This is a genomic window from Robertmurraya siralis (genome assembly GCF_005502275.1).
GTDB lineage: Bacteria > Bacillota > Bacilli > Bacillales > Cytobacillaceae > Robertmurraya > Robertmurraya siralis.
The window spans coordinates 115344-173014 of the sequence record NZ_SWLZ01000001.1 but is presented as its reverse complement, the minus strand read 5'-3'; the positions used below and the strand labels follow the sequence as shown (position 1 = coordinate 173014).

55 protein-coding genes, 3 pseudogenes and 2 riboswitches (1 of these 60 only partly in view) are annotated in these 57671 nt (G+C 38.9%); of the genes and pseudogenes, 8 read left to right on the top strand and 50 right to left on the bottom strand.

Annotation, left to right across the window (positions count from 1 at the left end; genetic code table 11):
• Positions 1–334 precede the first annotated feature (334 nt).
• The 39 genes and pseudogenes from FCJ93_RS00810 to FCJ93_RS00625 all read right to left on the bottom strand — a co-directional run bounded on the left by FCJ93_RS00810 (position 335) and on the right by FCJ93_RS00625 (position 39406).
• Entirely contained in the window at positions 335–1411 is a 1077-nt protein-coding gene (locus tag FCJ93_RS00810) for a zinc-binding dehydrogenase (RefSeq protein WP_095311028.1), read from the bottom strand.
• Between the two features lie 205 nt (positions 1412–1616).
• Positions 1617–2447 (bottom strand): alpha/beta fold hydrolase, encoded by an 831-nt coding sequence (locus FCJ93_RS00805; RefSeq protein WP_137742744.1) that lies wholly within the window; start codon positions 2445–2447, stop codon positions 1617–1619.
• Positions 2448–2465: 18 nt separating this feature from the next.
• A complete protein-coding gene (locus FCJ93_RS00800) occupies positions 2466–3359 on the bottom strand; it encodes an ABC transporter permease (RefSeq protein WP_095311032.1) in 894 nt (297 codons plus the stop codon).
• A gap of 17 nt (positions 3360–3376) precedes the next feature.
• Positions 3377–4324, bottom strand: a complete 948-nt coding sequence (locus FCJ93_RS00795) for an ABC transporter permease (RefSeq protein WP_095311034.1) — start codon at positions 4322–4324, stop codon at positions 3377–3379.
• 77 nt (positions 4325–4401) lie between these two features.
• Positions 4402–6036: an ABC transporter substrate-binding protein gene (locus FCJ93_RS00790; protein ID WP_095311036.1), complete on the bottom strand. Its 1635-nt coding sequence runs from the start codon at positions 6034–6036 to the stop codon at positions 4402–4404.
• A gap of 25 nt (positions 6037–6061) precedes the next feature.
• On the bottom strand, positions 6062–7285 hold the full coding sequence (locus tag FCJ93_RS00785) for a dipeptidase (protein ID WP_095311038.1): 1224 nt from the start codon (positions 7283–7285) through the stop codon (positions 6062–6064).
• Positions 7286–7330: 45 nt separating this feature from the next.
• Positions 7331–8395: an ABC transporter ATP-binding protein gene (locus FCJ93_RS00780; protein WP_095311040.1), complete on the bottom strand. Its 1065-nt coding sequence runs from the start codon at positions 8393–8395 to the stop codon at positions 7331–7333.
• The gene (locus FCJ93_RS00775; RefSeq protein WP_137742743.1) at positions 8385–9410 is read right to left on the bottom strand and encodes an ABC transporter ATP-binding protein; all 1026 of its coding nucleotides are present in this window, start codon (positions 9408–9410) and stop codon (positions 8385–8387) included. The genes FCJ93_RS00780 and FCJ93_RS00775 overlap by 11 nt, the downstream gene beginning before the upstream one ends.
• A gap of 18 nt (positions 9411–9428) precedes the next feature.
• Positions 9429–10217 carry an IclR family transcriptional regulator gene (locus tag FCJ93_RS00770; RefSeq protein WP_095311045.1) on the bottom strand — a complete coding sequence of 263 codons (789 nt, stop codon included), beginning with the start codon at positions 10215–10217 and terminating at the stop codon, positions 9429–9431.
• 262 nt (positions 10218–10479) lie between these two features.
• Complete coding sequence (locus FCJ93_RS25220) at positions 10480–10887, bottom strand: benzoate/H(+) symporter BenE family transporter (RefSeq protein ID WP_211344074.1); 408 nt, start codon at positions 10885–10887, stop codon at positions 10480–10482.
• Between the two features lie 507 nt (positions 10888–11394).
• Complete coding sequence (locus tag FCJ93_RS00760) at positions 11395–11586, bottom strand: hypothetical protein (protein WP_095311047.1); 192 nt, start codon at positions 11584–11586, stop codon at positions 11395–11397.
• Positions 11587–11643: 57 nt separating this feature from the next.
• Positions 11644–12234: a hypothetical protein gene (locus FCJ93_RS00755; protein ID WP_137742742.1), complete on the bottom strand. Its 591-nt coding sequence runs from the start codon at positions 12232–12234 to the stop codon at positions 11644–11646.
• 10 nt (positions 12235–12244) lie between these two features.
• Positions 12245–13014: pseudogene (locus tag FCJ93_RS26020) on the bottom strand (aminotransferase class I/II-fold pyridoxal phosphate-dependent enzyme).
• 78 nt (positions 13015–13092) lie between these two features.
• A complete protein-coding gene (locus FCJ93_RS00745; RefSeq protein WP_095311051.1) occupies positions 13093–13287 on the bottom strand; it encodes a hypothetical protein in 195 nt (64 codons plus the stop codon).
• Between the two features lie 197 nt (positions 13288–13484).
• Entirely contained in the window at positions 13485–14480 is a 996-nt protein-coding gene (locus tag FCJ93_RS00740; RefSeq protein WP_137742741.1) for a hypothetical protein, read from the bottom strand.
• A complete protein-coding gene (locus tag FCJ93_RS00735; protein WP_095311054.1) occupies positions 14467–14814 on the bottom strand; it encodes a PadR family transcriptional regulator in 348 nt (115 codons plus the stop codon). Before FCJ93_RS00735 ends, FCJ93_RS00740 begins: the two co-directional genes overlap by 14 nt.
• Before the next feature lie 386 nt (positions 14815–15200).
• Complete coding sequence (gene fdhF / locus FCJ93_RS25825) at positions 15201–17102, bottom strand: formate dehydrogenase subunit alpha (protein ID WP_408014788.1); 1902 nt, start codon at positions 17100–17102, stop codon at positions 15201–15203.
• A gap of 3 nt (positions 17103–17105) precedes the next feature.
• Positions 17106–17270 (bottom strand): annotated as a pseudogene (locus FCJ93_RS25820) (hypothetical protein); the annotation flags it as partial.
• An 18-nt stretch (positions 17271–17288) separates the two neighbouring features.
• Positions 17289–18080, bottom strand: a complete 792-nt coding sequence (gene fdhD / locus FCJ93_RS00725) for a formate dehydrogenase accessory sulfurtransferase FdhD (RefSeq protein ID WP_095311058.1) — start codon at positions 18078–18080, stop codon at positions 17289–17291.
• Positions 18081–18123: 43 nt separating this feature from the next.
• On the bottom strand, positions 18124–19383 hold the full coding sequence (locus FCJ93_RS00720; RefSeq protein WP_137742739.1) for an L-lactate MFS transporter: 1260 nt from the start codon (positions 19381–19383) through the stop codon (positions 18124–18126).
• A 1019-nt stretch (positions 19384–20402) separates the two neighbouring features.
• Entirely contained in the window at positions 20403–21608 is a 1206-nt protein-coding gene (locus FCJ93_RS00715) for a CbiX/SirB N-terminal domain-containing protein (RefSeq protein ID WP_095311063.1), read from the bottom strand.
• A 39-nt stretch (positions 21609–21647) separates the two neighbouring features.
• On the bottom strand, positions 21648–22625 hold the full coding sequence (locus FCJ93_RS00710) for an ABC transporter substrate-binding protein (protein WP_137742738.1): 978 nt from the start codon (positions 22623–22625) through the stop codon (positions 21648–21650).
• 21 nt (positions 22626–22646) lie between these two features.
• Entirely contained in the window at positions 22647–23414 is a 768-nt protein-coding gene (locus tag FCJ93_RS00705; protein ID WP_373315053.1) for an ABC transporter ATP-binding protein, read from the bottom strand.
• Positions 23414–24454, bottom strand: a complete 1041-nt coding sequence (locus tag FCJ93_RS00700; protein WP_137742737.1) for a FecCD family ABC transporter permease — start codon at positions 24452–24454, stop codon at positions 23414–23416. Before FCJ93_RS00700 ends, FCJ93_RS00705 begins: the two co-directional genes overlap by 1 nt.
• A gap of 38 nt (positions 24455–24492) precedes the next feature.
• The gene (locus FCJ93_RS00695) at positions 24493–25032 is read right to left on the bottom strand and encodes a cob(I)yrinic acid a,c-diamide adenosyltransferase (RefSeq protein ID WP_095311074.1); all 540 of its coding nucleotides are present in this window, start codon (positions 25030–25032) and stop codon (positions 24493–24495) included.
• A gap of 12 nt (positions 25033–25044) precedes the next feature.
• Positions 25045–25599, bottom strand: coding sequence for a nitroreductase family protein (locus tag FCJ93_RS00690; RefSeq protein WP_095311076.1), 555 nt, complete (start codon positions 25597–25599; stop codon positions 25045–25047).
• On the bottom strand, positions 25593–26354 hold the full coding sequence (gene cobA / locus FCJ93_RS00685) for a uroporphyrinogen-III C-methyltransferase (RefSeq protein ID WP_095311078.1): 762 nt from the start codon (positions 26352–26354) through the stop codon (positions 25593–25595). Before cobA ends, FCJ93_RS00690 begins: the two co-directional genes overlap by 7 nt.
• Positions 26351–26980, bottom strand: a complete 630-nt coding sequence (locus FCJ93_RS00680; protein WP_095311080.1) for a precorrin-2 dehydrogenase/sirohydrochlorin ferrochelatase family protein — start codon at positions 26978–26980, stop codon at positions 26351–26353. Before FCJ93_RS00680 ends, cobA begins: the two co-directional genes overlap by 4 nt.
• 94 nt (positions 26981–27074) lie before the next feature.
• The gene (locus FCJ93_RS00675) at positions 27075–28442 is read right to left on the bottom strand and encodes a cobyrinate a,c-diamide synthase (protein WP_137742736.1); all 1368 of its coding nucleotides are present in this window, start codon (positions 28440–28442) and stop codon (positions 27075–27077) included.
• 1 nt (position 28443) lies between these two features.
• Entirely contained in the window at positions 28444–29574 is a 1131-nt protein-coding gene (locus FCJ93_RS00670; RefSeq protein ID WP_137742735.1) for a cobalt-precorrin 5A hydrolase, read from the bottom strand.
• Positions 29567–30349: a precorrin-4 C(11)-methyltransferase gene (gene cobM, locus FCJ93_RS00665; protein WP_095311087.1), complete on the bottom strand. Its 783-nt coding sequence runs from the start codon at positions 30347–30349 to the stop codon at positions 29567–29569. The genes FCJ93_RS00670 and cobM overlap by 8 nt, the downstream gene beginning before the upstream one ends.
• The gene (gene cobI, locus FCJ93_RS00660) at positions 30349–31053 is read right to left on the bottom strand and encodes a precorrin-2 C(20)-methyltransferase (protein WP_137742734.1); all 705 of its coding nucleotides are present in this window, start codon (positions 31051–31053) and stop codon (positions 30349–30351) included. The genes cobM and cobI overlap by 1 nt, the downstream gene beginning before the upstream one ends.
• A complete protein-coding gene (cbiE, locus tag FCJ93_RS00655) occupies positions 31053–32246 on the bottom strand; it encodes a precorrin-6y C5,15-methyltransferase (decarboxylating) subunit CbiE (RefSeq protein WP_095311130.1) in 1194 nt (397 codons plus the stop codon). Before cbiE ends, cobI begins: the two co-directional genes overlap by 1 nt.
• Entirely contained in the window at positions 32224–33357 is a 1134-nt protein-coding gene (locus tag FCJ93_RS00650; protein WP_321177957.1) for a cobalt-precorrin-5B (C(1))-methyltransferase, read from the bottom strand. Before FCJ93_RS00650 ends, cbiE begins: the two co-directional genes overlap by 23 nt.
• A complete protein-coding gene (locus FCJ93_RS00645; RefSeq protein ID WP_095311093.1) occupies positions 33332–34006 on the bottom strand; it encodes a precorrin-8X methylmutase in 675 nt (224 codons plus the stop codon). Before FCJ93_RS00645 ends, FCJ93_RS00650 begins: the two co-directional genes overlap by 26 nt.
• A complete protein-coding gene (gene cobK / locus FCJ93_RS00640; RefSeq protein ID WP_137742733.1) occupies positions 33987–34763 on the bottom strand; it encodes a precorrin-6A reductase in 777 nt (258 codons plus the stop codon). Before cobK ends, FCJ93_RS00645 begins: the two co-directional genes overlap by 20 nt.
• Before the next feature lie 9 nt (positions 34764–34772).
• The gene (cobJ, locus tag FCJ93_RS00635; RefSeq protein ID WP_137742732.1) at positions 34773–36386 is read right to left on the bottom strand and encodes a precorrin-3B C(17)-methyltransferase; all 1614 of its coding nucleotides are present in this window, start codon (positions 36384–36386) and stop codon (positions 34773–34775) included.
• 502 nt (positions 36387–36888) lie between these two features.
• Positions 36889–37065, bottom strand: a riboswitch (cobalamin riboswitch).
• Positions 37066–37593: 528 nt separating this feature from the next.
• The gene (locus FCJ93_RS00630; protein ID WP_137742731.1) at positions 37594–38436 is read right to left on the bottom strand and encodes a DinB family protein; all 843 of its coding nucleotides are present in this window, start codon (positions 38434–38436) and stop codon (positions 37594–37596) included.
• A 19-nt stretch (positions 38437–38455) separates the two neighbouring features.
• Positions 38456–39406, bottom strand: coding sequence for an RNA polymerase sigma factor (locus tag FCJ93_RS00625; protein ID WP_137742730.1), 951 nt, complete (start codon positions 39404–39406; stop codon positions 38456–38458).
• 182 nt (positions 39407–39588) lie between these two features.
• On the opposite strand from FCJ93_RS00625, the gene FCJ93_RS00620 reads away from it, so the two are divergent.
• On the top strand, positions 39589–40080 hold the full coding sequence (locus FCJ93_RS00620; protein ID WP_212933361.1) for an FUSC family protein: 492 nt from the start codon (positions 39589–39591) through the stop codon (positions 40078–40080).
• A gap of 39 nt (positions 40081–40119) precedes the next feature.
• Here FCJ93_RS00620 and FCJ93_RS00615 read toward each other — a convergent pair whose 3' ends face one another.
• The 4 genes from FCJ93_RS00615 to FCJ93_RS00600 are packed head-to-tail and all read right to left on the bottom strand — an operon-like array spanning position 40120 to position 42858.
• The gene (locus FCJ93_RS00615) at positions 40120–40974 is read right to left on the bottom strand and encodes an energy-coupling factor ABC transporter ATP-binding protein (RefSeq protein WP_095311134.1); all 855 of its coding nucleotides are present in this window, start codon (positions 40972–40974) and stop codon (positions 40120–40122) included.
• 39 nt (positions 40975–41013) lie between these two features.
• Positions 41014–41802: a cobalt ECF transporter T component CbiQ gene (cbiQ, locus tag FCJ93_RS00610; RefSeq protein WP_137742729.1), complete on the bottom strand. Its 789-nt coding sequence runs from the start codon at positions 41800–41802 to the stop codon at positions 41014–41016.
• A complete protein-coding gene (locus tag FCJ93_RS00605; RefSeq protein ID WP_095311106.1) occupies positions 41789–42097 on the bottom strand; it encodes an energy-coupling factor ABC transporter substrate-binding protein in 309 nt (102 codons plus the stop codon). The genes cbiQ and FCJ93_RS00605 overlap by 14 nt, the downstream gene beginning before the upstream one ends.
• Positions 42097–42858: an energy-coupling factor ABC transporter permease gene (locus FCJ93_RS00600; protein WP_137742728.1), complete on the bottom strand. Its 762-nt coding sequence runs from the start codon at positions 42856–42858 to the stop codon at positions 42097–42099. Before FCJ93_RS00600 ends, FCJ93_RS00605 begins: the two co-directional genes overlap by 1 nt.
• 352 nt (positions 42859–43210) lie before the next feature.
• Positions 43211–43403: riboswitch (cobalamin riboswitch) on the bottom strand.
• 40 nt (positions 43404–43443) lie between these two features.
• Here FCJ93_RS00600 and FCJ93_RS00595 point away from each other — a divergent pair.
• On the top strand, positions 43444–43632 hold the full coding sequence (locus FCJ93_RS00595; RefSeq protein ID WP_095311111.1) for a hypothetical protein: 189 nt from the start codon (positions 43444–43446) through the stop codon (positions 43630–43632).
• Positions 43633–43843: 211 nt separating this feature from the next.
• On the opposite strand, the gene FCJ93_RS25320 is transcribed toward FCJ93_RS00595, so the two are convergent.
• Both FCJ93_RS25320 and FCJ93_RS25315 read right to left on the bottom strand, forming a co-directional pair.
• The gene (locus tag FCJ93_RS25320; RefSeq protein WP_268951548.1) at positions 43844–44014 is read right to left on the bottom strand and encodes a peptidoglycan-binding domain-containing protein; all 171 of its coding nucleotides are present in this window, start codon (positions 44012–44014) and stop codon (positions 43844–43846) included.
• Between the two features lie 273 nt (positions 44015–44287).
• Positions 44288–44827 (bottom strand): annotated as a pseudogene (locus tag FCJ93_RS25315) (N-acetylmuramoyl-L-alanine amidase); the annotation flags it as partial.
• 571 nt (positions 44828–45398) lie between these two features.
• Here FCJ93_RS25315 and FCJ93_RS00585 point away from each other — a divergent pair.
• The 5 genes from FCJ93_RS00585 to FCJ93_RS00565 all read left to right on the top strand — a co-directional run bounded on the left by FCJ93_RS00585 (position 45399) and on the right by FCJ93_RS00565 (position 51213).
• A complete protein-coding gene (locus FCJ93_RS00585; protein WP_137742727.1) occupies positions 45399–46352 on the top strand; it encodes an NAD(P)H-dependent flavin oxidoreductase in 954 nt (317 codons plus the stop codon).
• Positions 46353–46872: 520 nt separating this feature from the next.
• Positions 46873–47487 carry a TetR/AcrR family transcriptional regulator gene (locus FCJ93_RS00580; protein WP_095311117.1) on the top strand — a complete coding sequence of 205 codons (615 nt, stop codon included), beginning with the start codon at positions 46873–46875 and terminating at the stop codon, positions 47485–47487.
• A gap of 37 nt (positions 47488–47524) precedes the next feature.
• On the top strand, positions 47525–47935 hold the full coding sequence (gene spx / locus FCJ93_RS00575; protein ID WP_095311119.1) for a transcriptional regulator Spx: 411 nt from the start codon (positions 47525–47527) through the stop codon (positions 47933–47935).
• A gap of 360 nt (positions 47936–48295) precedes the next feature.
• Positions 48296–48772, top strand: a complete 477-nt coding sequence (locus FCJ93_RS00570) for a hypothetical protein (protein ID WP_137742726.1) — start codon at positions 48296–48298, stop codon at positions 48770–48772.
• Between the two features lie 422 nt (positions 48773–49194).
• Positions 49195–51213 (top strand): bifunctional diguanylate cyclase/phosphodiesterase, encoded by a 2019-nt coding sequence (locus tag FCJ93_RS00565; protein ID WP_137742878.1) that lies wholly within the window; start codon positions 49195–49197, stop codon positions 51211–51213.
• 1011 nt (positions 51214–52224) lie between these two features.
• Here the strand turns inward: FCJ93_RS00565 and FCJ93_RS00560 are convergent.
• A complete protein-coding gene (locus tag FCJ93_RS00560) occupies positions 52225–53256 on the bottom strand; it encodes a S66 family peptidase (RefSeq protein ID WP_137742725.1) in 1032 nt (343 codons plus the stop codon).
• Positions 53257–53661: 405 nt separating this feature from the next.
• On the opposite strand from FCJ93_RS00560, the gene FCJ93_RS00555 reads away from it, so the two are divergent.
• Positions 53662–54195: a GNAT family N-acetyltransferase gene (locus FCJ93_RS00555; protein WP_137742724.1), complete on the top strand. Its 534-nt coding sequence runs from the start codon at positions 53662–53664 to the stop codon at positions 54193–54195.
• 166 nt (positions 54196–54361) lie between these two features.
• Here FCJ93_RS00555 and FCJ93_RS00550 read toward each other — a convergent pair whose 3' ends face one another.
• The 4 genes from FCJ93_RS00550 to FCJ93_RS00535 form a co-directional block, all read right to left on the bottom strand.
• On the bottom strand, positions 54362–55297 hold the full coding sequence (locus tag FCJ93_RS00550) for an aminopeptidase (RefSeq protein WP_137742723.1): 936 nt from the start codon (positions 55295–55297) through the stop codon (positions 54362–54364).
• A gap of 65 nt (positions 55298–55362) precedes the next feature.
• Positions 55363–56127, bottom strand: coding sequence for an IclR family transcriptional regulator (locus FCJ93_RS00545; RefSeq protein WP_095311144.1), 765 nt, complete (start codon positions 56125–56127; stop codon positions 55363–55365).
• 72 nt (positions 56128–56199) lie between these two features.
• Positions 56200–57480 (bottom strand): M20 family metallopeptidase, encoded by a 1281-nt coding sequence (locus FCJ93_RS00540; RefSeq protein ID WP_137742722.1) that lies wholly within the window; start codon positions 57478–57480, stop codon positions 56200–56202.
• 115 nt (positions 57481–57595) lie between these two features.
• Positions 57596–57671 carry the 3' portion of a DUF1177 domain-containing protein gene (locus FCJ93_RS00535; protein WP_095311149.1) on the bottom strand. Its footprint extends 860 nt past the window's final position, so only the last 76 of its 936 coding nucleotides appear in the window; its start codon lies beyond the right edge, outside the window — the gene reads right to left on this strand; it ends in the stop codon at positions 57596–57598.

Sequence of the window (57671 nt, the reverse complement as noted above, 5' to 3'; positions counted from 1 at the left end):
TATTTGTTGATGTTGATTCTTGGCTCATTTTCTCTCTGATTTTATGAATCAGAAGACCTTTCAGTATAACTGAAAGGCGTGTGAAACTAAGGTTGCACACGAAATGAGTCAAAAATCGTTTATATTGTTTAACAAAGTTTATTTAAAAAAAGAAACCCCCCTTTTTGTTTTCAACGGTCAAATACCCATTTAACCTAAAAGAGAGATTTCTTTATATACACAAATTATATATCACAACCAATTTTTCCTACCCGTCTGTATTGAAGCCCTTATTTTGAAAGCTGTTGTCAAAAGAAGATGTTTCCTATACTATCAACAAAATTATTGAGCCCTCTTAATTCACTCTAATGACAATTTTCCCGAAGTGATTTCTGTTTTCTAATAAAGCTTCTGCTTCCGCGATTTTTTCCAATGGAAAAACAGCACTTACTTGAGGATTCAGCTTTCCTTGCCAAACTTGCTCGGTAACCTGTAAGAAATCTCCCCAATTTCCCATTGGCGCCCCTAATACTTGGCGATGCCATTGGTATATTTCACGAATGCTAATCTCAGGAAAATCACCTGCAGTTGCTCCAGATAACACTAGCTTCCCACCCATTTTTAGACTATTTAAGCTTTTAGTGAATGTAGGTTTCCCAACTGAATCGAATGCGATATCAACCCCTTCACCTCTTGTCCATTCCTTTACTTCCTTTAGCCAATCTCCATTGGAATCAAACATGGCTATGGCACCCAAATCAAGACATTTTCTTCTTTTCTCCTCACTACTTGCAATTCCAATAACTGTTGCCCCAGCGGCAACCGCTATATCTAATTGGGCAGAGCCGAGACCGCCCGATGCCCCAATTATCAGCACCGTATCAGAAGACTTTATTTGTCCAACATTGACCACTCCTCTCCAAGCTGTCGTATAGACGGCCGGAATAGCCGCTGCTGTGACTGAGGGGATATGCTCAGGAATGGGAATAATATTTTTTACAGGAACGACTACATACTCTGCTAAACCTCCCCATAAATGTTCACCAATGATTTTATAATCTGGACACATGCTCGGTTCACCAGCTCTACAAAACCGGCACTCTCCACAGCCAAAGGATGGGTTTATAAGAACGCGTTCTCCTTTTGCAAAGCTGTTCACTACATTTAATGTTGTTTGTCCAAATTCAACCACACGACCAACGATATCGACACCAGAAATATGTGGTAAAGTTAACTTCGGCACCCCTGGTCCTTTAAGCCCCTCTCGAGCAAATATATCAAGATGATTTAATGCCGTTGCTTCTACTTTAATCAAAACTTCATGTTCTCCCGGTTTTGGAGTGGGAATTTCTTCAATGTTGAGCTTCTCAGGTCCTCCATGCTCACGAATCACAGCTGCCTTCATCTTTAGAGGAATTTCAATTTCTTTCATGTAGACTCCTCCCTTTTATCACAGTTTTCCATAAAAACCTCTTTTCCCTAAACAAGCTATGATTATATGCTAAGGAAAATAGGCGCACATATTTAAGGAGGAAGAATAGAAGCTAGAGTATGGTTGGTTAGCTAAAAGCATTCTTCTCACTGCTTTCCAACGCTTACCGTTAACTCTAGCTTCTTTCTTGCTTCTTCCATCTTATTCAATTCATTTGTAGGAACTCTCGAACCAGTTTTAAATATTTCTCATTCTCCTCATTTTGCGGAGAATGCCCACTGTTTTCAAAGATTACAAGCTTTGAATTTGGAATTTTCTCAGCAATTAACTCAGAACAAACAACCGGCGTAATCCAATCGTGTCTCCCGACTGTAACAAGTGTAGGGACTGATATTTTGTGCAAATCTGGAACTAAGTTAAAGTTCGGCTTATTGTATCTAAAGGCATAGTTATGAGTTTCATAACGATAATAAATCGAATCGATTCTCTTTTTAACGGCCTCTTCATCAAATTTCACTGTATAAAGTGGTTGAATAGCGGCAAACATCTCTTTTAACTCTTCATTTGACTCTACTTTTCCATCGAAAAGACGGCGAATCCCAGCTTCTGTAATCCCAGGCAAATCGCTTTCCAGTGCTTGATCAACGGAAAGATGATCAAATTCACTATTGGCAGCAGTATCTCTTAGTAAAACATGGGTCACGCTGTCAGGGTATCTAAGGACATATTCAAGGGTAAGAAAGCCGCCATATGAACCTCCTAATATTTTGATTGGCGCGCCAACGAGCTCCTTTCTCAATGCCTCGATATCGGCAGTCCACTGTTCATGGGTAAAAGGTGGCTTTCCTTCAGAACGTCCCGAACCTCTCATATCCATAAAGATTAATCGATATTGATCACCAAGAGGTGAAAATGCTCTAATATCACTGCGACAATCCCCTAACCCAGGGGCACCATGAATAAAAAAGATTGTTTCACCATCAGGATTCCCATGAATTTCATAATATAATTGATTATCATTAATTGTTATAAACAAAATGTTTAGCTCCCCTCATTATTTCTTAACATATTTTGGATCAAGCGCATCACGCAGGCCGTCACCTAAAAAATTATAGGCAAGAACAACAATTGTTATCGCTGCTCCTGGTAATATTCCTAAAACAGGGGCAGTCCAAATATATTGCTGTGAATTTTGCAACATATTTCCCCACGTCGGGGTAGGTGGCTGAATCCCCAACCCTAAATAACTAATTGCACTTTCCGTCAAAATCGCCGCTGCAATTGTTAATGTACCTGAAACAATAATAGACGGTATGATTTGGGGAATAATGTATTTCGTTAAGATCCGAATACTTCTAGCCCCTGAAGCATTAGCCGCTTCTACAAACTCATATTCCTTCCATTTTAATGTCTCGCCGTATACAACCCTGGCAATTTCCATCCAGCCGCATAAGGCAATGACGACAACGACCATGACCGGGCTTGTACCTAGAACTGTTAATGCAACAAGGACAAAGAAAAAGTTAGGAATCGCCATCATTGCTTCCGTTATTCTCATTAAGACTGATTCAACAAATTTGCCAAAATAACCGGCACACGCTCCGACCAATGTCCCGATCAGTAAAGCAAATAACATAGCTGCCAATCCAACTAGCAATGTAACTCTTCCACCGTGAAGCATTCTTGCAAAAACATCTCTACTCAGATCATCTGTTCCAAAAGGATGCTGTAAAGACCAGCCCGCTAAAGAGCCAACCTCCTGCAACTCTTCTGGATTAATCGTCCAAAAAAATGGACCTAAAAAAACGATTAAGTGTAAGATAATGAGGAACCATAATGAAAAATAAGCGATTTTATTTTGTTTTAAACGTGCAAGGAGCGTGTCTTTTCTTTGTTTTACTTTTGTCATTGTTTTGCTTCCATAATCTTGATTTGTTGATACCTCCATTTTCTCACCCCCATTATTTATACATTTTTAACGCGTGGATCGATACGTGAATAAATAAGGTCTACAATCAAATTACAAAGCACAACAACAACTGTAATAACTACTGTAACCCCCATTACCAGTGGATAATCCCTTCCTCTTGCCGCCTCCAAAATAAGTGTCCCAATCCCTGTCCATCCAAAGATTGCTTCTGTAATAACAGCTCCGCTTAGAAGTCTTGGAATCAGAACGCCAATAATTGTAACTACTGGAATTAATGCATTCCTTAGCGCGTGTACATACAAAACGATTGATTCCTTTGCCCCTTTTGCGCGAGCAGTGCGAATATAATTTTGAGATATAACCTCCAGCATTGAAGAGCGGGTAAAGCGAACAATATTAGGTAGAACAGTAGTTGTTAAAATTAATACCGGCATAATTAAATGAGAAATCCAGCCCCAGAAATTAAAATCCGCCCCACGAGCGCCAACTCCAGAGGATGGCAGCCATCCAAGGTTAATAGAAAATAAAAGAATGAGCATGAGTCCAAGCCAAAACGCAGGAACTGATAAACCGAGGACACTAAAGAAATTAATGACATGATCCTGTGCCTTTCCTCGCTTTATGGCCGAAATAACCCCAAATAATATTCCAATCGTAATCGAGAGAATTATTGTAAATACGGTTAACTCAATCGTGTACGGAAGACGTTCTGCAATTCGTTGAACAACCGGTTCACTTGATGTAAACGAAACACCGAGGTCACCCTTAAGAGCATTCGTTATCCAATCAATATAGCGTATGTGGATGGGCTGATCTAAGCCTAACTTTTCCACCATGGCTTGCCTTTCCTCTGGAGATGCATCCATTCTCATCGTGCTTGCTGGACCACCAGGAGCTAGGTTGATTAGAAAAAAAGTGATGATCGTGACGATCAAAAGTAGAATCGCACTTTGTCCTAATCGATTTAGTAAAAATCTCAGCACTTCATCGCCCCCTGAATACTTCTTATTAGGAATAGAAGTGTGCTTTACGCACACCTCCACTCCTTCATTCGTTTATTTTATTCTTCAATGTACCACTCATGGATATAGTGAAGTGCATCTCCAAACGCTAAGTCTGGAACACCTTTAAGTTTGTCAATCCGCACTTGTGCTTCTTGTGGATACCAAAGGAAAATATACGGTAATTCCTCTGCCATTAGTTTCTGCGCTTCAATATAAATCTTTTTACGCTCTTCTACATCACTTGTTTGAGCTCCTTGATCTAATAGCTTATCTAACTCAGGATTTTGATAGTGTGGAATATTATTTCCCTTCACATTCGCTGAGTGCATATAGGCAGATAAATCAGGGTCCGCAGGATATCTCCACCAATTTAAGCTCATTTCATAATTACGATTGACAACAACATCCTGAATCATAGCGTTCCATTCCATCGCATTTAATTTGACATCAAGACCAACTTTGACAAGATATTGTTGCACCATTTGCGAAACAGCCTCTAAATCACCTTGAATCCCGATTTTAAAATCGATTGAAAACGGCTCTCCATCTTTGTCAACAATTCCGTCTCCATCTGTATCGGTCCAACCTGCTTCTGCAAGAAGCTCTTTCGCCTTTTCAGGATCATAATCATATCGTGCGACATCGTCTGTATAATACTCTTCAAGCGCTGGGGCAATTCCCGCATCAGCAATCGTTCCATATCCTTTAAGTACCGTATCAATAATATTTTGTCTGTCGATTGCATGAAGGATTGCTTGCTTCACTCGCTTATCTTGATATTTTTCTTCCTCATGATTAACAATAATCCAAAAGAATCTTGGAGTCTCTCTACCAAAGACACTTACTCCATCTGCTTGTTCAATACGCTCGATCGATGCCAAATCATCGAGAGCAAAGATGGAAAGCTCACCACTTAAAATTTGGGCTACATGTGTATTCACATCTGGTAATACCTTATATTCAATCTCATCAAGTAAACCAACATCTCCATAAAAATCATCGTTTCTCTCTAAAATTACACTTTGTCCTGAAGTATAGCTCTTCAGTTTATATGCACCTGTTCCCACTGGATTCACTTTGTTGAAGGATGTTAATTCCCAAGGGTCCTGCCCTTCAAAAATATGTTTTGGGACGATCTCCGTGTTGAAGCTTAAATAAGCAGGTAGCGCTGCAACAGGACTTTCCATAATGAACTTAACCTCATAATCATTAACAACTTGAACCTCTTTCACCTTTTGGAAATAAGATGAATTATTCGCTCCAAGCTCAGCATTCAAGACAATTTCATTAAACGTATATGCAACGTCTTCAGCTGTAAACTTTTCTCCATCATGCCATAAAACATCATCACGTAAGTAAAAAGTCCATTCTAATTCGTCATCTGATGTTTCCCATTTAGTTGCTAAATCTGGAGAAGGTGCTAAATCCTTTCCAGGTTGTGTTAATCCAGAGAATAACACTCTGTTAACAACATTCGATTCTGCATAAGCATTTGGATGCCACGGGTTAAACGTTGGATCGGCCACGATCGGGATGGAAACTTTTCCACCTTTTTTAGGATCACTTCCTGTTCCTTCTCCCTCACTTTGATCACCGCTGCTATTCGAGCTATCTCCTCCGTAGGAACATCCTGCAAGAAGGAGGAAGAATACTAAAATAACACTCATAAATCTCCATTTTTTTGTTTTCATCTCTATCTATCCTCTCTAAAGAAAATTATTTTGCCCAAGTAGCTTCCAGCACTCTCAAAATATTCGCCCCTGCTACTTTTCGAATATCCTCACGGCTGTAACCTTTTTTAACTAACCAGCGAATAATATTCGGGAAGCATTCAGCAGGATTCTCAAGCCCTTTCACATACTCGACTTTCGGATAACTGTTTGCTCCATGTGAACTTTTAATAGAAAGCTGGCCTGATAAAAGATCGTGAATTCCCACATGGTCACCGAAAAGAGTGTCAGGGCCAAATGCGACATGGTCAATCCCTACTAAGTTGGCAACATATTCAAAATGCTCCATGTAAGATTCAATGCTGTGAGTCAGGTTATTTGGCGTAATCGTTGTATGTGGTGCTGCTTCAATTGCGATTACCCCACCCTTTTCTGCACAAGCTTTTATAACATCATCTGGCTTTAGACGTTTCGTATCCCATAATGCTCTTGCACCAGCATGATTGATCGTAACTGGTTTTTCACTTGCTTCAATGGTGTCTAATGACGTCTTATCTCCAGCATGCGAAACGTCAATCGTAATTCCGAGCTGATTCATCCGTCTCACTGCTTGCTTTCCAAAAACGGTTAACCCTCCGTCGTTTGGTTCCCTTAAACCAGAACCCAATTGATTCGCCTCCGAGTAAACAACTCCCATCGTTCTAATACCAAAACCATATAAAATATCTAATCTATCAAGCTCATTTTCGATCATTGTGCAAGATTCTAACGCTCCAACAAAGGCAATTTTTCTCTCTTTTTTAGCGCGATATAAATCGGATATGCGCTCCGCTTTAATGACCATATCCTGATGAGCAATATCGCTGAAACGAATTCCAATATCGTGAATAACATCTGACCATTTCCAGCCCGCTTTCGACGTAATCATCGCTGTCCCATCCATAAAATTCTCAAAAATAACGTCCAATCCTGACTGGCTTAACGCCTCAAAGCCTGTCCAATCTCGACCATGATGTCTAAATTCATAAAATTCTTCTAGTTTTTCTGGCATTACAAATGTGTGCTCATGCATAGAAATGATATAGTCTTCCTCTAGTATTTGCTGTACCGTTTCTTCTTGAGTTTCTGATACAGGATATGTGTAAGGTTCTACACGATCGTTTTCTTTCGAAAGCTTGAACTCCTTATAGTCAATTCCTGGTTCTAAATATTGAAATGATTTATATCCATCATAGATTTTTTGATTTCCTTGTTTAATTGTCTTTGACATGTCATAAACCCCTTTACTTTTTTATAATCCGAAGATTCAATCAATTCAATTTGCAATTTTTTCTTTGTTTAATAACTCTATTGCTTCTTTTAACGATTGTCCCTTTTCTAAAGGAAAATGGCAGGCAACAAAATGTTCATCACGAATCTCCTTTAACGGTGGAGCTTCTTGCACGCAAAGCTCGGTAGCCAACGGGCATCTTGTCCTAAATCGACAACCGGATGGAGGATTGGCTGGAGATGGCACCTCCCCTTTTAAAACAATCCTTTCCTTTCTTAATTTAGGATCAGCCTCTGGAACTGTTGATAATAAAGCTGCTGTATAGGGGTGGGCAGGATGATCAAAGATATTATCTGTTTCGGACAGCTCTACCAGCTTTCCAAGATACATGACGCCAACCCGATCTGATATATGCCTGACCACATTAAGCCCATGGGCAATAAAGAGCATCGTTAAACCAAGTTCTTTTTTTAATTTCATAAGTAAATTAATGACCTGCGATTGTACAGAAACATCTAAAGCTGATACCGGTTCGTCCGCAACGACAAATTCTGGATTTAAAGCCAGTGCTCTCGCAATTCCTACCCTCTGCCTTTGCCCTCCAGAGAATTCATGGGGATAGCTATGGTATCGGCTCGGGTCTAGCCCAACAAGTTCAAGCATTTCTTTAACCTTTGCCTCTTTTTCCGGGCCACTTGCGATTCCATGAATTTCGTACATCTCACCAATAATCTGGCCAATTGTAAATCTAGGATTCAGGGAACCAAAAGGGTCCTGATAAATGATTTGAATCTCTCTCCGAAGTTTACGGAGTTCACGATTGTTTTGCTCTAATATATTCGTATCTTTATAGAATACCCTTCCCTCTGTCGGTTCCTGTAGCCGCAAAATATTTCTCCCTAAAGTAGACTTTCCACACCCTGATTCTCCGACAAGTCCCAACGTTTCTCCTTTATAAATATGAAAGGATACGTCATCTACGGCTTTGACGATTTTTCGTTTGCTATTAAACATTCCACCTCCTTTAATTGAAAAATGTTTTTTCAAGTTTTCTATTTTTAGAAGCGGTTCCTTCGTAGCAACAGATATTTCCTCTTGGCTATGATTCAATGGAAATCCCTCCTTCCTCTTCAACATCAAGCAGGCTATGTTCAAGAAGATAATCTACATGCCAGCAGGCAACCTGTCTATTTCCTCTTGTCTCCAATGCGGGAGCTTCCTGATGGCATTTTTCAGTAGCGAAAGGGCATCTTGGTGAAAATCGGCAGCCTTCTGGAATTTCATTCAGACTTGGAATGGAGCCATTGATCGATTTAAGAGGAACCCCTCTTTGCCCATCCATCTTAGGCACAGATTCTAGCAAACCTTTCGTGTAAGGATGTAAAGGCTGTTCAAATATATCAAACGTATTGGCAATTTCCATTATCTTTCCTGCGTACATAATAATGATTCGATTGGCCATTTCCGCTGCCACTCCAATATCATGAGTGATTAGCATGATTGACATCTTTTTTTCTTCCCTTAAATTTCGTAATAGCTCTAAAATTTGCGCCTCTATCGTAACATCAAGGGCCGTTGTTGGCTCATCTGCAATTAATAATTCGGGTTCGGATGCTAATGCCATCGCAATCATTACCCTTTGCCTCATTCCCCCAGACAATTCATGCGGATATTGTTTTAATCTCCCTACTGGATCTGATATTCCGACAAGGCGAACAAGCTTTTCTGCCTCTTTCCAAGCCTCTTCTTTACCAATTTTATGATGGAATAGAATCGCCTCGGAAATTTGCTTTCCTATGGTGAATACTGGATTAAGGGCCGTCAATGGTTCTTGGAAGATCATCGATATTTTTGAGCCTCTTATTTTCCTCATTTCGTCCGCTTTTTTAGTCGTTAAGCTTTCCCCTTTAAATGAAATTTCTCCATCTAAGATCTTCCCATTTTCAAATTCAACTAGTCGCATAATACTCATTGATGTAACACTTTTGCCACTTCCAGACTCTCCAACAATACAAATTGTTTCTCCTTTATTAATATCAAAGGATACACCATCGACTGCTCTGACAAATCCATTTTTTCCTTTATAACCAACAACAAGATCTTTTACTTCTAAAATCTTGTCCATGCAACTACCTCCTTCCACTTAAGATAGGGTATTCATTAAAAACTTTCTTCTCGATGGAAAAAAGGATTTTCTTAAAACAGAACTCAAAGATTGATAGTTTTCTTGTAAACTGATTAACATTCTATCTGTTTCCTCAATCGTTACTCTATATTTTGGTCCAGCAACAGAAATTGAGCCGAGAATATTCTTTTTATGATCGAATAGAGGAATGGAAATGGCGGCAACATCATTAAAGGTTTCTCCTGCAGTATAGTACCAGCCTTGGTGTTTGATTTTTTCAAGCACTTCAAAAAAGGCTTCTTTTGATTCAATGTGCTGCGCGTTATTACTTAATCCATCATCAATAATTCGATTCTGAATTTCTTCAGGCAGGTAAGCTAAAATCACTTTATGTGATGCACCAATATATAAAGGACTTCTCTTTCCCACTGACTCTGCAAACCTCACTTGCTGTTCACTCTCAACAATTTTCAAGAAAACTCCTTCTTCATTGTCTAAAATGGTAAACACAACACTTTCACCTGTTTGCAAAGCGATTTTTTTCATGATCGGCTCAATCAATTCAGCAAATTTCAGATGTTCCTCGACCACATTGCTCAGTTCAATTAACTTAATGCCAAGTTCATATTTTTGTGTATCTGGGTTATGAAATACGTACCCTTCCTCTTCTAATGTACTGAGCAAGCGATAAACAACCGTATGGTTCATATCTAAGTGCCGTGCAAGTTCTCGCAGCCCCCAGGATGGGTTTTCAGAGGTGAAAGAATTTAGTACACTCAAAGCTTTACTTACTGTTTTTGATGTCATTTCATCTCCACTTCTTTCTGGTTCTATAATAGAACCACTGTTACGAATTTTGTAATTTGTTATAATAATACCACTTTTTGAATTAATATCAATAAAATTATTAGAATTTTTTATACTTTTTCAAAAACTTTGTTCGTTTTTTTCGACATAAAGCGGTTACATTTTGAGATTTTAAAAAATCGATAAAAAAAGAGCGTTCTAAAAGAACAGCATTTAGAACACTCTCGCACAAACGAACCACCTAATAAAATGAATTTAAATATCATGAGCTTATTTTCAAACGAGCTTGTTCGACAAAATAGGCAACAAAAGTTCCGATAAGAAGTGAAATAACAGGTGCGCTTATACTCATAATGGAAATGTTTGAAAATGCGATAATGAAAGCAAATGTGGTGCTCATTTTCATCGATTCCTTTGCAAAACTTTGATATAAACAATTTCCAAACACTCCAATAAGAGAGAAACCAACAACTATTGCAATAAACTCCTGCGGTAATACTTGAATCACAGGAATCAGTTTCCAAGAAAACAGACCGAATATAAGGATAAGTATTCCCGTGACTACTGCCCCCATATATCTTTTTTCTTTTGGACCAGCTTCCTCCCCTGCGCAGATAACTGTCGCCATTCCAGCCGCATTTGCTGATTGGCCGCCAAAAAAACTAGTCAAGAAAAAACCCCACTTAATGAGACAAGTTTATTAATCGGAGTTTGATAGTTTTTTTGTCGTAATCCACCAATTGCAACTACAGCATCGTTGCTTAATATAAGAAGGGCAGAAGACCTTTCAGTTATACTGAAAGGCATGTGAAACCAAAGTTTCACATGAATGAACCCAAAATCATTTTAACAACCATTCTATTTAACAAAACCAAAGGATAAAATAAAAGCAATATGACAAAACCAACCACAATCGACGCAATTACAGGCGGAATTCTTAATTTCCATTTACTAAAAGCAAAGAATGCGATTATTGATATACTTCCCACAAGCCATAATTGATTTACAGAAACAATGAAAAATTCACCATATATTTCATAATCATTCCTGCCAGCATAGCTGAAATGATTTCTTTAGGAATCAATTGTATAAATTTAGAAATTTTGTGGGTTTAGATCATTGATAGGAAACTACGATTCCGAAAGTGTATCGTTCACATCTATTAATCTCCTTTTCATCATTGCCAGTTTGGTGATTTAGATAACTCTACTAAAGCCATCATCACATTGAGCATAAAGATAGCCAGAACAATAGGCACAGCAAGTAAGACATTTCTTCCTAATTTCATTCTTATAACAGCGGCATAATACCCACAAAAAAATAAAACAATGCCCGAAACAAGCAGCATAATCAATAAAATGATAAACATCGGCTCACTCCTATACTTATGAATCATCGTAATCTATTTCGCTCTCAATTTTGCCATTTAGTCCTCCCAATAAAAAATAGCATCCATAATGATATAATCTCCCGGTTCCTTGTATATGGTTGGAATTTTTGCTTGAAATGGCAATGGTGCGCTAATCTGTTCAAAATCAAGAAGAGCGTACTCATACTCTTCTAATGCTAGTTTTAATTGTCTTCCAAGTTCATGAAATTCTTCTCTTAAATACAATTGATTTGAAGCACTAATGATCGACCCGTATCCACCGCTTAATATTTCATTTGATTCGATCCGTATCGTTTTTGAACGATCATCTTCTCCCATGATCGCAACAGGCGCTAACCGACAGATATCAATGATAATTCCTTCTGTCTTTTCCTTTCGAATTCCGTATTTTTCACTCTCGACTGTTACATTTTTTTTCGTATAGCAAAAGAATTCAACAAAGGAAGCGTATCCACTTCCAAAATGATTCCACTCTGCTTCACAGATGATATGAGGAATTCGATTAATTCGATGGAATAACCTCCTTATATGCGCTTCAATTTCTTGCTCGTTGCCAGTATAATAAGGAAATTTATCCCCAATCGCTTTCCCTGCAATTAAATCTTGCAATTGCTCATTCGTAAACATTTGATTATGCTCACCTCCATTTTAATTTCCCTATTACTTTCACTTTTAAAGATGTAAGAGCTTCTGCAAATCTCCTAACACCTTCCCTAATCTCCTCTTCCCTCGCTCTCGCATATGTAAAGCGGACATAACCATTTCCCGATCCCATTACAGAACCTGGGACATAAATGACTCCTCTTTAAATGGCATTCTCTAGTAATTTCATTTCGTCTACATCTTTTTTCACTTTGCACCATAAATGTATTCCACCATGAGGGACAGTAAATTCCACTTTATCATGTAAATAATTGTTCAAGCTCGTGACCAACTGCTCACAGCGACTTTCTAACTTTTTCTGCAATTCATGTATATGAGTTTGAAAATACCCATAATCCAAAAACTCATTAGCTAGCCATTGCATAATTCTCCACTTGCTAAATTAATTAAATTCTTCTCTTCCATTTCTCTGCGCAATCTTTGCGTAACCGGTAAATTTGGCAAAAAAGGACCCGATTCAATATAACGATGCCACCTTGGAACACGCTTTTTCGTAATGCCCCAAATATCCTTGCTAATCATCGTACCGCTTCCTTGAATTCTTTGAATTAAGCCAACTGCTTGAAGTTCATCATAAGCAACGACAACTGTACTCCTGTTTACCTTCAGCTCCTTTGCTAAAGCTCTTTCTGAAGGAAGCGGTTTTTCTGGTGGAAAAGCCCCATTCGCAATATTATTTTCAACATATTCAGCTATTTGTTTATATAGTGGCTTCTTCGATGCTCGATTTGGTTCCCAAGCCATTTGGCACCATTCCTTTGCAAAAACGTTGATACCGCAATCCCCAGTTAGCAATTATGAATAGATAGATATCCATGCCATTTAGTGAGAGATACTAATATATAGTCCTAAAGCGACTAACGAAAGAAGGATGACAACAGCATAAATAATGGTTAAATTCTTTGTATTCTTTTTTGTAGAGCCACGATAATCTTCATCGCTTCTTCTCGTTAGCCATAACGTTCCCAATAAAGCGGCAATCAAGATCAGCAACACGATGGCAATTAGCATATTCATAGTTAACCCCCATTATTGAACAGAGTTTTTTTTCAGCTCAATGATTCATTCAAATATTCAGTATAAATTAGAAAAAGCCTTTTTTCACCATCCATTTACCATTATTTTTCACCTCCACTTTGAAGCCGATAATTGTATTTAATCAAAAAGTTAAAAACACCTCTACAAATATAGAAGTGTCTAACCCCCTCGTCAAATCAACCAATCTTCGCTTTCCGAAAACCATCGAAAATGCTCATTGCCGAAGATATAAGTAATATGAAAATCCCCCCACCAATAATTAAAGACATAAATTGAGTGGAAGTTATTGAAAATAACTCCGTCATATAGTCAATAAATTCTAAGGTTAGTAAATTTGGCGTTACAATTATAATGATAAATGCAACGGCCCCAACAAGTTCTTGTACTGTATTGAATATCGCCACTCTCTTTGTCCATTGCCCCTTAATTAATTTGTAAAGGACAAAAGTTAATTCAAGACCAATCACGATTATAATCAGTGGCCAATATCGCAACAAAATCTCTTGATTAAACATTGGAGCAACTAGTTTTAGACCTTCTAAACTACCAGTATAAACACCTAATAAACGTTCCGCATAGAAATAAAGTGTTGCCCATATACCAATCCACAGTAAGCTGCCAAATATCTCAATTCTTGAAATTGTTTTTTTCTTAGGAATGTACGGAATATCCTTCAAATCTTCCGGCTTCCATTTTTTAAATGTTGCAGTTAATGGCTGCCCATTATTTCCTTTATCTGTTCTCTCTAAAATAACAAATACAAGAGTGATCCAAAATAAGAATTGAATTCCCACCTCGAATATAGTCAATATCCCTTTGCTTAATAGGCTCACCATTACTTTTATGAGCGATTCTTCACTGTATCCAGTCGTATATTCCGCAAAAATGGAAATAAACGATACGATTAAAGCAATTGGGAATATCATTTTTAATAGACTGACATACACATCAAAGTAACGAGGACCGATCAAATACATTGGTTTATCACGATATCCATACGCTAATGCTACCGGACTCCCTAGCTTTTCTAATACTGAGTTAACATCTTCATCACTATACTCATCAGGTAGCATATCCCCTATCGTGGAAGATAGCTCAAGGGCGATATCCTCACGATTTTTTTCGGGTAAGCGCCGAGTTACTTCCTGAATATATATTTTAATTAAATCCATCCTTCTCTCCCCCTTCCAATAAACTGTAGAGTTCTTTTGCGTTTTTCATCCATTCTTCTTTTAACTTTAAAAATATTTCTGCTCCATATGCGCTTAAAACATAATATTTCCGAGGTCTACTTTCTGATGTATCCCAGCTACTTGTCACCAATTCCTGCTTTTCTAGGCGTCGAAGTAAAGGATATAAAGTGCTTTGATCGATAATAATTCCTGAACCTTCTAATAACTGAACAAGCGAATACCCATACTGGGGTGTTCGCAATTGGCTTAAAACAGCCAAAGTCAAAGTTCCTCGCCTAAGTTCAGTTGTTAACGAATTTAATAACTGACTCACCTGTTCACCTCATCTTTAAAATACTATATAACGTACAGTATTTTTTATATACTATGTATCATACAGTATTGTTGCAACAAAATCAATTGCTCATGTTGATTTACTATGAATTAACCAAAAAATGGGTAGAATGTTGGAATGAGAACAGTTTAAAGCATCACTTGAATATCTTGTGATGCCTCATTTAAATTTTTCCACAACTATACTCACACTTCCAGTCATTTAAAGCAAAAAAGCTGAAATCCTCTATCATCAAGAATCTCAGCCTCTCTACCATATTCGTTTTTCACTTCGCTACAAGCAAATAGACATAAAATGGCTGGATGCTTTGCAAGCGCACATTCTTTTTCTCTGTAATTCAATCTTTTTCTGATCTTAACTTATCATTACGATAAAGAATTCTCATCCTCAACTTTTTCAATTTTGACCGCACAAGCTTTAAATTCTGCTGTTCCAGCTAGTGGATCGGTTGCGTGATTCGTAAGAAGATTCGTATTAGCCTGATCGGGAAAATGAAACGACATAAATACTAATCCCCTTGGTTGTTTTTTGCTGATTCTGATTTTGGTAACGACGCTTCCTCTACGCGAGGTGACTCGGACTGCTTCTCCATCATGAAATCCGAACAATGCTGCATCATCCGGATGAATTTCCAATGCTTCCTCAGCATTCTTCGCCTTTTTATAATAGCGGGTTTGTACGCCTGTATTATAAAATTGTAGCCTCCGTCCTGTCGTCAATGTCAATGGATATTCTTGATCAGGAACCTCTGCTGGAGGCTGATAATGGCTTGGTACAAACCTGGCCTTCATTCCTACTTGATCAGACCAAAGGCGGCTATGAAGGTAGGGCGTGCCCGGATGACTTTCATCATAACATGGCCATTGCAGTCCACCCTCTTTGTCGATTCGCTTATACGTAATTCCGGCAAAATTAGGTGCGAGTATTCGAATTTCCTCCCATATTTCTTCGGCAGATTGATAGCTCCAGCTTGCTCCCATTTTATTGGCAATATCCTGAACAATGACATGGTCATGGCGCGCTAAACCTGGACCTTTTAAAGCAGGGCGTACTCGCTGAATGCGACGTTCAGAATTAGTGATTGTGCCATCATTTTCAGCCCAACCTGTAGCCGGAAGAACGATATCAGCAAGCATGGCTGTTTTCGTCATCAAAATGTCTTGAACAACTAGAAATTCAAGATTATTGAACACCCTTTGTACATAGTTTCCATCAGCATCGGATTGGACGGGATTTTCTCCGATAACATATAGCGCCTTAATTTCCTTCTTTTCCATTGCATCCAACATTAAAGTTTGATGCTTGCCTATTTTTTCCGGAACCGGATTTCCCCATACTCGCTGATGCCATTCTCTTCCTTGAGGGTCATCGTAATTCCAGCCGCCAACAAGGCGATTTGGCAATGCTCCCATATCTCCCCCGCCCTGAACATTATTTTGACCTCGAAGGGGATTTAAAGCAGAACCATATTTGCCAATATGCCCCGTCAATAATGCTAGATTAATTAACGAAAATACATTCTCTGTTCCATTATGATGTTCCGTAATTCCCAATGTCCAACAGATTGTTGCTTTCTCCGCGGTTGCATATAAACGAGCAATTTCTCGAATGTCATCTGCAGGCACTCCTGTAATTTTTTCAGCATATTCTGGTGTGTATTGTTTCACCGCATCTTTATACAACTCAAACTCCTTCGTAGCATGTTGAATGAATTTAAGATTGACTAACCCTTCGTCAATTATGACATTACCCATTGCATTCGCTAGAGCTATATCTGTTCCAACACGTACTGGCAAATACTTGTGAGCAAGCTTTGTTTGATCAATTTTACGCGGATCAATCACAACCATTTTGGCACCATTCTTAATTCCTCGGCGCATGTGATTAAAAATAATCGGGTGACATTCCTGGGTATTGCTTCCCCAAACAAGGATCACATCCGTATTTTCCAATTCATCATAGGAGCCCGTCGCTGCACCTGTACCAAACACCGTCACCAGACCGGTGACACTTGGGGCGTGTCATGTTCGGTTACAGCTATCAATATTGTTTGTTCCGATGACCGTACGCATAAATTTTCCAGCTAAATAGTTTAATTCATTGGTTGATCGCGAAGAACTGAAACAGCCGAAAGCATCTGGTCCATACTGTGCCTTTAAAGCAGAAAATTTCTCAGCTATTAAGGTTAGTGCTTCATCCCAGCTTGCAGGTGTAAGCTTGCCATTTTTCCGTATTAATGGTTCAGTTAACCTTCTCTCACTGTTGATATATCCCCAACCAAGAGCGCCCTTGACACAGGTTTCCCCATGGCTTGATGGATTTTCTTTATGACCCTTAACCTTGCTGATCTTTTCATTCGCGACTTCCACTGTCAGGCCGCAGCCTGTTCCACAAAAACTGCATATCGTTTCCACCTGTTTTGTTTGCACATCCATAACGAAACACCCCTTTTTTCAGTCAATGATTCTGTCACTTCGTGTATAAACATTTAACGATCTGCTTCGAATAAACCCCACTGTTGTAATTCCCAACTCTTCAGCGAGTTCAAGGGCAAGTTCAGTTGGAGCCGATTTAGACAAAACAATTTCACAACCAATTTTCGCTACTTTTGCTAGTATTTCAGACGATATTCGTCCGCTAAAAGCCAACACTTTATCCTTTAATGAAATATGGTTTCGTAAACAATAACCATATATCTTATCCAATGCATTATGCCTTCCGATATCAAGCCGCAAAAGAAGCAGCTGCTCTTTACTGCATAATGCGGCATTATGAACACCACCAGTCTCCGTAAATGTCTTCGAACCCTTGCCCATTTCTTCCATTATTCGAAAACAATCCTCATATGATAACTTTACGTTCACATCTTGAAATGAGTGCGACATTCTAGCATCATTAAAAAAAACAAAACTTTGCCTACTTTTGCCACAGCAAGAGGTTATATAGCGTTTGGAATGAAATTTCTCGTAAAAATGATTGATATAGTTTGTCTTGACATGAGCAAATCCTTCCTTTTCTTGAATCCATATATCATCAATATCTTCAAAACCTCTAATGACCCCTTCTGAGGCTAAAAAACCAATAACCATGTCTTCAACATATTCCGGTGTACAAACAAGTGTCGCAAACTCACTTTGATTCAATTTGATTGTAATAGGATGTTCAGTAACAATGGTATCTTCTATTTCTTCAATGCTTCCTTGCGTATAACGGGTGATGGTTCTTTTCGTTATGCTCTTCTTCACCTATTCATGCTCCCTCCCCGTATACCACTTCATAAATTTAGGTTTAGGCCGTTATACTGGATTCTTTTTGCTTACGAAGTTTAGATATATCCATTCTTATTAACAACGAAACGATCAGGGCGAAAATAAATAGACAGGCAAAAATATTTAAGCTGCCTGCATACGTCCCCGTTGTATCCTTGATATATGCAGCAAACATTGGTCCAACAAGACCAGCCGCGGCCCATGCAGTTAAAATGTAACCATGAATGGCACCGAGCTGTTTCGTTCCAAATAAATCGCCAATATAAGCAGGAATTGAAGCAAATCCACCGCCGTAACAGGTATAAATAATCGCTAGCATCACTTGGAATAACAGAACGTTGGTCGTTAAAGGAAGTAAGAAAAACAAGGCAATTTGCAAAATGAAGAAGGCAGTATACGTATTTGGTCGGCCAATATAATCTGAGATTGAAGCCCACCCGATTCGCCCTAAACCATTAAACACACCAATTGCACCAACAAGAGCAGCCGCGGCTACAGTATCAATTCCGATAGTCTCCATTGCTAATGGCTTCGCAACAGCTAAAATCGCAATTCCACAGGTTACGTTAATAAAGAGCATAATCCACAAATACCAAAAACGGCTCGTTTTTACGGCCTCATTTGCTGTTAATTGAGATAAATCAAGGCGAGGCTTTGCTGTACCTGCAGCGACCTTCTCCTCAAACCCCTTTGGCATCCATCCTTCAGGCGGCTTTTCTAAATATAATGATGAAGCCAGCATCACCAAAAAGTAAGCGCTTCCTAAAATAAAAAAGGTGTTTGCTACCCCTACATTTTCTATCAAACTATTCATAATTGGACTTGCTACTGCTGCTGCAAAGCCAAAACCCATAATCGCGAGACCTGTAGCAAGACCACGGCGATCCGGGAACCATTTAACCAAGGTTGAAACCGGTGCAATATATCCAACACCGAGCCCGATCCCGCCTAGGACCCCGTAAAATAAATAAAGCAATAACTTTGATCCTATTAATACAGCAACGCCAGAACCAGCTATACCAATGCCAAAAAATGTTGCTGCCAACAATCCAGCTTTTCTAGGTCCGTGTTTTTCAACAAAATGACCTAAAAAGGCGGCCGACAGCCCTAAAAACAAAATAGCAATACTAAAGGTCAACGCCACTTCTGAATCAGACCAGCCGAACATATTTTTAAGGGGATTCGTGAAATTGCTCCAAGCGTATACGGAACCAATTGAGATGTGAATCCCAACAGCCGCCGCTGCAATAAGCCAGCGATTTTTCTTTGTTTGTACCATACCGTCAGACCTCCTTGGTGATCACTCGCTTTTTTGTTATTAATTTGCTACATATCCTAGGAGATACTTTTTTAAGGATTAAAGATTGATTATTTTGACTATTGAAATAATATTACCATGCAATTATTTCTATTTACAACACGAATATAGTTCTATCTTTATATGACTCTCGGTTTAGTTTCGAGAAGTTGTTCCACATCCCATTCAGAAATTCGCACTGCCGCTATTTTTATAAAGAAACATATTTCATTATCCAATAACAAAAGCATGGGACACCTTTGAAACAATCAGAAAGCAGATTGTTCCTGCGATGATCAGTCTAAGAAGTTTTTCTTAGTGCCCTCGCCGTACAAACAAAGGAAGGACCTTGTTCTTTCGATTAAGAAAATCTCTTGTTTTTCATTAACGATTGAGTTTGTTAGAAGCTAGAGCTAAACACACTCTTAAAAAAACCAAACAATCAATACCTCATATCCTAGAACTTAAAGAGATGTATACAAATAATAAAATGAAGCAAACTGAAAAATCATGAAATTTTAATTTAGGCTTTCGTTATATGTCAGAGTTGATTTTGACTCAATTTTATCAACAATACGATTAAACAAATAAATGAAAGATTTTATAGAGTTACTGGATAAATGATGGTGAGGAATAGGTTGACCACAAGCGACCTGAAAGTACCACTAAATCATTGGGACGGAAGCTCGGAGCAGCATTCAAATTTTTCGTTTCTTGCTCCATTGGTTGATAATGTATAAAAGAGGTAAAAGAATTAAATGTGCGTCATAAAGAGTCTTTGCCGCTGCAAAAAAAAAGAGGTAGCATGAAATAGTAATGTTAGAGGTCTAAAAAACAAAGGCGATGGAGGTGCTGCTTGCTTTCAGTACAATGAATTCCTGTTAGACTTGGCATCTCCTTAAAAAAGCTCAAAAATTGATTGCAACTCTTACTGCCTTTTGTCAACAAACTGATGCAATTCAAATGTGAAATGCATCAGCTCGTCCAAGTGATTCCTGTATTTAATGATGATGGTGGTGATGGTGATGCTCATAACCATTTTCTTTTGCATATTGGCGAAAGTTTTCTAGATCTTGCATTCCTGTCGAAGTTCCCTCTAAAGCTTGATTCATTCTTTCCAATAAGACTTTTTTTAATTTCGGATGGTAACCAAAATATTCAGCAATATCAATTGACACATTTGGATAAGCTAGCCGAAATTGTTCAGCCATTTTATTCATTCGCTCCATTAAAATGCCCGTAAATAAAAAATAAGGAAGCATAATGATCTTTTTTGCACCTAATTTAATACAGCGATTCATTCCCTCTTCAACAGTTGGAGTAGTGACCCCCATGAAAGCACTCTCAACGATCGGTACGTCTAATTTTTCCCATAATAGTCTGCTAATTTTATAAAAATCTCCATTGGCATAAGGATCGCTTCCACCGCGCCCAATTAATAATATGGCAGTATCCTCATGCTTTTCATTCACATTTAAGCCAACTTCTGTAAGTCTTGTTTTTAATATCTCAAAAACTTCTTCATGTATTCCGATCGTTTGGCCATAAGTAAAGTGGACATCCGGAAAATGTTCCTTCGCATGTTCAATTTCTGCAGGAATATGCAGTTTAGAATGCCCTGCATGGAGAAGGATAATCGGTATTACATGAATCTCATCAGCCCCTTTTTCCACACATTTTTGAATCCCTTCTTCAATATTTGGTGCAGCAAACTCTAAGAAACAAGTTTCCACGAGAAGTGCAGGATCAATGTCCGCTTTTGTTTGTTCTACAAATTGTCGAACTTCTTCATTGCCCTCCTCCAGCCTGCTTCCATGGCCAACAAATAATATCGCTTTTTTCATTGCTCCATTTCCCTTCTTGTACTTATTAATTCCTTCGACACGATGAGTAGCACGTTTCCGTTCGCCGTTCTCGACAGAATATATAATCGCATCCTCATCTACCGTTTCATGAACAATGGCACGGGCTGTTTCTTCTTGTTGAACCGAGTACCATGTCCCTTTCGGATAATCAATAACCACACATTTGTCCTTACAGCGGCCGTTGCAGCGCGTCCGCGATGTATGGATTTTTTCATCAAGATGATTGCTGCGGATTTCATCGCGAATCTGCATAGTCACATCTTCCGCGCCAGCTCTCATACAAGTCGCTCCATTACAAATCAATAAGTGTCGTTCCATTTGCATTAAATTCCATGTAGTCATCATTTCCCTCCCTATTTAGCCATTCTTTGTATATCGTTTCTATTCAAAAGCTTCCGGGTAAAATCCTCTTGCTAAAATATCAAGCGCCTCTGCGACACGAACACCTTCTGAAGCTGCTGATAAAGGCAAAATAACGAAATGTTCATTCTGAACAGCAGGTGTTTGGCTCAATGCAGGATCCGTTTTTAGAAATTCAATTTTTTGCTCTGCAGTCGTTGTTCCATAATCAATTACGACAATGACGTCAGGTTGACGCTCGACAGCATCCTCTTTTGAAACAGTAGCCCAATTTCCTTCCACATCAGCAAACACATTATGACCACCGGCCATCGTCACAAGTGTATTCATAAAATTTTGCGTCGCTGTGAATACCTCCGTCTCGCCACTATCAAATACTAAAACATCAAGGGGCTCCGTCACCTCCGGCAATTGCGAAACAATTTTTTCAATATCGTCATCCATTTGCTTAATCAACGATTGACCGCGTTCTTCTATTCTAAAAATCTTTGCGATATTGTTAATATCCTTATAAATATCCTCTAGTGTTGCTCCAACCTGTACCGATGATGATTGGAGATAGCTATCAATCCCTAACTTCTTTAACTCCTCACGTGTTGCAATGCTTTTTTCATTGAATGCACTAGCCCATCCGCCATATAGAAAGTCTGCTTCCACCGCGATAATTTCCTCTTTGGAAGGATATTGCTCTGCCAGTACTGGAACTTTCTGATAAGCTTCCTGTAAAGGCTCGTATATTTCATTGTCTAAATAAGCAGTCCCTACCATGGAATCCTCTAACCCAAGGGCGAGCATGATTTCAGTTACATGTTGGTTTAAGGATACAGCCCGTTTTGGTGCAGCATCGTATTCAATTACAAAACCTTCATTATTAATTACGATTGGTTCGAGCTTCTCCTCATCTTTTACAGCTTCAGTTCCCGCCTCTTCATTTGAACAGGCAGAAAGGATAAATGCTGCTGAAAATAGCAGCAAAAGCCACAGTCTATTCATTTTCATATTTTATATCCTCATTTCTATTTACTGTTCCGTATAGAAAAATAGATGCAATTTCTCCGTGAATGGATTTTTCGAAACGAATGCATTGACACGAAACACCTCTTGCAACGTCTCTTTCGTTAGCACTTCTTCTGGAGTTCCAGACTGGAAGAGAGCGCCGTCCTTCATCACGAGCAGTTCATCACAATACCCAGCCGCTAAATTCAGATCATGAAGCGCTGCAACAATCGTGATTGGCAACTCTCGAACCAAGTCCATTAATTGATATTGATGCTCAATATCTAAATGATTTGTTGGCTCATCTAGAATTAATATATTGGCTTGCTGAGCAAGAGCACGGGCGAGCAAAACTCGTTTCTTTTCCCCACCAGATAATTCACTAAAATAACGATTTGCTAAATGAGTAATATTAGCCAAGCGCATGCTATCACTCACAATTGCATAATCCTCATTCTTATCGCTTGCCAGCCATTTTTTATATGGTGTTCTTCCCATCATCACTAGCTCTTTTACGGTAAAATCAAAAAGAACTGGAGCTTCTTGACTGACGACTGCAATATTTTGAGCCAATTCTTTTTGAGGGAATTGAAGAAGATCTTTCTCAAACAAGGTTACAAGACCGCTTGTTTGCTTTAAATGGCGGTAGATGATCTTTAACATCGTTGATTTACCGCTTCCATTCGGCCCAATAACACCGATAAATTGACCTTGAGCAACCGAAAAAGAAATATCATCGAGAATTTGCTTGTCCGATATTGAATAAGAAATACTTTCCACTTGAAGCAAGATCACTCACCTTCCCCAAAAGAATATCGTCTCTTTCTCAGCATCCAAATAAAGAAAGGCCCTCCGCAAACAGCAGTAATAATCCCAATCGGCATTTCTTCAGGCGCTATAACGATACGGGCAACCATGTCTGCCCAAACTAAAAAAATCGAACCAACGAGGGCACTAGTTGGAAGAACGTACTTATAATTAGAACCGACGACCATCCGAACTAAATGTGGAATAATTAAGCCAACAAAGCCAATGCTGCCACTGACTGCAACAACAACTCCAGTTAGTAGTGAAACAAAAATAATGATAAAAATTCGAAAGCGATCAATATTGACCCCAAGTGTTCCAGCCGATTCTTCCCCCAGAAGCAAGGCGTTAAGCTGGCGGTAGTTCATAAATAATAAAATAAACACAACGAGCAATGTACCAAACGGAATGGCAATATTTGACCATTTCGCTCCAGCTAAGCTGCCGAGCATCCAATGCATAACCGCTTGGATTCCCCCTTGCTGCTTCGACATCATCAGCATAAAATTGGTGATAGCAGAAAACACCATCGAAATCGCAATTCCTGCCAGCAGAAGGCGGATAACTGAAGTTCTTCCATTCACTCGTGCCAACAAAAATACCATTGCAACAGCAGAGATTGCTCCTAAAAACGCAGCTAACGATAAAGCATACATCCCAAGGGCACTAAATGCACCTAATAAAATAACGACAGTCGCTCCGACTGATGCTCCTGAAGAAACCCCTAAAATATATGGGTCTGCAATCGAATTTTTCACTAGTGCTTGAATCGCTGCCCCGCAAATAGCAAGGGAAGCACCAACAAGTGCGGCTAATAACACCCGCGGTAATCGAATTTCCCAAATAATAATGGCTTGTGCTCTCGATGCCGATGTCTCGACTGGGATACCCAGCTTTGCAAAGAGAATTTCCCAAATGATTCGAGGAGTTATCCCGACAGATCCTAACATTACCGCAAAGGTTATTGAAATAAGCAGGACTCCTACCAATATCCACAGTAGTAGCATAAAACGTGTCTTTGTCATTTTAGGAATAATAGTACCTCCTTAACACCTGCTTTTTTTCAAAACTCTAATCCTTTTAAAGCGTTAATGTTTTGTTCGCTGTAATAATGCTTCGTCGCTTCGATCGTTGACACTAAATCGGCTAGTGCAAGAATCGCTGGATGGGCATTGCGCCCAGTGATGACAAGATGCATTTTTTTCGGGCGGTCCTTGATTGCCTTTACAACTTCTTGCAGCGGCAAAACGTCATTAACAGGAAAACGGGTGATCGCAAGCGCATTATTCAATTCATCTAATACTAATAAATCAGTCGTTTCATTTTGCAGCTCCGTCTTTACGAGCTGCCATGCTTGTAAGAGGGCGGTCCGATGCTCCTCAGGTGTTTTCGTCCATGTAAAGCCAACACCTAATTGAATCGTCTCAACCCCTAATTTTCTTAGAGCGATTTGCTCCCCATATGTACGTTCCGGAGATTTAATAAATTGAAAATACTTAACCGTCATTCCACGGCCGATTGCCCTTAACGCAATGCCGAGGGAAGCAGTCGTTTTTCCCTTACCATCTCCGGTATAAACTAACACCATCCCCTGACCTGCCATGCTTATGCCTCCTTAAAGCCATGTTGTTTTTTCTGTATACGAAGTGCGTTTTTTCGGGGAGGTGATCTCTTCAGCTGGATAGCCTATGCACAATGTTCCTACTAATTGCTCTTCATCAGTCGCACCAATAAACGTATGCAATGCCGTATCATGAACTAAACCAACTCCGCGAGTTCGCCATACCATTCCTAGCCCTAGCTGTTCGGCCATTAACCACATCGACATGATGGCGCAACTAACAGCAAATGTATTATCTTTTGTTGCTCCCTCATCACCAGTGACAATAGCAGAAGTCGCGACGATAACAAGCGGCGTTTTCGTAATAGCAGCCATTGAGCTCTCCACTAAATGAGGTTTGGTCGGAAAACGCTTTTGGAGATAATGCAGCGCCACTTCTCTATAACCTTTTAAACTGTCACCTTGCAGTACATAAAAATGCCAAGGCTCTCTCATTCGATCATTAGGGGCGTATGTGGCAGCTTCTAGTAATGCCTCGATTTTTGAGCGTTCCACCTCACGTGTGTCAAATTGACGAACTGCTCGACGTTTTTTTAGAATTTCTAGCATAATTCTTGCTCCTTCTCTGCAAACCAGGCAATCTGCTCCCTTAGCTGAACCACATCCCCGACTAAAACAAGGGAAGGATTGGTAATGTCGTGTTTTCGTATATCTTCAGCAATAGTGGCAAGCGTTCCCGTAATCGTTCGTTGCTTTTCAGTTGTCCCCCATTCAATAACAGCTACAGGCGTTTTTTCGTTTTTGCCGTAATGGATTAAGCTGTTTGCAATGTGGGCAATATTTCCAATACTCATATAGAAAGCAACCGTATCAATTTGCGCAAGTGCGGACCAATTTAAAAAGTCTTCTCCTTTTTCTGCTCGTCCATGACCTGTAACAATGGCATAGCTTGCACCATGATCACGGTGTGTAACAGGGATGCCCGCATAGGCAGGGGCGGCAATTCCAGCAGTTATTCCAGGAACGACTTCATAAGGAATATTCTCTTCCCGTAAAATCGCTGCTTCTTCCGCTCCGCGACCAAAGACAAAGGGATCCCCGCCTTTAAGGCGTACTACTTGCTTGCCTAGCTTAGCCTGCTCAATAAGAATACGATGAATTTCTTCTTGAATGAGCCTATGTTTTCCCGGTTCTTTCCCGCAATAAATGAGTTCAGCACTCGCCTTCGCATGTGTTAATAACTGAGGATTTACTAAGCGATCATATAAAATCACATCAGCAATTTGAAGACACTCCAGTCCCCGAATCGTCAATAATTTAGGGTCTCCAGGACCAGCACCTACAATATAAACATATCCGCTCACTGTTGTTCTCCTATCTTTTGTTGTAACCATGCATTACATTTTTCCTTTTCTCCTTGTTCAATCCACTGCAAAACTTGTGGTTCCAACAAATCTGCAAGCAGCTGCTTTTTCTTTTCGCCTGAAAATAATCTTAAAATTTGCTTGCGCGCTTGCTTTAAAAAGAAAACGTACTCCGCATATGGTTCACCAAATTGTTCTTCCAACTCCGCTTTCATCTTACGTGTTAAACCTGGACTTGCACCAGATGTCGAAACGGTGACCACAAATTCACCGCGCCGAACAACGGCTGGATTGATGAAATCAACGCGCCCTTTTGCATCGGCACGACTAAGCAGTTGCCAATGCTGGGCAGCTTCCTCAACCGCATTATTAACTTCTTCATCATCCGTAACAGCAAAAATAAGGGATGCGTCATCTAAATCAGCCGGTTCAAACTCTTTGTTTCTCCAAGTAACAAAACCTTCATGAACATAGCGTTGTAATGTTTCCGTTATCTTTGGACTAACTACTATTAATTGTGCTTTAGTCGGTAGTAACGCTTCGACTTTTTGGCGAGCAACATGTCCACCGCCAACTATTACCACCTTTTTAAAGTCGATATTCATCAACAACGGGAAATAATTCATTTACATCCCTCCAAACTCATAGTTTAATTAATTTACATATCATAAGGGACTATACCCGGATAAATTTAAGTTCAGATAGAATAAATAATCTATTTTAATTGATATTGCTAAATTTTGAATGCGACGCAGTTAACCAATTTTCCACTAACTTTGGGTTCGAAGCAAAATGAAAATGGGTATATCCAGCAACAAGATTTTTATAAAGGTAGCCTTCTTGTCGAGCACGAAAACGCCCTTTATTAAAATATGCGGGTGTTGTATACTCTCCTTCATATTGGGAATAGTGGAATTCATGCCCCTTTGCCGTTTCTCCTTCCCCAATTAAGAAGTTTCCAGCAAGCCCTGTAATTTCACGATAGCCAAGGGCGGCCAGCTTCTCCTGCATCCGTACACGCCCAGGTATCACTCCAACCATCGAATAAGGTTCTCCACTGCGATTAATAATTTCCTCGGTTAAGTACATAAACCCACCGCATTCTGCCAATGTTGGGAGACCACTTTCGATAGCGAAGCGAATGGACCGTTTTGTTGCTTCGTTTTCTGCTAAGCGTGCAGCAAATTCTTCCGGAAATCCCCCACCAATATACAGTGCTTGTGCAACATCGGGAACCACCTCATTTTGCAGCGGGGAAAAGAAATGTAATTTAGCCCCATATGCGCGGAGGAGTTCAAAGTTTTCCTCATAGTAGAAATTAAAGGCTGAGTCTTTTGCTACCGCAATATGAACAGGCTTCCTCTCTGTTTGGGCATCAAAAATAGAGGAAAAAACTTCGATAGGTTCCGCCTTCGTAATTTTTAATAAAAGCTCGAGATCGACGGTCTCCTCAATCGCCTCGGCAAGACGAGCAAAATAATCATCTAGATCACCACGCTCAATTGCTGGAACTAATCCTAAATGACGACTTGGCAATGGGTCCACCGCCCCCTTTTGCAAATAACCGACAACAGGGATCCCACATTCCTTTTCAATTGCCGTTTTTACAATTTCATAATGGCTTCTGCTTCCCAACTGATTAACCAGAACGCCCACAATATTTGATTTCTCATCGAGCAACTGAAAACCTTTCACGACAGCAGCGACACTCCTTGCCATGCTCGCCCCATTCACGATTAAAATCACTGGACTTTCAGTTATTTCACTTATATGGGCAGCAGAGCCTTCATTGGATAATGGCGATTTCCCGTCATAAAAACCCATTACTCCTTCAATCATCGCAATATTCGCTTCTCCACTGGCTCTAGCAACAATTGCACGAACAACTTCTGCCGACATCATGAAACTATCAATATTTCGAGAAGGGCGCTTTGTAACCGCGGTATGATAAGTAGGATCAATATAGTCCGGTCCACATTTAAATCCTTGGACATTGAAACCACGCTTCATCAATGCACGCATCATTCCAATCGTAAATGTTGTTTTTCCAACTCCGCTTCCTGTACCTGCCAGCACAAAACGATTCATTTTAGCCCTCCTCAAAATTAATGCGTGCAACAGAGATGGTTACATTTCCGCTTTTCTTTTTCTCTAATACTAATGATTTCGCACGCGCATAACGCAGCGCTGCCGGCTCACTAACTCCGTATGCACCAGTATATTTATAAACTGTTTCCGAGCGGTTTTGTATCGGCATTTCATTCAGTTCAATTGCACTGTAAGTAACAAATGACCAATTATGCTTTGCTGTTAGCGCAAGTAACCCTTGTTCATCTTTCTTTAAATCGATGGAGGCAACTGCCTTAACACTTTTTATACTTAAGTTTAACGCGGTTAATGTGTCCCTCACCACTTGCTCAAGTTCCTCAACTTTCGTTCCCCGATTACAGCCGATTCCCAAAACAAGGGATTTTGGTCGATAGACGACTCCGTTTTCAAGCAATACTTCTTCATGCGGAGCAATTAGACGATCGGTAATAAGAAGAGTTGCTGCTGGCTTTGCTTCAATTGCTGCTTTTGTGGAAGGATAAAGTTTTAGATGAGCCGGCATTGGATGATCGTATATCCACCACTCTTTTTCTCCTGCTTCTTGAACGATCGCAACATGCTCTTCATTTACAACTGCTGCACTTACAGGTGTCAGCTTCTCGTCACTATCCCACATCCAGCCAAATTGTGCTCCAAATAAATCAACAGGGATCGTCTTTTGGACATCTGAAGCTGTTGTGATGACAGATAACGCTCCAATTGCACGGGCCAATTCTCCCGCTAAAGCATTAGCTCCACCGATATGACCAGATAAAACGCTGATGACGTACTGACCTTTATCATCAACTACGAGCACAGCAGGATCTTTCTTTTTATCTTTTAATAATGGAGCAATCATGCGCACAACCGCGCCGAGCGATATAATACAGATAATCCCTTTATAATGCTGAAACAGCGCTGGTAGCAATAAGCGCACCGTGCCATCAAACAATTGAATTTGACGCTCATCCTCATCTCCATAGGCAAATTTCTTCATATAATAAAGATCAGCATATGGAAAAATTTCCGTATAGCGCCTCGCATTCTCCACTCCATGTTTTGTAATGGCAACAAGGGCATACGGTTTTCGTTTTGCAATAGTCGAGATCACACCCTCGCGCAAGCTAATCATTGGTCTTCACACCTTTTCGAAAACCGTGAGTAAAGGTTTTATCATATAATCTCGAACGGTATTCCTTTTCATGAATATTCGGATCCAAAGCCCAACCAGCTAAAATCATTGCATGTTTCCTAATACCATTGACGCGCATCGCCTCATCTAATTCAATCAGTGTGGTACGAACAATTTTTTGATCTGGCCAAGATGCCCGCTGAACGACAGCAACTGGTGTATTGTCAGCCCAACCAGCCAACTGCAATTCTTTCATAATTTTTTTAGTTAAAGTAGCACTTAAAAACATCGCAATCGTACAATGATGCTTCGCTAATTCTTGCAGTCTTTCACGTTCTGGTACAGGGGTACGCCCCTCTGCCCTTGTTAAAATAAGGGTTTGTGTTAAATCGGGAATCGTTAGCTCAGCCCCTACTGCAGCAGCGGAAGCAAAAACAGAGCTGACACCTGGGATCACCTCATATGTAATACCATGTTGTTTTAGTAAGGCAACCTGCTCCATCGTTGCTCCGTACATTGCCGGATCACCTGTATGGAGGCGCACTACCATTTTTCCCGCATCTATTCGGTCTACAATGGTTTCCACCATTTCTTCAAGATGCATACCAGCTGTACGGATAATTTCTGCCGATGCCTTTGCTTCTGCCACTAATGTTTCACTAACAAGCGAATCCGTGTACATCACTACATCCGCTTCCTTTAAAAGCTTCAACCCTTTTACCGTAATTAAGTCCGGATCACCTGGTCCTGCTCCAATAATCCAAATTTTCTTCATTATTTGCGCACCACCATGCACGACAGGTAATTTAACTCCGCTCCCCGAAGGTCTTGGACATTCCAGATCACTTCTTCATCAGAGGTCACCTTTGTTACGACATGGGTCCTTTCTAATAGATTCATTTCCTCTAGTAGATTCAACATATCATCTATTACTTTTGCAACCTTAATAAAGACAATTGAATGATGAGATTCAATCACTTTTCGCATTTCCTCCATATTCTCTGTCGCCGGGATCATTGCAACACACTCGTCCCCGTCTGCCAATGGAATTCCTAAACGATTCGCAGCGCCATTAAAGGACGAAATTCCTGCCACTGTTTCTATTGGCACTTCTGGGAATTTTGATTTCATTAAATTCATAATATGAATAAAGGTGCTAAACAACATCGGATCGCCTTCTGTCACAAAAGCAACGTCTTTTCCTTGAACTAAATAGCGATAAATAGCATCAACCGATCTTCCCCACTCAATTCTTAATGTATCTTCATCTTTTGTCATTGGAAATACTAAGCCGAGCATTTCTTTTTCCGCTGTGTTAATATACACTTCGACAATTCGATGGGCATATGATTTACTGCCTTTTAATTTCTTCGGATAGGCAATAACAGGACACTCCTGCAATTTGCGAAATGCTTTGACAGTAATTAATTCTGGATCTCCGGGTCCTACACCCAAACCGTATAATGTACCTATCGTCATCATTCTTTTCCTTTCTGTGCACTCACAATAAAAATCGGATTTAATGGCTCAAAACGAGTCAAATTTAATATTGGTTTGCTTTTTGAAATTTGCACCTGCGTGACCGTTACTTCACAGCCTAATGTTTTTAAATGGCGCATCGCTTCTGCCAAGTTTTCAATTGTGGCAATATTCATGACGAGACGACCGTTTGGAAGCAAGCGTGAAATACATATTTTCAATAGTTCTTCCATATTGCCGCCGTTGCCGCCGATAAAAATAGCATTGGGATCAGGAAATTCATCGAGACGTTCTGGTGCTTTTCCTAACACTGCAACAAAGTCAGCACGATGTTTCACTTGATTTTGCAAACAGTTCTGCAAATCATTTTCATTTTTTTCAATCGCATAAACTTCACCTTCGCGTGCCATTTTCGCTGCTTCAATGGCAACAGAGCCCGTGCAAGTGCCGATATCCCACACAATGCTATTATCTTTAAGCTTCAATTCTTGCAAACTAAGAATTCGCACTTCTTTTTTCGTAATAAGTCCTTTATCCGGTTTTCGTTGTATAAAGGCTTGATCGGGAATACCTAGCGATGAACGCTCCACTCGCTCGCTTTGTTTTAATATCACGACATTCAATGGCGAAAATGTGGCTTGCTCCATTTCATCTAATGTTAAATGGCGACATCGTTCATCCACACCTTGCAAATTTTCCGCTACGAAAGCAACATATTCTGTCATGCCAAAGCGTTTTAAATACTTTGCTATCGCTTGAGGCGAGTTTATTGGATCCGTTAAAACAACTATTTTGTGACGCCCATCAATTTTCTGGGCAAAACCCTTTATAGAGCGTCCGTGTAAACTGACGATAAATGCATCCTGCCAGCTTTCTTTCATTTTTGCAAAGGCCAATTGAATTGAACTCGCATAGGGGTATATTTCTAAAGGAAGTTTCTTGGCGAGGACACTGCCTAAGCCAAAAAACAGCGGATCACCTGATGCCAATATGACGACATTTCTCTTTTCCTCCAGCAATTCAGCCATTAAAGACGTTAATCCACCCTTAACAACTTTCTTCTCTTTTGTAAAGGTTGGAAAAAAGCTCAAATGGCGTTCTCCTCCGACAAGAAGCTCACATTCCTCAATCCATTGCAAATATTGAGGAAGCAATCCATCAGCGCCATTATCACCGATACCAATCATTTTCATCCAATTTGTCAATATTCTCAGCCTTTCCTATACATTCTCCGCTAAGTGTATACAACGTTGTCGAAACATTCATATTGCTATTAATGTGATTCAATGCGTGATAACAGCAGTTCTTGCAAAGTGCTGCAAAAAAGGCTTCATTGCCTTTAAGCAGGTCAGCAACTTGCGAAGCGGTGTTTGCTTGTAAAATTTCTTTTTGAACGGCTTCTTCTACGCCTACTCGTTTTGCCATTCCCGCTAAAAACTCAAAGCTGACCGGTGCACTTTTTGAATGAACCATCATAATACCTTGAGCAATTTTTGAGAATTTCCCGATCATTCCGACTAGCGAGACATTGGGAATCTCCTTTTTAGCAATATGTTTTAGTGTAAATCCAACAAAATCGCCCATTTCAATAAATGCTTCTTCCTGTAAATGAGGATATTGCTTCATCGCATATTTCTCACTTCGGCCACCTGTTGTAATGACTAAATGATCGCATCCTGCTTCTTTCGCAACGTTAATTGCTTGTACTATGCTTGCCATATAAGCTGAACTGGAAAACGGAACGACAATGCCGCGCGTTCCTAAAATGGAAATCCCACCAATTATTCCTAATCGCCCGTTTAATGTCTTTTTGGCGATCTCTTCACCATCCGGAACAGAAATAATAACGTCTATTCCACAATCTAATTGATATTCGTCAAGCGCTTCTTCAACAACCGCATTGATCATTTTTCGCGGTACAGGATTGATCGCGGCTTCACCAATTGGTACTGGCAGTCCAGCTTTTGTCACCCGCCCAACGCCAATTCCACCATCTAAGTGAATACCCCTTCGCTTTGAAAAACGGACAGTGCTTTGGATTCGAGCTTGATGTGTAGCATCTGGATCATCGCCAGCATCTTTAATGGTTTCACACATTACTTCGTTTTCTGTCTTTTCAAATCCTGTTACTTTAAATGATGCGTATTGGCCAACCGGCAAATAAATCATGACTTCATTCGGTACTTTTCCGGTGACAAGCGCTTGCAGGGCCGCCTTTGTCATCGCTGTAGCACAAGCTCCAGTCGTGTAGCCATGCCGCATTTGTGAAGGATCTTTTTTATTTCGTTTCGTTTGCGCGCTCATCAGCCATAATCGAGATGGCATTAAGTGCCGCCACAGTCACTGTACTGCCACCCTTTCTTCCTTTATTAGTAATGAATGGAATTCCTTCAAGCACGGCTAACTCCGCTTTTGATTCTGCTGCTGACACAAATCCAACTGGCATGCCAATAATTAAGTCCGGTTTGGCTATTCCTTCCTTCACTAAGCGGATTAACTCCAACAATGCCGTTGGTGCATTGCCGATCGCATAAATACCGCCTTCATGTAAGCGTACTGCCTTTTGCATAGAAATAATCGCCCGCGTCGTTCCTTGCGCCTTTGCTTCCTTTGCAACATCCTCATCTGCAATATAACAATGCAAATCACCGCCATGTTTTTGAAATCGTTTACGTCCTGATCCACTTTCAATCATTTGCACATCAGCAACCACATGGCGACCAGCAAGAATGGACTGAATTCCTGCTTCAATCGCATTTGGAGTAAAAATCATACTCCTTCCTAATTCAAAATCTGCTGAAGCATGAATGACACGTCTCACTACCAGCCATTGCTCATCTGTAAAAGAATGTTCCCCCATCTCTTCCTTAATGATCGCAAAGCTGTGATCATATATTTTGTCCGGGTCGACCGTAACAGGGGTAAAACTCGTATTAAAATTCATGTTTGCCATTAATAAAACCTCCTAATAAATGAGTCACTTCATCAAAACAAGTACAATAGTTTTCATACTGGATGGAAGGCCGCTTTATTAAAATGACGGGTATTCCCATCTTTATTGCAGCGGTCATCTTTTCGTCAACAGAGCCGACTTTGCCGCTTTCTTTTGTAATCATTAATGTCACTTTAAACTGCTCGTACAATGATTGGTTTAATGATTCTGAAAATGGTCCTTGTATGGCGATAATATCTTTTTGTTTAATTCCTAATTTGTCACATTTTTCCATATTCTCCCTATTTGGAAGCATCCTGCAAATAAGTCGAATATCATCCTTCATTAAATATTTTGTAAAAATATCTAACGTTTTACTACCTGTCGTCAGCATAATGGTACCTTTATGATTTTGCGCTAGTTTCGCTGCTTCTTCATAGCTGTCAACTTCTGTAATGTAGGAAGATTGATACTGTTCTTGCGGCCGCTCATAACGTATGTAAGGAATTTTGCAGTGAGCGCTTGCAGCCATTGCTGTTTTCGAAGCTTCCTCCGCATAAGGATGACTGGCGTCCACCACAACATTTATTTCATGCTTGGAGATCAGTTCCTTCATATCATTCTCGCTTAAACGACCTACCTGATATGGAATATCGTTTTCTCTTAAACTATCAGTGGCAGATTCCGTCACAACGGTTGCTAATATTGAATACCCTTGATTTTGCAAATGAACCGCTAAAGCTCTTGCGTCACTTGTCCCCGCTAAAAATAAAATCATCGTACCCTCCTAATCTCCACACGGTGCTGGCTCAACTTCAATTTTCGAACTCATATCATAATAAATAAAATCTTGAATTCTCTTCACTCGTTTAAAATATTTAAAAAGGCGTTCATTCGGATGTGCATTTTCTTTATACTCATTAATTATTCTCGTTAGCAGCGGCAATAAGTTTTCCGGCTCTATTCCTTCCGCAACTGGCTGAGCTGCATGAGCCGTTCTCCCCACTGGCTTTGAGCCAATAAATAAGTCAAACTTTTTTTTGCGATAGACGATCCCGATGTCATCAAAGACAGCACGATAACAGGCCATTCCGCAGCCATTAAAGCCGATATGTAATTCCTTCGGAAGCTTCAAACCCCCTAGTTGCTCTGCAATTTCCTCTGCGTATGGGATAGACTCCGCTTTTTCACCATAGCAAAAGTCACAAGCCTTTACGTTTAATACATCGCCAATCGGCATCACCATTAATCCATTTTGTTTAAGTTTTTCAACAATCACATCAGGCTCCTCTGTTGAAAGCTTGACGATAAAACGATGATCTGGCGTGTATTCTAACGAACCTTGCTCGCTAATAATTTCTGCCAATAGACGCATTTGCTCTGGTGTAATAAATTTATTCGCAACCCCTGGAGAGACTGCAAATTCAAATATTTGTTCAAGAGGCTGCTGCACTATTAATGGATGATCAATCTTCGTTTTTGTCACCATCGCTACGGCCATAAGGGCCATGTTTAACGAACTCGTTTTTTTTTTAGCTTCACGCTCAGTGCTAGTTGCTGCTTCCTTTTCTTGCTCTAGCGCCCATGGTTCAGCCTCTTTCTTTAGACGTTGATGCGGTTTTAAACTTTGCTTTTCTTCACCTAATGTATATTTCCGTTGATACCCCCGCGGTGTTATGATCTTGTTGTCATAAAAGAAAGTGGAGGAATTGCCGATGATGACTGTCGTTAGCATGCCAATATCATGCTCTAGCATTTCCGCTAAATTCGTCAAAACGACGCGCTGATTGTCACGATATGCGCTTTTTACTAAGCCTACAGGTGTATCAGGAGAGCGATACTTCAACAAAATTCTTTGTGCCTCCACTATTTGCCGCGTTCTCCGCCCGCTTTTCGGATTATATAAAGCAATGACAAAATCAGCCATCGCCGCTGCTTCAATCCGCTTTTCAATCACCTTCCACGGCGTCAAATGATCACTTAAACTAATCGTACAGGCATCATGCATAACCGGGGCACCTAGTAAGCTTGCACACGAATTGATTGCCGAGATACCTGGCACAATTTCTACCCCGATGCCGTTTTCCTCCGTCCAGCCTTTTTCAATTAATACTTCATACACTAAACCTGCCATTCCATAAACACCAGAATCCCCACTTGAGATCACTGATACTGTATGTCCAGCTTCAGCTTGCTTTACTGCTTCTTGTGCTCGAGAAACCTCTTCTGTCATCCCTGTACTTACAATTGATTTCGCCGTAACTAAATGCTCGATAAGATCCACATACGTCTTATACCCAATAATATAGTCACTGTGCTGCAGAGCATATATTGCCCTTGTTGTAATATGTTCTTCTGAGCCTGGACCAAATCCTACTACATAAATCTTTCCAACTTTCATTCGCTAACCTCCAATAAATTAAGAAAAGTACAAGCACCTTGTCTGAAAAGCCATCCAAATGGGCTGTGAGAACGCAAATTTCCGATGTAAGCACCCTAATCAACCTTTTCTTGTGGAAAACTTGAGGAACATCGTGCAGAAACCGGAGCTAGTCAATTCTTAAAATTTTCTGTTACAAGAATACAAATGCGCATGGAGCGCGTCTTCGGAACAATTAAAAGTTGAAATTGCTCCGATGAGGATGTAGGAAAAGGGTATCCTTTGTCCTCATCGCCATAAAAAGCGCTAAAGGGTCTGTTCTTTCCATAAGACAACAACAATTTGCTTGATTTTCGGCGGGAGGAGTTGAGACAGGCTGCTTGCTCTCGGCGTAAATAAAAAAGCCTGCACTCCTTTCATAGGAATACAGGCATTTTAAGATACAATAGATGAAATACTATACTTAAAACATAAAAACAATAGAAACACTACTGTTCCGCCTATACTTCTCCCTCCGAAAAGTAAAGTGTCGTTTAAATAAGCAGGTTTCCTGACTTAAGCATCATCTTACTCTTACACCTTCCCGATTTCTCAGTGGTCATGTAATTTCATCAGCTCTTACAGTAGCGGGGGCTGTACTAGATTTTCACTAGTTTCCCTTTTACCTCACAAAGTGAGCACTTATTTAAATTAAACTATTAAATTGGTTTTAATATATCATACAATCTCAATTGTTAAAATCCATTTTTCAAAAATTTTATAAAGATTGTGTGAATAACACTATTCTCACATAGTTAATTATTAAAAAACTTCCTTCAATAATCCTTTACAGGTAATCCTCTTTTCGAAATTAAATATCCGTTAAAGAAATGAAATCGAAGGCAAAAACAGCCCTTGTAATGTGTGAAAAAGGCAGTTATCTGCTCAACGTAAAATTGAGGTAGGAAGTGCGCTCGGTCACATTAAGGGCAATCGCTCGTTCCGTAGTTTTCCCTACGGGGTCCTGATAAAGTCCATGTCGAGTTTGGAATTGTGGCATTAGCCCACAATATACTGAAAGTTGCCGGCATCCGCCAGCTTCTTTCAGGAAATGATCCATATAATACAAAAGTAATGGGAGGAAGACGAGCTGTTTTTCTCCCATTGCTTTATTTTAGGGACTTATCAGACAGCCTTCTTCTTACCCAGGAAACTAATAATATTTCATTATAAAAAAAATGACCGCTCCCTATTTTCCATGAATTCTTCTTGTTTCGAGAATTTGTTCAATATGACCAAGCGCGTGAGACATTAATAGACGAATTCGCTCCCTTACTGTTACAACTGGGCCACTCGAAATTTGTATCGTTCTGTCCATTGCGTTAGGAAGATGGCGAAGCAAGCCGGAAATATGTTTTCGAATCGCAATAAAAAGTGCTACCTCTGCACCAATAGTACGATGTTGATAATCTAAGCCTTCCACCCATGTATCCGGATTATAACCATTAGCATTAAATATTCTTCCAGGTTCAGCTAAAGCAAATTTGACCATAGCCAGTGAGGACGCATCTGAATCAACCATGTGCAAAACCGTTTGTCTAATACTCCATTTTCCCGGAGCCCTTACTAGATCCAAGTCCCTTTCGTTTAACCCCTTCAATGCTTTTTTTAGTCGAATGGGAGCAAGTTCATAAAATTCCAATAGTTCTAAAAAGCTGAGTTCTTTTCCTTCCCAAAATGAAAGGATATATCCGTTTGGATCAGTAACTTCTAAGATTGTGTCTCCCCATTCTTTTTCAATCTTTGTGACCTCAACCTCATTTAATTTGACCGACGCAATATGACTACTGTTGCCTCTGAAATAGAGCCTCTCCCCCGAATTGACAAGATGATAAGACGGTGCCAACCACCTTGTTACATCAAGGCTTGAATCCTCAACGAGCAAAAGATTCTGTCCAGAATCAAACTCTACCATTGCTGCCTTTTGGCGATCATCAAAAAATAACACATTAAATTGCAAAATATCTTTATAAAATTCTAAGGTTGAAGCGATTGATGGTACAACTACTTTAATGTTTGCCAAGTGATTCATCGTATTTCCTCCAACCCAATTATTGTAACGTATATTTTCTAGGAAAAACCTTCATCATCAACTGATTAGCAGCGGCACGAAGCAATTCAGGACAGAAATAATAGTCTTTTATTGCGACTATTTTTCCATTTTCCCAATCAAGGCGATTTAAATTATAAACAGCACGATCACCGTTCGCGAATGCGACTTGAACAATCGTAGGACGCCCCCACAAATGATGAAGTTCAGCTTTCATATCTACTGGATCATTGGCCCAATCGGTTAGGGAATGTTTTACTACAACCTCTTTTCCTAATTCTTGCGCAATATGAACGATATCCGTTCTTACATTATGTTCTAATAATTTCGCAATCCCTTCTGGATCCCTTCTATTAAAAGCAGCCATGTAATTCGAAATCAATTCTTTTTGTTCGCTAGTAATCTCATCATTTTTGCTCTCTTTATTGCTCTCTTTCGCTTCCTTTAATTTTTTTCTAGCACGATGCAGCAACGCTTTTACCGTCCCTTCGTTGGCACCTACTATTTCTGCAACCTCCTTCAATTTAAAGCTAAAGACATCTGCTAATAATAGAGCAACCCTTTGCCGAGGTGCCAACGTAGTTACTAAATGGGCAAATGCATCTTCAATCTCTCCAATGTAATGGTCTTCATATGATGGAAGTTCATAAGTCGTTTCGATCGGTTCCAGTTTCAGTTTCATCTTGCGACATTGGTCGATCCATGTAGTGGATGCAATCTTAAATAAGTAACCTTTCGGATTTATCGGCTGCCATAAATGTGATAATGATGAAAAAGCTTTCAGCAATGTATCCTGAACCAAATCCTCCGCATCCCATGGCGAACCCGTAATATGGTAACAATATCGCCATAGCTCCGGCCTATAAGGAATCACCATTTCATCGAAAATCTTCTTTATATCCCGAAGTTGTCCACTTAATAACTCCGTCTGTTCACTTACTTTTAGCGTCATGGTCGCTCCTCCTTAATAAAGCTATTTGTTATGTAAAACGTAAAAAATATGAAAAAGGATACGAAATATCGTAAATTTTTTTTATTTCAGGATATAAAGAAGCTATTTCAGATGTAATTCACATAATATTCCCAAAAAGAATGATACTAAATTAAATCAATTATGAGGAGTTGATTTCAAATTTGAAAGACTCACAACACGAAGACACAAAAGCAAACGACACCGTTATAATTTGGAATATGGCCATTGGCTCTGCTTTAGCGTGGGAAATTGCCAAGCTTTTAGGATCTAAACATCCTTATCTAGCTCCACTTTCTGTTATCCTTTGTCAGCAAACCACATTCAATCAAACGGTTCAACTTTCACTTCGGCGAGCCGTTGGAACCATTTTAGGAATCCTTCTCACTGTACTGATCGCAACCCATATCCAATTAAATGGATGGTTTTTAGGATTACTGCTTCTTTTAGGTTCTTATTGTACAAAGTGGTTGAACCTGGATATGAAAGTCCTTCATCAAGTTGCACTCACGATATTATTTGTGTTCGTGTTCGAGGAGCATTCAAAAAGCTATGCCCTCGATCGAATGAGAGATACCTCGATTGGGGTTATTGTCGCAGTAGTTCTTCAATTTATATGGTTTCGTTTCATTACTTGGAAAAAGAGGAATGCATGATATAAAAAAGGAAAACAAATAGTTTTTGTTTTCCTCAGCTCATTTGCTTCTATCTACGATTGGGGTAAGTGAATGCTCAAGTATTGTCAATAACTCTTCTTTTGAACGGGGACAGGTTGACATCTTTAATGGCTCCTTAATTTTGGCAAATACTTCAAGTACCCACGGTTGTCGCAAGTGGCTTTTTGCTAATAAAGTTTGGTCTTGGAATATTTCGAACGGAGCATTTCTGGCAATTAGCATCCCTTCCGATAGTAGCCATATTTCATCAGCCCATTCATATGCGAAATCAACATCATGTGTTGAAACAAGAATAGTGCGTTCCTTCGTCGCTAGTTGATTAAGGATATTTAAGATCCTATTAGTGTAATAGGGATCTAGTCCCGCAGTCGGTTCATCAAAAATCATTAAAGCTGGTTTCATTGATAAAACAGAGGCAATGGCCACTCGTTTTTTTTGACCAACGCTTAAAAAATGTGGAGGTTTTTCTTTTAAAGACATGGTATCAGTCATCTCCATTGCCTCGAGAACACGCGATTCTACCTCCTCTTTTGAAAGTCCCATATTCCGAGGACCGTATTGAATATCATCATAAACACTTGACGAAAAAAGCTGCGTATCCGGATCTTGAAAGACAATCCCAACATCTCCACGCAGTTTATTTTTTTCCTTACGTTTATAAGTAAAATCCTTCCCCTTATAATATAGCTGTCCCGTTGTGGGGGCTAGTACAGCATTTAAATGAAGAAGCAATGTTGATTTTCCTGATCCATTATTTCCCAGCAGAGCAATCTTTTTTCCTGTTATTATTTGAAGCGATATATTATTTAATGCGAGCGTCCCATCAGGATATTGATAGGAAACATTCTTTAATTCTAAAAATGGATGTACCATTGCTTTTTTCTCCTCTTTTTCCAAGATGACAGTTCTCTCCTAAACATTTTTGCCAAGGAAAAAAATAAAATAAGTGAGAAAAACTGTGCAACCAATCGTAAGCCAATTTCTTTTGTTAAACGATTGTTGTATTTCAACTTGTAAAAATTGCCCACTATTATTTCCTCGGGAATCACTGGCTTTTTGTACATCTTGTGCTGTTTTAAGCGATTTAACAAATATACTGATGATAAGCTGTGCCAAAGAATAAAAGCTCTGTTTTATCCGAAAATATCCGAGTCTGCTTGTTTGTGCAATGCGAATTTCATTCATATTTTCAAGCAAAACGAAAATAAATCGGTACGTCACAACGAAAAGTTCAATAAATAATGAAGGCAGGCGCATTTTCTGCAATAACCAAATGATTTGTTGCATCGGAGTGGTCAGGATTAAAAAATACATGCAACTTACCCCAGCCATTACGGACAAAAAAAGCTCCAAAACTTGCTCAGCATTGTCGACACTGATATAAATTCTCCAATTTGCGATCTCTATTTGAAAAAGAATGTTTAATATTTCCGTGCTCACTGGTGCCACGGAGAAAAGAATGAATAAAACGCTTGTACATAAAAAGAAAGAGGGCAATAGCAGTAATTTTATATAATACAACAGTGGAATCTTTGCCCCTTTAACAATAACAATACTCATGAACACAAAGATGAAAATGGCACTAGCAGCGTTTTTTAATAATAAAGAGAAGAAGAGAAGGGAAGCAGCAAAGATTCCTTTCTCTAATGGATGAACATTTCTAAATGCATTGCAATACGCCATTTGGTCAATTGGCAACATCTTTTTTATTCACATTCTCCTTATATGAGAAACTCTTTCTTGCTTTTGAGTAGCCGAATATATAGCCAATAATTAATGCACCGATAACCGCTTGCAAGGCAAATAGCAAACTTTCCGTTTCCCCGCCAGGCGGCTCCCAAATTGAGTCAAACCATGGCTCATAGTCAGGAGCAATCTCAACGATTTGTTCCTCAGCTTCTCCATCGGCTCCCGCAAACTCAGAATCATTGACGATATAAAGAGGAATAATCGCTAACAGAACGACAATTAGAAAAAGGAACGCATTCTTCATCATCATCGAGCCTCCTTATGCAAAACATTCAACAGCTTTAATTCATCAGTATTATATTTTCTAATCAAGTTCATCACAATGACAGTTAATAATCCTTCACTAATTGCAAGCGGAATTTGCGTAAGAGCAAAAATACTCGCAAACTTGCTGAAAGAAGCAGCTATTCCTCCAATCTCACTCGGAAAAGCTAGAGCTAGCTGCAAAGAGGTAATAACGTAGGTTCCCAAATCAGCAAACATTGCTGCCAAAAAGACGATAATAGAAAAAGACCATTTCCATTTTGTACCCAGCTTATAGATCGCAAAGGCAATAAGCGGACCCACAACAGCCATTGAAAAGGCATTGGCTCCAAATGTCGTTAGGCCGCCGTGTGCAAGCAATAACGCCTGAAAGAGTAGCACAATCGTTCCAAGCACACTCATTACTAATGGGCCGAAAAGGATGGTTCCTAACCCCACCCCGGTTGGATGAGAACTACTACCGGTTACTGAAGGAATTTTTAAAGCAGATAAGACAAAGGCAAAAGCACCTGCTAAGCCTAACATCATTTTCACTTCAGGATTCTCTTTTACGATTTTCTGAATTGATCTCATTCCAAAAATGAGAAACGGAATGGTAACAATCCACCAAAAAACAGCCCACCCCACCGGAAGGAAACCTTCCATAATATGCATGGCATAAGCCGGACGAGAAGAATTGAACCAAAAATAACTTACAAAAAATAAAATGACTGCTGCTGGCACAAAAATAGATTGTTTCTTCATCATAGATCCTCCTTTTCAAATGGCAGAACAAAAGTGCAAGGACACATCTTCAAAACCATTTCAATTCGAATGATTCCTGCAAAGATTAGTCAGCGAAGCTTTCCTTCATGCTGATCGCCATTCAAACGACTAAAAATGTTAATTTTACTTATCGTTTGCTGCTCTTGGACCGCAGATACACGGATTACTAGCAAGACCCTCAGCGATTAGGTTGTATATTTCCTGATGCAAAAAAGGCATTCAAACCATAGGTTCGAATGCCCAGAATATATTTGTATATGTTTCCAATAAACTTGCAAACATATGAAACTACCGTATTCTTGCAAACACCTCCCTATTATCCCGTAGGTTTCGTTGTGTTCATTGATTAGGCAGGTCTCCTGACTTATCTTCAACACTTCCTGCGCCTTCCCTTCTCCGTTAAGAAAGTGGCATTAAAGCAGGTCGTTTCGAATTACAGTGGCGGGTACCGTGACGGATTTTCACCGAACTTCCCTCTTAAATTGGATAACGATGTATCCAATACCTATCAATGGAAACTATTAAATTACATTCAGTATAAAATTCTATCAGGGGGTTGTCTAGGTGCAATCAGCCATAATTTGTGACAAAAAATCAAGAATAAATAAAACCAATAAAATATTATTTCTCCTTTTTGACAATCGCTCTCACGAAAATTCTCATGGACTAAAAAGACATGAAAAACGCGCCCTTTCGGTTTCCCATTTATTAAATCCCACTATGAAAGATAGTTTGCAGTTATTTCTAACTTAATACAAGGGTTTGTTAGATGTCGGTGTTGATTTCTGGCTAATGTTCTCTTTGATTTCATAAAATCAGAGAGAACCTTTCAGCAAAACTGAAAGACGTGTAAAACTAAGGTTTCACACAAAATGAACCAAAAGTCGTTTTATCTACTTTATTATCTAATAAAGCCTAAATAAATGAGTAAAAACCTCCCATGAATCAGGGAGGTCTCTGACCTTTATGAGAGCAGTTTTTCAAACGTGTTCTTTCCAACAATTCCATCTTGCGATAACTTCCGATCCTTTTGAAAAGCCTTTACAGCGAACCCAGTGTTATCGCCAAAAACCCCATCAAATCCTTGTGGGCTATAACCTAAGCAATAGAGCAACCCTTGAATGATAAAAACGATGTTTCCTCTTGCGCCTTTACCAACTGAACGAATAGCAGCTTTTGTTTTTGAACCCCAAACTCCATCAACAACTAAACGAGCGTTGTATTGTTTATTAAGTTCCGTTTGCAGCGCCTTAATAGCTGCGGTCTTTGTCTTTTCCCCATAGATTCCATCAACAACTAAACTAGTTTTATATTTTTCATTTAACCACTGCTGAAAAACGGAGACTGGTTTGCTGACAATCCCTGATGGTCTTGTTACAGGTTTTGGTGTTGAAACAGGCTGTGTCCCGCTCTTTTGTTTGAGCGCAAACGCTTTAACCAATCCGGCCACATGCCCCGTGGCAACCTTATTCAAGAAAGCAGTTGTTTTTAATTTATTTGCATCATCCGCATGATCAATAAATCCATTTTCCGTTAAGATTGCCGGCATATTCGTTTCTCTTAAAACCGCAAAATTAGCTCGTTTTTTTCCCCTGTCGCGTAATCCTAGTTGACTTAAGATTGCCGGATGAATCACATTTTGATAAGATAGTGTGGCACTGCTCGGGCTGTTATAAATAAACGTCTCAAAGCCTGTGCCTCCTCCACTGTTAATATGAATGGACAAGAAGTAATTGGCTCCCCACGAATTAGCTAATCGTGCACGTTCAGATAGTGATACAAATATATCGTTAACCCGACTTAATCTTACTTCCGTATTTTCATAATTGAGGAGTAAATTGCGTATTTTTAATGCAATGGCTAAAGTCAAATCCTTTTCTCTTAATCCGTTACCGACAGCACCTGAATCCGACCCACCATGTCCAGGATCTATAAAAAATTTAACCATATTCATCACCTCTGATGCCATTGTATGCACCATCATCTCTTCTGAACAATCGTGTTATTTTTTACCAATTTCACTTTTCAAAAGCAATGGTACGATAGTAAACGAATATTCAGTGTCCTTCGCTTATGGTCAGGAGAATTTTCATTCCCTCTTAATTTATTAGGCGGTTACGCAAAATCACTGCGCCAATTTTTTCCTAAGCAGAGCTAATTTGGCTAAATAACCGATTTTGTCAAATTTTTCATCATTAAAAGGCAATAAAATATAACAGATCCTGAAGTCGATTATTTTTTAATGTAGCTTCTCTTCCTTACATCGCCGTTTAAGCAAAAGGATGCCGTTCACCCACCAAGCTTTCTTCATTGCTTTAAACAACGCCTTCAACTAATCATTGCTGGACCTGCAATCTTACCAACAATCCAAATAGGAAAGAATATATTTGAACATTTTGTGAAATCTCAATAATTATCATCTACTTTTAAGACCAGGCATTATATTTGTCACTATTCAATTAGCGATAACCATTGAATAATAAAGAGAAATAAAAATACCTGAGAAATGGGGTTTTCCTATGAATTTTCCACAATTAAAAATCGGGCATATGGCTCCTAAATTTCCAATCCTTCAAGGTGGTATGGGGGTAGGCATTTCGTTAAGTGGTTTAGCATCAGCTGTTGCAAACGCTGGAGGAATTGGTATTATTTCTGGAACGGGCATTACGATCGAGGAATTGAAGCTACATATAAGGAAGGCAAAAGCAGCCATTAAAAATGAAGGCTATATTGGCGTAAACGTTCTATTTGCGATGAACGATTTTGCAGAAAAAATGAAAGTGGCACTCGAAGAAAAAGTGGATTTTATTATCTCTGGAGCTGGAATTTCTAGGGATATGTATAGCTGGGGTAAAGAAGCAAACATACCCGTCATCTCTATCGTCTCAACCGCCAGACTGGCAAAAATGTCAGAACGGCTCGGTGCTTCAGCTGTCGTAGTAGAAGGTCATGAAGCAGGTGGACATTTAGGAACTGAGCGACCGCTATTTGCGATATTACCGGAAGTTGTTGAAGCTGTAAAAATTCCAGTGATTGCTGCTGGGGGCATCATGACGGGAAAGGACATCGCTCGTGCGGTGCAAATGGGAGCATCCGGCGTTCAAATGGGGACTCGATTTGTTGCAAGCAACGAATGCGATGCACCACTCACTTTTAAAGAAAAATATGTTCAGGCAAAAAAAGAAGACATCATCATGGTTAAAACTACCGTAGGGCTGGAAGGACGAGCAATTAAGAACCGATTTTCTGAGCTGATAAGTGGCGATAAAAAGGTGAAAATCAAGAAATGCATTGATTGCCTAAAAAATTGTTCCTATCGCTTTTGCACGATGGATTCTTTAGTCACATCCATGAACGGAGATTGCGAAAATGGCCTCGTATTTGCAGGGGCAAGAGTCGCTGAAATTGAAGACATTCTTCCTGTGCAGACGATCTTTGACAACCTGAAAATGGAATATGAGTCTTGCAATTAACAAAAAATGGACATTTCTTCTATTGGAAAAGGCGCTTTCTTTGGCTCCTTTTCCATCAGTTTTCCCCATCTTTCCCATACATTTTTACCAACATCATATTGGCAATATTCCCTTTGAGACTCTCATTAAAGGAAATTCAAAGACACCACCAGCTATTTCAATCTTTTTCTCGCTTTCCTCCTTTAATGCTCAGTGAGGTATAACGATCGGTTATGCAGTCAACACCATCCCTAAATGAAGGAAAATCCATACTCTTTGCATTTAGTACCTCGTCTTTTTTTTTCAGATAACTCCACTTAACAAATCACTTTGATTTTTGCATGATTGAACTTGTAACCATTGTGCAAATTAGAAATAACAATGAAGCGGGCCTATTTTTTTCAACCATTCATCAACAATGAGATGATGAAATTATGACAGTGTGTCATAAATCATTTGACATATGACACACTGTCATATATTATTAAAACAACGGAAATATGACACGATGTCATATGGATCGAGGTTGGAGGAAAGAACATTGCCTAAACAAACGTTTTTTAACCTTTCACAACAAAAAATTCATACATTGATTGAAGCAGCAGAGAAGGAATTTGCTAGAGTCCCTCTTTTTGAAGCTTCTATTGCCAATATTATCAAAACTGCTGGTATTCCAAGAGGGAGCTTCTATCAATACTTTGAGGATAAAGAAGATCTCTATTCATATTTATTAGAAGAAAAATTAAAAAAGACGAAGGTGTATTTTCTAGCATTATTAAGAAGACATAATGGAGATATGATTGAGGCTATGAAGGAAATGTATCATTACTTCCTCACTATTTTACCAAATGAAGAAGAGCGAAATTTTTTACGGAACGCTCTCTTATATACGACAAATAAAGTGGAAAATTCCTTCACCAATATGTTTGATGTAACTCGTGATCATACAATCTTTAAAGAAATAACCGAATTAATTGATACAAGTCGATTTAATATTAATGAACATCATGAACTAGTACATGTCTTTAAAATTATAACTGCTATTGCCTTTCATAATTTCGTTGAGAAAACATTAAAAGGGTTAACAGATGAAGAAGCTATACAAGCATTTTCAACCAGCATGGATCTAATAAAACGTGGCATATATCGACAATAAAAAGATTTTTTAAAAAATTTAATGAGGAGAATGCACAGTGACAGTAACCATTTATGGCTTAGAATGTAAATCAACAAGGAAAGCAAGACAGTGGATGAAAAAGAATGAAATCTCTTATGTTGATCGGAATATTATTAAAGAACCTCTTACAATAGGAGAATTGCAAGCCATCCTTCGAATGACATTAGACGGAACTGAAGGAATTATCGCGACAAGATCAAAAATCTATAAGGATATGAACTTAGATCTTGATGAATTATCTTTACTCGAACTACTTGAAATCATCCAGAAGCATCCAAGATTACTAAAAAGCCCGATTATTATGGATGAAAAAAGACTGCTGGTTGGCTACAACGAAGAATATATTCGACAATTTCTTCCAAGAAAAACTCGTAAAATCGAATGGTTAAAATGGCAGACCAAAAATAATCTTTTAGTTGAAGGATAGAGTAACGACTCTTTTTGACAAGTACTGAATAAAACTTAAATTCTTACCAATAGAAAAAGGATAGATAGCCGTAAAAATGCTATTTATCCTTTTTCTATTTTTCTCATGAAGCCTTTACGCTCCCTCTCTTTCCGTCAAACTCCTCGTCATCGGTAATAGCCAAGAAGAATGCGGTATTCTATGCTCTAACACTAAAAACATTACAGCAACCACTAATACAAAATACTTTAATTAAATTGAGTCATTAATCAAACAATAGTGAACCGAATTTTCTTTTAGAACTCTTTTTGTTTTTTATGAATAACTCGGAATATAAACAAAATAAATAGCACAATTTAAGAAAAACTGGAGGTGGCAGCTATGCTTGTTAATTTTTTTAGAATATTTAATGCCATTGTTTTATGGACCATTTTATTTATTTTTCTTCCAAAACAATCTTTCAAAAGATTCTTACCCGTGACATTGTTTTGTTCCTCCATTCTTTTAATCCAAACTCTTTTAAATCCCATCTTTAACTGGTGGCGAGTTAAAGGTGGCTATAAATATATGGTCTTTGATGCACTAGCTTTTATATTAGGTCCATTCTTTACTATCAATTTGTGGGTGTTCCATTCTACATATAAAAAGTTTTCATTATATGCTTTTCTAAATTTAATTATTGATTTTATCTTTGCGTATCTTTTGAATCCTTTATTTCAAAAATTAGGACACTATAAGTTAAAAAAATACACACCAACAACGATTTTTATCATTTTCTATTTACTTTCATTAATAAATTATGCTTTTCAAAAGCTTTTTGAGAAGCGCAAGATACTAGAAAGTCATTTCCATCAATAATGCATTTTGCCGAACAAGTTAAGCCTAACAATGTTCGGCACTTTTTTATTAGGCTTTGGAAATTCCGGCGCTCTCATTACAACCTCGGAAACTCTTTCCTTAAAAACATCTTTAGATGGGCATGAAAAAGGACTAATCAATCATTATTTGATCGACCAGTTTAGTAAATTCTCCTTTTAATTCTCTTTCTTAAGTTTCCACTTCTGCCCTATTTTTATGTTCCTTCAAAAGGGCCACTTGCGACAATATTTTATTTTTCAAAATTCCTGATAAAAACGAGCAGAAATATACTAAGCTTTTTATAAAAGAGTGTTAAAATAACAATTGTTCAGAAAATGTTCAGAAAGGAAGGTTAAAATTGGAATAATGGACAAATTGTCATCAAATAGAAATTCTATATTTTGGAGTTGACTATAGTGAACGTGGAAGGCAGTTATAATTACTATATTGTTGCGCTTTCAGTTTTGATTGCGATCTTAGCATCTTATTCCACCTTAAATATCACATCAAAGATTTCGAATTCAAGCAGAAAACAAAAATATTTTTGGTTATTATCAGGCTCCGTAGTGATGGGAAGTGGGATATGGTCGATGCATTTTATCGGAATGCTGTCATTTCACCTCCATACGAGTATGAAGTATGATGTTTGGCTTACTTTATTTTCTTTAGTAGCAAGCACTGTTTCTTCATTTATTGCCCTATACATTACTATGCCTAAAAATATTAATATGTTTAAAATTGCATTAGGCGGCCTCTTCATGGGTTCTGGAATTGTAGCGATGCATTACATAGGAATGAAAGCAATGATAATGCCCTATGAGCTTTCATACGATCCCGTCTTAGTTGCTGCTTCTATTGTTATTGCCCTTATCGCTTCTTATGCAGCACTATTTTTGTTTATTCGTTTCCGGAACCAGTCCTCTTCCAGTTGGATCAAATGGTTATCTGCAATTATAATGGGCATTGCCATCTGTGGCATGCATTATACAGGTATGAAAGCAGCTAAATTCTACACTCATAGTGAGATGACACATCATAGCCAGACAATCGAACCTATTTTACTTTATGGAGTAACGATTACGATCATCATTATTCTCTTGGTTTCTTGGGGCGCGATGTTCTTTGACCGCAACGTATTGGAGAAAATGGCCTATCAGGATACACTAACAGAGTTACCCAATCGTCATCAAATGAATCGTTTTTTTGAAAAAAATGTCGGTTTTCAAAATATCGGGGTTTTGTTCATTGATTTAGATCAGTTTAAAGCAATTAACGACACGTTGGGCCACGATATAGGTGATTTACTAGTAAAGGAAGTTGCTGTTCGCTTACGCCACTTCGTTAAGAAAGATCAGCATGTTTTTCGAATCGGCGGTGATGAGTTTTTATTTATTGTGGAAAATTGCGAACAAGAACGTGCAGAACAACTGGCTAAAAATATTTTACAAGTTATAAAAAAAGTCTATCACATTGAAGGAAATGAATTGTATATTACAAGTAGTATTGGGATCAGTGTAGGTTCTATCGAGAACTCACATAGTTCTGTTCTCCTGAAAAAAGCCGATACAGCGATGTATAGAGCTAAACGATTAGGAAAAAACCGTTATTGTGTCTATACTGATGAAATGGGAATAAAAGAAGTACGAAAAATGGAATTAGAAAAAGATATTCGCCTCGCTCTTGAAAATAAACAATTTTATCTCGTCTATCAACCAAAATGGAATGTAAAAGAAAATCGTTTATATGGTTTTGAAGCACTGTTGCGTTGGGAACACCCAAAACTGGGAACGATCTCTCCAAGTGAATTTATTCCGGTTGCAGAAGAAACAGGATACATCGTGTCGATTACTCGTTGGGTTTTAGAGGAAGCATGCATTCAATGCAAAGAATGGCAAACGAAAGGGATTATATATCCTGTTTCTGTCAATCTTTCCATACGGCTCTTTCAGTTGGATAGCTTAAGCGAATGGGTTCACACAATACTAGAAAAGGCAAAATTGGAACCACATTTACTTGAATTAGAAATCACTGAATCTATGGTGCTTCACGACGTGAACGATGTAATCTTCCAGCTCCATAATATTCGTTCCTTAGGTGTAAAAGTCTCAATGGACGATTTTGGAACTGGTTATTCATCTATCGGTCTCCTAGATCTAATCCCCATCGATACGCTAAAACTAGATCGATTATTTACACATGACTTAGATAAACCTAGTAAACGCGCCATTATCAATGCAATCGTTTTGATGGCGGAAAATCTCGGTCTTGAAGTGATTGCTGAAGGTGTAGAGAAACAAGAGCACGTTGAATCACTAACACAACTGGGATGCCACGTCATGCAGGGCTATTTTTACAGCAAGCCGATGAAAGGAATAGAGGTTGATAAATGGATTACCAATCATACTGCAACTAAAAAGGAACATTCAAACACCTCTTTCTAAAAAATGATGTAAATTATTCATAGTGGATACTAGACAAATAATAAGTGCTCGATTAAAAGTCTTCCTCCAGTCTCATAAGTGGATGTGATGCTTACTTTTGCGACGTTTTGGAGAGGACTTTTTTTGGCTTTCCGAATTGAATCGCTATTCGGAAAGAATGAGATGGATTTTCCTACTATGTGTCCGAATTGAACTGCTATTCGGACAGATCGTGATTCACTTTCCTACTGAATGTCCAAATTGAACTGCTATTCGGACAGATCGTGATTCACTTTCCTCTTGAATGTCCGAATTGAATCGCTATTCGGACAGATCGTGATTCACTTTCCTCTTGAATGTCCGAATTGAACTGCTATTCGGACAGATCGTGATTCACTTTCCTCTTGAATGTCCGAATTGAACTGCTATTCGGACAGAACGTAATGCACTTTCCTCTTGAATGTCCGAATTGAATCGCTATTCGGACAGAACGTGATTCACTTTCCTCTTGAATGTCCGAATTGAATCGCTATTCGGACAGAACGTAATACACTTTCCTCTTGAATGTCCGAATTGAATCGCTATTCGGACAGAACATAATGCACTTTCCTCTTGAATGTCCGAATTGAATCGCTATTCGGACAGATCGTGATTCACTTTCCTCTTGAATGTCCGAATTGAACTGCTATTCGGACAGATCGTGATTCACTTTCCTCTTGAATGTCCGAATTGAACTGCTATTCGGACAGAACGTAATGCACTTTCCTCTTGAATGTCCGAATTGAATCGCTATTCGGACAGAACGTGATTCACTTTCCTACTGAATGTCCGAATTGAATCGCTATTCGGACAGAACGTGATTCACTTTCCTCTTGAATGTCCGAATTGAATCGCTATTCGGACAGAACATAATGCACTTTCCTCTTGAATGTCCGAATAATATAGACATTCTACCAAAAAGGTGAAAACTTCTGGCTATCCAAATTGAACAGCTATTCGACCGAAAAGAGATGGAGCATACAACTTTCTAAATTATTCCACAGCACTATCAAGGATCGAAAAAGTCTTTTCGTCACAATTAATTTCTGCCATTGCGCCATATGGCAAGATGAATTTTGGTTCAGTATGACCAAAATTTAAGTTATAAAGAATTGGCAAGTTTTGTAAATTAAATTCTTTCATCACTTTTCGTATTTCCACTTTATACTCATCGTAAAAAGCCTCGTCCTGGGGTTTACCGAAAATAATTCCATTTACTTTGTTGAGAATGCCTTGTACAGCATAATTTCGCAACCAATATTTTATAAGGTTTGGTTCTGGTTTTTCTTCTGAAGTTTCAAAAAATAGGATGCTATTTTCCCAATATTTATTTTCTGGCCAAAGCTCCGTTCCTTTTACAAACTCTAAAACTTCAATACAACCACCAATTAAATGCCCTTGAACGATACCCGTCCCTTGAAGTACTTCATAACCACTGTTCTTCCGCATCGTTCGTCGAAGCTCCCTATTTTCTTCAATCCACTCTAATCTCTCACTGGTCCATTCTTTTGCTGGTTTAATTTCACCAATCCGTTCATTTGAAAAGAGCGTTCTTTGTACCATTTCAATTGTATATGGATCCATTTCCACGTTTTCGGCAAAATCAGTTAAAATCGCTGGACCGTAAAAAGAAGATACACCAGCTTTATGACAAAACAAATGCGCAATGGTCGTATCAGAGTATCCCATCAGTATTTTCGGGTTCTTATGTATAACGTCAAAGTCTATATAAGGAAGTAATCGAATACTATCTTCTCCGCCTATATTTGCAATAATTGCTTTTATCCGTTTATCGGTAAATGCAGTCATCAAATCCTCCGCACGTGCTTGTGGACTCTCGTAAAGATAGTCCTCTCCCTTTAAACTATTTGGCATTGGAATAACTTTCAATCCAAAAATGTCTTCTAGCCTTTTTACACCTTGTTCATAACGCCATTTAAGTAGTGGCTCACCCGCTCCTCCCCAAGAAGGACTTACTGTTGCCACACAATCACCCGGCTGTAATTTTTTCGGCTTTATTAACATGCTCAAACTCCTTTCTTAAAAACAATAATCGTTATAAATATGCTTTTCTCCTTCGGCAACATCATTATACAATGAACTCTTATAAAAATTTTCCCAAAATTAAAGAGGCAAGGTCTTGCTTCGACTGGATGTCCAAATGCGGTAGCCCCCGCCATTGCATTTAGGTATCACCTTTTTGCATAGCACTAATTTCAATTCCATCTTCCCAATAGTCTCTTTTCTGCAAACTCCAATTAATCATGACTGAAAAGTCGATTTTTACATTGAAATTTGAAATGGTTGAAACTTTTTAACAGACAATTTATCAAGCATCGTATGTTATACTGGAAGCACAACTATCGAAGGGACTGAACTATGCGCAGATATCAATATTCATCGCCAAAAAAACATTCTGGAGGTAAAATATTGATTACAGAAATTAAATCACCACGCTTATTTTTAAGAAAAATGAATTTTTTAGACAAAGCTCAACTTTTTGAAATTTGGTCTGATCCTGAAGTAACGAAATATATGAATATTGATCGCTTTACAAGCATGAAACAAGTTGAAGAAATGATTCAATTATTTGAAACACTCTCGCAAAATAATGAAGCGATTCGCTATTCAATCATTGAAGCAGATTCAGAAGAAATAATAGGCACTTGCGGCTTCAATGCTATCGACTATGACAATGCTAAAGCGGAAATTGGCTATGATCTGAGGAGGAAATATTGGGGGAAAGGTTACGCTGCGGAAGCCATCACTTCTCTCATTCATTATGCCTTCAACGATTTAAACATAAATAGAGTCGAAGCCAAAATTGAACCTGAAAACAGAAATTCCATAAAACTAATTGAAAGACTTGGATTTATTTATGAAGGAACATTAAGAGAAGCAGAGAAGTCGAAAGGGCAATTTATTAACCTCAAGCTTTATTCCAAATTAGCTTCAGACAAATAACATTCGGAAGAGTGGTTCGACCACTCTTCTTTTTTCAAGCTGCAAATTCGCTCTATATTACATGAATCAATTCATGCTTGCTCTTTTTATGGACAGCAAAATAAGAGCGATCCATCTGAACAATCACCAAGGCAAATAAAACCTCGCTTTAAAAACAGATAACTTGCTATCCTAAAGCGGAAGATAATACATTCTCCGCATCAATCCATACAATCGGCTCTTTCATGACGCAGTCGATATGTACACCAGCTTCAGTTCTACCACCAAAGGATTTATTGCTTCCAAATGCAATATGTACTGTTCCAAATACTTTTTCATCTTCTAAAACGTTTCCTGTTAACCTCGCTTTTTTATTGGTACCGATTCCAAATTCCGCGATCGTTCTACCAGCTCCATCACCTAATAAATCCAGTAATCTTTGCCCCGTTTCACCTGTGGCCTGAACCAATCGGCCTTGTTCAATCTTTAACATAATCGGTTCATCAAGAACACCAATGTTACTGATCGAACCATCAATCAGTAAGCTGCCATTCGCAGAGTCTTCAATCGGTGCAATATAACTTTCCCCTGACGGCACGTTCCCTGACTCCCCTTTTTCCTTAAAAACTCCTGTACTTCTAATTCCTTTCCTTCCTTTAATAGAGAAAGTCAGCACATGTCCATCCTTCTCAATTCTGACCTCTTCACCTTGATCTAATCGTTGAGCATACATTTCCGTAAGTGCTTCAACCTCATGATAATCAGCAGTAATTGCACCATTTTCCAGCATATCTAACGTAATTCCAGGCATCGTCGCTATTCTCGCGCCAGATTCGGATGCATTCTTTCTAGCGTTTGTATGTGTCAACGAATGTTCAGTCACGCATAATATCACGTCAGCACATTTCATTAAAGAACTTATCATCTGTGGAGGTTCTTCACCAGATTTATTTCGCGTTGGCATTTTGACTAGAACAGCTTCTTTTGAAACCCCTTTACCAGCTTGATAGAATAAGTTGGCAATTGCCTCTTTGTCATCATCCGTAATAATGAGAACGGATTCATTTGTTTTAACTGTTAAATTTTGTAGCAAAACAGATTTGGCATTCTCTATTAAACTCATATTTACTTTCTCCTTTCTTTACAAAGAGAGCAAGGTCATAATAAAAACTACTGATCTGTTCTCTTTTAAAATAAACCAAAGTTTGCTCCATGCTTTTCTACCACTTTTTCAACTTCATTTTTTGCTTCTTGTAATCTTGTAATAAACATTTCGATCTGTTCATCGTTTATGCGGTATTTTGGGCCTGACACAGTAATCGAGCCAAATATCGTATTTTTATAGAATAGCGGCATCGCAACAGCAATCACATCTTCCGTATATTCACCTTTGCTTACAGCATATCCGTTTTTACGAATTAACTCCAAATCTTCCTTAATTACCTTTGGGTCTACCATTGTTTTATCCGTGTATTTAATCAGTTCCCGTTCTAAATACTGCTCAATATATTCTGACGGCAAATGTGCTAATATGGAGCGATATGAAGCGCCAGCATATAAGGGAGAGCGACTTCCGATTGAAACGGAAAATCTCACTGTTGTTCTCGCCTCTACTGCGTCAAATGTTACTGCCTCATCTCCATCTTTTATCATTAAAAATGTTGATTCATTCGTGCTTTCACTTAAATCTTCTAAAATGGGATGTATTAGTTCGTTTATGTTGAAAAGCTCTGTTACTGTATTCGCAAGTTCCCATACAGCAAACCCAAGCGAATACTTCTTTGTTTCTTTATTTTTGATTAAAAATTTGTGCTTTTCGAAAGTCTCTAAAATTCGATAGGTTTTCGTATGATTTTCGTTTAGTGCAGCTGCTAATTCTCTTCCCCCCCAAGTTGGTTTTTCTTTTGTAAACATTTTTAATACCTCTAATGATAGGCTCAATGTTTTCAACATCTAAAGAATTGCCTCCTAAAAATAATAAATGGTGCATATTAGAAATATGCCAATATGCACCATAGTAGTATTTTACATTGTTTCTTGTTCGTAAAGGTAGTCAATGACTGCAGCAATATAAACCTTACAACATCTTACAATATCTTCTACCTTCACTTTCTCATTATAACCGTGAATACTTGGCAAATAAGCAGGTCCATATTGAAGTACCGGAATATGATGATTTCTAAAATGGCGAGCATCACTGCTGGCCCATTGCATGACACCATAGGCCTCATGTCCTGTCACGTGGGTAATATTATCGACAATGGCTTTACATATAGGTTCTTCGTCGCTTGTATAGTTGGCATTACTGCGGAAGCCAAAACGAGTCAATTCATATTCAATTCCTAATGAATTGAGCTTTTCGTGTAAAAATGCTGTTACCTCCTCCTGAGTAATACCGAACGGAAGTCTGCAATCAACTTCTACTTCACAGCTCTCGGGAATCATATTTGATTTTGTCCCACCTTGAATCTTCCCGATATTTACAGTGACATGATCTAGTACGGCTTGAAAAGGCTCACGATCCTTTTCAACTTCTCGCATATATCTCTTCGATCTCTCTATTAATGGCATAACCTCTTCAGGTATGTCAATATCTAATTCCCATAATTTTCGGATTTCATTAATCGCATTAATCATATTAATAATGGCATTATTTCCAGCCAGCGGGGATAGACTACCATGCCCTGGTTCTCCATATACTTTGAGCTTAAACCAGTATGAACCCTTCTGACCAAGTGTAGGATTATAGCGAGAGGAAGGCTCCGCTATTAAACAGCCATCTCCTTGAATAATTTTGCGTTCTAATAACCAAGGAACACCAAATTCTCCACCTGTCTCTTCATCAGGGACAATGGCTAAGGTCAATTGACCCGGGAGGTTGATATTTAACTTTTTTAAGAGCGCAAATGTAAAAATGATCCCTCCCAAACCAGCCTTCATATCACTAGCACCACGTCCAAGCAACCATCCATCTACAACTTCACCAGAAGTAGGATTGAAATCCCATTTTGTGTGATCACCTGTCGGAACGACATCAGAATGACCACAATAAATTAAGTGTTTTCCACCTTTATTTTCGCCAATCGTTGAAACCAGATTGTACATTTTATCTGTTGCCTCATGCCAAGCAGTTTCTGCTCCCACATTTTTCAAATATTGATCAATAAAAGTAGTAATCTCTGTTGAATCTCCTGGTGGATTTTCACTAGGAATTTTAATTAGTTGACTACATAAGTCGATTAATTCATCTTTATGGTTTTCTATTTCTTGAATTAAATAGTTTTTTAGTTCTTGTTTTCCGGTCATTCTATCATTAGCCTCCTACTTGAATTGATTTTTAGGATGTACAACCGCATTACATTTAAGCTTTTATCTGAGCATTTACTAAATTAAGATTAAATGCGAGATAATGAAATTATTTTTAATTTCCTAATGATTGTAAATGTGTCATCTTCCCATATAACTTTTCTAAATGATTGAACTCCTGTTCGTCGTAG

What these genes read in the sequence shown, in the direction of transcription:
- FCJ93_RS00710 (WP_137742738.1), bottom strand. Translation starts at nt 22,625, where the DNA reads ATGAAAATGAATAGACTGTGGCTTTTGCTGCTATTTTCAGCAGCATTT.
- FCJ93_RS00625 (WP_137742730.1), bottom strand. Translation starts at nt 39,406, where the DNA reads ATGACGCTAAAAGTAAGTGAACAGACGGAGTTATTAAGTGGACAACTT.
- FCJ93_RS00790 (WP_095311036.1), bottom strand. Translation starts at nt 6,036, where the DNA reads ATGAAAACAAAAAAATGGAGATTTATGAGTGTTATTTTAGTATTCTTC.
- FCJ93_RS00560 (WP_137742725.1), bottom strand. Translation starts at nt 53,256, where the DNA reads ATGTTAATAAAGCCGAAAAAATTACAGCCGGGTGATTGTGTGGCAACA.
- FCJ93_RS00645 (WP_095311093.1), bottom strand. Translation starts at nt 34,006, where the DNA reads ATGGCAAACATGAATTTTAATACGAGTTTTACCCCTGTTACGGTCGAC.
- FCJ93_RS00715 (WP_095311063.1), bottom strand. Translation starts at nt 21,608, where the DNA reads ATGACTACATGGAATTTAATGCAAATGGAACGACACTTATTGATTTGT.
- cobI (WP_137742734.1), bottom strand. Translation starts at nt 31,053, where the DNA reads ATGACGATAGGTACATTATACGGTTTGGGTGTAGGACCCGGAGATCCA.
- FCJ93_RS00695 (WP_095311074.1), bottom strand. Translation starts at nt 25,032, where the DNA reads ATGGCAGGTCAGGGGATGGTGTTAGTTTATACCGGAGATGGTAAGGGA.
- FCJ93_RS00600 (WP_137742728.1), bottom strand. Translation starts at nt 42,858, where the DNA reads ATGAAGAAACAATCTATTTTTGTGCCAGCAGCAGTCATTTTATTTTTT.
- FCJ93_RS00570 (WP_137742726.1), top strand. Translation starts at nt 48,296, where the DNA reads ATGCTTGTTAATTTTTTTAGAATATTTAATGCCATTGTTTTATGGACC.
- FCJ93_RS00770 (WP_095311045.1), bottom strand. Translation starts at nt 10,217, where the DNA reads ATGACATCAAAAACAGTAAGTAAAGCTTTGAGTGTACTAAATTCTTTC.
- FCJ93_RS00690 (WP_095311076.1), bottom strand. Translation starts at nt 25,599, where the DNA reads ATGCTAGAAATTCTAAAAAAACGTCGAGCAGTTCGTCAATTTGACACA.
- FCJ93_RS00585 (WP_137742727.1), top strand. Translation starts at nt 45,399, where the DNA reads ATGAATTTTCCACAATTAAAAATCGGGCATATGGCTCCTAAATTTCCA.
- FCJ93_RS00740 (WP_137742741.1), bottom strand. Translation starts at nt 14,480, where the DNA reads ATGGATTTAATTAAAATATATATTCAGGAAGTAACTCGGCGCTTACCC.
- FCJ93_RS00745 (WP_095311051.1), bottom strand. Translation starts at nt 13,287, where the DNA reads ATGAATATGCTAATTGCCATCGTGTTGCTGATCTTGATTGCCGCTTTA.
- cbiE (WP_095311130.1), bottom strand. Translation starts at nt 32,246, where the DNA reads ATGAAAATGATTGGTATCGGTGATAATGGCGCTGATGGATTGCTTCCT.
- FCJ93_RS00785 (WP_095311038.1), bottom strand. Translation starts at nt 7,285, where the DNA reads ATGTCAAAGACAATTAAACAAGGAAATCAAAAAATCTATGATGGATAT.
- FCJ93_RS00605 (WP_095311106.1), bottom strand. Translation starts at nt 42,097, where the DNA reads ATGATGAAGAATGCGTTCCTTTTTCTAATTGTCGTTCTGTTAGCGATT.
- FCJ93_RS00545 (WP_095311144.1), bottom strand. Translation starts at nt 56,127, where the DNA reads ATGTTGAAAACATTGAGCCTATCATTAGAGGTATTAAAAATGTTTACA.
- FCJ93_RS00680 (WP_095311080.1), bottom strand. Translation starts at nt 26,980, where the DNA reads ATGAATTATTTCCCGTTGTTGATGAATATCGACTTTAAAAAGGTGGTA.
- FCJ93_RS00775 (WP_137742743.1), bottom strand. Translation starts at nt 9,410, where the DNA reads ATGGACAAGATTTTAGAAGTAAAAGATCTTGTTGTTGGTTATAAAGGA.
- FCJ93_RS00650 (WP_321177957.1), bottom strand. Translation starts at nt 33,357, where the DNA reads ATGAGCGCGCAAACGAAACGAAATAAAAAAGATCCTTCACAAATGCGG.
- FCJ93_RS00760 (WP_095311047.1), bottom strand. Translation starts at nt 11,586, where the DNA reads ATGTTTATCATTTTATTGATTATGCTGCTTGTTTCGGGCATTGTTTTA.
- FCJ93_RS00675 (WP_137742736.1), bottom strand. Translation starts at nt 28,442, where the DNA reads ATGAATCGTTTTGTGCTGGCAGGTACAGGAAGCGGAGTTGGAAAAACA.
- FCJ93_RS00755 (WP_137742742.1), bottom strand. Translation starts at nt 12,234, where the DNA reads ATGTTTACGAATGAGCAATTGCAAGATTTAATTGCAGGGAAAGCGATT.
- FCJ93_RS00550 (WP_137742723.1), bottom strand. Translation starts at nt 55,297, where the DNA reads ATGAGTTTAATAGAGAATGCCAAATCTGTTTTGCTACAAAATTTAACA.
- FCJ93_RS00615 (WP_095311134.1), bottom strand. Translation starts at nt 40,974, where the DNA reads ATGGTACATCCATTTTTAGAATTAAAGAATGTTTCCTATCAATATCCT.
- cobJ (WP_137742732.1), bottom strand. Translation starts at nt 36,386, where the DNA reads ATGAAAGTTGGAAAGATTTATGTAGTAGGATTTGGTCCAGGCTCAGAA.
- FCJ93_RS00800 (WP_095311032.1), bottom strand. Translation starts at nt 3,359, where the DNA reads ATGGAGGTATCAACAAATCAAGATTATGGAAGCAAAACAATGACAAAA.
- FCJ93_RS00700 (WP_137742737.1), bottom strand. Translation starts at nt 24,454, where the DNA reads ATGACAAAGACACGTTTTATGCTACTACTGTGGATATTGGTAGGAGTC.
- cobK (WP_137742733.1), bottom strand. Translation starts at nt 34,763, where the DNA reads ATGATTTTATTTTTAGCGGGGACAAGTGACGCAAGAGCTTTAGCGGTT.
- cobM (WP_095311087.1), bottom strand. Translation starts at nt 30,349, where the DNA reads ATGAAGAAAATTTGGATTATTGGAGCAGGACCAGGTGATCCGGACTTA.
- cbiQ (WP_137742729.1), bottom strand. Translation starts at nt 41,802, where the DNA reads ATGTTGCCAATTGACCAAATGGCGTATTGCAATGCATTTAGAAATGTT.
- FCJ93_RS00670 (WP_137742735.1), bottom strand. Translation starts at nt 29,574, where the DNA reads ATGATTAGCTTGCGCGAGGGTGTGATCTCGACTATTGCAAAACGAAAA.
- FCJ93_RS00540 (WP_137742722.1), bottom strand. Translation starts at nt 57,480, where the DNA reads ATGACCGGAAAACAAGAACTAAAAAACTATTTAATTCAAGAAATAGAA.
- FCJ93_RS00720 (WP_137742739.1), bottom strand. Translation starts at nt 19,383, where the DNA reads ATGGTACAAACAAAGAAAAATCGCTGGCTTATTGCAGCGGCGGCTGTT.
- FCJ93_RS00810 (WP_095311028.1), bottom strand. Translation starts at nt 1,411, where the DNA reads ATGAAAGAAATTGAAATTCCTCTAAAGATGAAGGCAGCTGTGATTCGT.
- FCJ93_RS00630 (WP_137742731.1), bottom strand. Translation starts at nt 38,436, where the DNA reads ATGAATCACTTGGCAAACATTAAAGTAGTTGTACCATCAATCGCTTCA.